At 64.0% G+C, this 40,831-nt stretch carries 36 protein-coding genes; 26 read left to right on the forward strand and 10 right to left on the reverse strand.

Annotated features, from left to right (window positions below; genetic code table 11):
- Positions 1–69: 69 nt before the first annotated feature.
- Entirely contained in the window at positions 70–1,299 is a 1,230-nt protein-coding gene (locus BRAS3843_RS26840) for an ATP-grasp domain-containing protein (protein WP_008972260.1), read from the reverse strand.
- 145 nt (positions 1,300–1,444) lie between these two features.
- The gene (locus tag BRAS3843_RS26845; protein WP_008972261.1) at positions 1,445–3,793 is read right to left on the reverse strand and encodes a phospholipase C, phosphocholine-specific; all 2,349 of its coding nucleotides are present in this window, start codon (positions 3,791–3,793) and stop codon (positions 1,445–1,447) included.
- 396 nt (positions 3,794–4,189) lie between these two features.
- Here BRAS3843_RS26845 and BRAS3843_RS26850 point away from each other — a divergent pair, with 396 nt between their 5' ends.
- Positions 4,190–5,065, forward strand: a complete 876-nt coding sequence (locus tag BRAS3843_RS26850) for a MurR/RpiR family transcriptional regulator (RefSeq protein WP_008972262.1) — start codon at positions 4,190–4,192, stop codon at positions 5,063–5,065.
- 69 nt (positions 5,066–5,134) lie between these two features.
- Here the strand turns inward: BRAS3843_RS26850 and BRAS3843_RS26855 are convergent, their stop codons facing one another.
- On the reverse strand, positions 5,135–5,527 hold the full coding sequence (locus BRAS3843_RS26855) for an EF-hand domain-containing protein (protein ID WP_008972263.1): 393 nt from the start codon (positions 5,525–5,527) through the stop codon (positions 5,135–5,137).
- Positions 5,528–6,042: 515 nt separating this feature from the next.
- Here BRAS3843_RS26855 and BRAS3843_RS26860 point away from each other — a divergent pair.
- Both BRAS3843_RS26860 and BRAS3843_RS26865 read left to right on the forward strand, forming a co-directional pair.
- Positions 6,043–7,059, forward strand: a complete 1,017-nt coding sequence (locus tag BRAS3843_RS26860) for a M23 family metallopeptidase (RefSeq protein ID WP_008972265.1) — start codon at positions 6,043–6,045, stop codon at positions 7,057–7,059.
- A gap of 9 nt (positions 7,060–7,068) precedes the next feature.
- The gene (locus BRAS3843_RS26865) at positions 7,069–7,698 is read left to right on the forward strand and encodes a hypothetical protein (protein WP_008972266.1); all 630 of its coding nucleotides are present in this window, start codon (positions 7,069–7,071) and stop codon (positions 7,696–7,698) included.
- Positions 7,699–7,831: 133 nt separating this feature from the next.
- Here BRAS3843_RS26865 and BRAS3843_RS26870 read toward each other — a convergent pair whose 3' ends face one another.
- Entirely contained in the window at positions 7,832–8,242 is a 411-nt protein-coding gene (locus BRAS3843_RS26870; RefSeq protein ID WP_008972267.1) for a DUF1992 domain-containing protein, read from the reverse strand.
- Between the two features lie 946 nt (positions 8,243–9,188).
- Here BRAS3843_RS26870 and BRAS3843_RS26875 point away from each other — a divergent pair.
- From BRAS3843_RS26875 to BRAS3843_RS26890, 4 genes are all read left to right on the forward strand, one after another.
- Entirely contained in the window at positions 9,189–9,797 is a 609-nt protein-coding gene (locus tag BRAS3843_RS26875) for a nuclear transport factor 2 family protein (protein WP_008972269.1), read from the forward strand.
- Between the two features lie 204 nt (positions 9,798–10,001).
- Entirely contained in the window at positions 10,002–11,045 is a 1,044-nt protein-coding gene (locus BRAS3843_RS26880) for an aromatic ring-hydroxylating dioxygenase subunit alpha (protein WP_008972270.1), read from the forward strand.
- A gap of 5 nt (positions 11,046–11,050) precedes the next feature.
- The gene (locus BRAS3843_RS26885) at positions 11,051–11,806 is read left to right on the forward strand and encodes a GntR family transcriptional regulator (protein WP_008972271.1); all 756 of its coding nucleotides are present in this window, start codon (positions 11,051–11,053) and stop codon (positions 11,804–11,806) included.
- A 12-nt stretch (positions 11,807–11,818) separates the two neighbouring features.
- Positions 11,819–12,799, forward strand: a complete 981-nt coding sequence (locus BRAS3843_RS26890; RefSeq protein WP_008972272.1) for a PDR/VanB family oxidoreductase — start codon at positions 11,819–11,821, stop codon at positions 12,797–12,799.
- Positions 12,800–12,811: 12 nt separating this feature from the next.
- On the opposite strand, the gene BRAS3843_RS26895 is transcribed toward BRAS3843_RS26890, so the two are convergent.
- Positions 12,812–13,432 carry a cupin domain-containing protein gene (locus BRAS3843_RS26895; RefSeq protein WP_008972273.1) on the reverse strand — a complete coding sequence of 207 codons (621 nt, stop codon included), beginning with the start codon at positions 13,430–13,432 and terminating at the stop codon, positions 12,812–12,814.
- Between the two features lie 170 nt (positions 13,433–13,602).
- Between BRAS3843_RS26895 and BRAS3843_RS26900 the strand changes: the two genes are divergently transcribed.
- From BRAS3843_RS26900 to BRAS3843_RS26915, 4 genes are read left to right on the forward strand one after another with little or no spacing between them, the layout of a single operon-like run.
- The gene (locus BRAS3843_RS26900) at positions 13,603–14,379 is read left to right on the forward strand and encodes an ABC transporter substrate-binding protein (RefSeq protein WP_008972274.1); all 777 of its coding nucleotides are present in this window, start codon (positions 13,603–13,605) and stop codon (positions 14,377–14,379) included.
- Between the two features lie 12 nt (positions 14,380–14,391).
- On the forward strand, positions 14,392–15,045 hold the full coding sequence (locus BRAS3843_RS26905) for an amino acid ABC transporter permease (protein ID WP_008972275.1): 654 nt from the start codon (positions 14,392–14,394) through the stop codon (positions 15,043–15,045).
- Entirely contained in the window at positions 15,042–15,773 is a 732-nt protein-coding gene (locus BRAS3843_RS26910; RefSeq protein WP_008972276.1) for an amino acid ABC transporter ATP-binding protein, read from the forward strand. The genes BRAS3843_RS26905 and BRAS3843_RS26910 overlap by 4 nt, the downstream gene beginning before the upstream one ends.
- 11 nt (positions 15,774–15,784) lie before the next feature.
- Positions 15,785–17,077: an FAD-binding oxidoreductase gene (locus BRAS3843_RS26915; protein WP_008972277.1), complete on the forward strand. Its 1,293-nt coding sequence runs from the start codon at positions 15,785–15,787 to the stop codon at positions 17,075–17,077.
- Positions 17,078–17,115: 38 nt separating this feature from the next.
- On the opposite strand, the gene BRAS3843_RS26920 is transcribed toward BRAS3843_RS26915, so the two are convergent.
- Entirely contained in the window at positions 17,116–17,967 is an 852-nt protein-coding gene (locus BRAS3843_RS26920) for a LysR family transcriptional regulator (RefSeq protein ID WP_008972278.1), read from the reverse strand.
- Between the two features lie 107 nt (positions 17,968–18,074).
- Here BRAS3843_RS26920 and BRAS3843_RS26925 point away from each other — a divergent pair, with 107 nt between their 5' ends.
- On the forward strand, positions 18,075–18,467 hold the full coding sequence (locus tag BRAS3843_RS26925; protein WP_008972279.1) for a tautomerase family protein: 393 nt from the start codon (positions 18,075–18,077) through the stop codon (positions 18,465–18,467).
- 27 nt (positions 18,468–18,494) lie between these two features.
- Here BRAS3843_RS26925 and BRAS3843_RS26930 read toward each other — a convergent pair whose 3' ends face one another.
- Positions 18,495–19,529: a cobalamin-independent methionine synthase II family protein gene (locus BRAS3843_RS26930; RefSeq protein ID WP_035982895.1), complete on the reverse strand. Its 1,035-nt coding sequence runs from the start codon at positions 19,527–19,529 to the stop codon at positions 18,495–18,497.
- 626 nt (positions 19,530–20,155) lie between these two features.
- Between BRAS3843_RS26930 and BRAS3843_RS40965 the strand changes: the two genes are divergently transcribed.
- From BRAS3843_RS40965 to hemC, 7 genes are all read left to right on the forward strand, one after another.
- Positions 20,156–20,341, forward strand: a complete 186-nt coding sequence (locus BRAS3843_RS40965) for an Enoyl-(acyl-carrier-protein) reductase (NADH) (NADH-dependent enoyl-ACP reductase) (Fragment) (modular protein) (RefSeq protein WP_008972281.1) — start codon at positions 20,156–20,158, stop codon at positions 20,339–20,341.
- A gap of 72 nt (positions 20,342–20,413) precedes the next feature.
- Positions 20,414–22,786, forward strand: coding sequence for a DUF3141 domain-containing protein (locus BRAS3843_RS26935; RefSeq protein WP_139024981.1), 2,373 nt, complete (start codon positions 20,414–20,416; stop codon positions 22,784–22,786).
- Positions 22,783–24,189, forward strand: coding sequence for a bifunctional enoyl-CoA hydratase/phosphate acetyltransferase (locus BRAS3843_RS26940; protein ID WP_008972283.1), 1,407 nt, complete (start codon positions 22,783–22,785; stop codon positions 24,187–24,189). The genes BRAS3843_RS26935 and BRAS3843_RS26940 overlap by 4 nt, the downstream gene beginning before the upstream one ends.
- The gene (locus BRAS3843_RS26945; protein WP_008972284.1) at positions 24,189–25,370 is read left to right on the forward strand and encodes an acetate/propionate family kinase; all 1,182 of its coding nucleotides are present in this window, start codon (positions 24,189–24,191) and stop codon (positions 25,368–25,370) included. Before BRAS3843_RS26940 ends, BRAS3843_RS26945 begins: the two co-directional genes overlap by 1 nt.
- A 183-nt stretch (positions 25,371–25,553) precedes the next feature.
- Complete coding sequence (locus BRAS3843_RS26950; RefSeq protein ID WP_050886531.1) at positions 25,554–25,865, forward strand: hypothetical protein; 312 nt, start codon at positions 25,554–25,556, stop codon at positions 25,863–25,865.
- Between the two features lie 142 nt (positions 25,866–26,007).
- Positions 26,008–27,636 (forward strand): choline dehydrogenase, encoded by a 1,629-nt coding sequence (locus BRAS3843_RS26955; RefSeq protein ID WP_008972287.1) that lies wholly within the window; start codon positions 26,008–26,010, stop codon positions 27,634–27,636.
- 12 nt (positions 27,637–27,648) lie between these two features.
- Positions 27,649–28,629, forward strand: a complete 981-nt coding sequence (gene hemC / locus BRAS3843_RS26960; RefSeq protein WP_277996491.1) for a hydroxymethylbilane synthase — start codon at positions 27,649–27,651, stop codon at positions 28,627–28,629.
- Between the two features lie 3 nt (positions 28,630–28,632).
- Here hemC and hemE read toward each other — a convergent pair whose 3' ends face one another.
- A complete protein-coding gene (gene hemE, locus BRAS3843_RS26965) occupies positions 28,633–29,679 on the reverse strand; it encodes a uroporphyrinogen decarboxylase (protein WP_008972289.1) in 1,047 nt (348 codons plus the stop codon).
- Positions 29,680–29,839: 160 nt separating this feature from the next.
- On the opposite strand from hemE, the gene BRAS3843_RS26970 reads away from it, so the two are divergent.
- Together BRAS3843_RS26970 and BRAS3843_RS26975 are read left to right on the forward strand one after the other, a co-directional pair.
- On the forward strand, positions 29,840–30,088 hold the full coding sequence (locus BRAS3843_RS26970; protein WP_008972290.1) for a hypothetical protein: 249 nt from the start codon (positions 29,840–29,842) through the stop codon (positions 30,086–30,088).
- A 199-nt stretch (positions 30,089–30,287) separates the two neighbouring features.
- Positions 30,288–32,201, forward strand: coding sequence for a diguanylate cyclase (locus BRAS3843_RS26975; protein ID WP_008972291.1), 1,914 nt, complete (start codon positions 30,288–30,290; stop codon positions 32,199–32,201).
- Between the two features lie 8 nt (positions 32,202–32,209).
- Here BRAS3843_RS26975 and BRAS3843_RS26980 read toward each other — a convergent pair whose 3' ends face one another.
- Both BRAS3843_RS26980 and BRAS3843_RS26985 read right to left on the reverse strand, forming a co-directional pair.
- On the reverse strand, positions 32,210–32,443 hold the full coding sequence (locus tag BRAS3843_RS26980) for a SlyX family protein (protein WP_035982891.1): 234 nt from the start codon (positions 32,441–32,443) through the stop codon (positions 32,210–32,212).
- A complete protein-coding gene (locus tag BRAS3843_RS26985; protein WP_008972293.1) occupies positions 32,436–33,200 on the reverse strand; it encodes a rhodanese-related sulfurtransferase in 765 nt (254 codons plus the stop codon). The genes BRAS3843_RS26980 and BRAS3843_RS26985 overlap by 8 nt, the downstream gene beginning before the upstream one ends.
- A gap of 131 nt (positions 33,201–33,331) precedes the next feature.
- Between BRAS3843_RS26985 and ggt the strand changes: the two genes are divergently transcribed.
- The 5 genes from ggt to BRAS3843_RS27010 all read left to right on the forward strand — a co-directional run bounded on the left by ggt (position 33,332) and on the right by BRAS3843_RS27010 (position 40,661).
- Positions 33,332–34,918 carry a gamma-glutamyltransferase gene (gene ggt / locus BRAS3843_RS26990; RefSeq protein WP_008972294.1) on the forward strand — a complete coding sequence of 529 codons (1,587 nt, stop codon included), beginning with the start codon at positions 33,332–33,334 and terminating at the stop codon, positions 34,916–34,918.
- A gap of 1,263 nt (positions 34,919–36,181) precedes the next feature.
- Complete coding sequence (locus BRAS3843_RS26995) at positions 36,182–36,799, forward strand: (2Fe-2S)-binding protein (RefSeq protein WP_008972295.1); 618 nt, start codon at positions 36,182–36,184, stop codon at positions 36,797–36,799.
- Between the two features lie 4 nt (positions 36,800–36,803).
- Positions 36,804–37,820, forward strand: coding sequence for a xanthine dehydrogenase family protein subunit M (locus BRAS3843_RS27000; RefSeq protein WP_008972296.1), 1,017 nt, complete (start codon positions 36,804–36,806; stop codon positions 37,818–37,820).
- A 2-nt stretch (positions 37,821–37,822) separates the two neighbouring features.
- Complete coding sequence (locus tag BRAS3843_RS27005) at positions 37,823–40,114, forward strand: xanthine dehydrogenase family protein molybdopterin-binding subunit (protein ID WP_008972297.1); 2,292 nt, start codon at positions 37,823–37,825, stop codon at positions 40,112–40,114.
- Positions 40,115–40,229: 115 nt separating this feature from the next.
- The gene (locus BRAS3843_RS27010) at positions 40,230–40,661 is read left to right on the forward strand and encodes an FKBP-type peptidyl-prolyl cis-trans isomerase (RefSeq protein ID WP_244425481.1); all 432 of its coding nucleotides are present in this window, start codon (positions 40,230–40,232) and stop codon (positions 40,659–40,661) included.
- Positions 40,662–40,831 lie beyond the last annotated feature (170 nt).

Here is a 40,831-nt window from a genome sequence, read left to right on the forward strand (position 1 = left end):
GAATGACGGATGGCGATCGAGCCAGAAGTGATAGCCGCGCATCCTGACGAGTTCAGTCGAAACCAGACGCTACTCCGCCCGCGCCAAGATCTCGTCCCACGCCTCCGGCGTGACCGCATAGGGGCCGACAGCACCGGCGTGAAATCTGCGCCATAGCGACGGTCGGACCAGGCAGGCGACGAGCGCGGCGAGCACGGGCACCGCCGCGATGGGATCACCGGCGACCGGTGTCAGTTCCTCAATCGTGTCGGCATAATCAGCGCGTGCAAGAATAGCATTGAAGGCTTCATGAAGGACGACGCGACGCGCACCGGATTGCTCGGCAGCTCCGAGAATGGCGAGCAGCGTCTGGCGCGTGCGCACCGTCGGACGGCCCGCCGGCCTCTGCGCGGGCCTTGCGCCGCCGACCAGGTCCAGCATCGCGGCGACAAGATCGACGCCCGCGGCATAGGCGTTTCCGGGTTCGACGAGTCGAGGATTGACGTCGATGATCACGGGGCCGCTGGCTGCAACGATCAGGTCCATCGAAAGACCGCCATGCCACCCGAGCGCCGCAACCAGCCGCGCGAGCATGTCGGCAAGGTCAGGCAAGGCAATGCTCTGCTTCAGCGAAGCTCCGCCGCCGACACCTTCCCGCAAACGCAAGCAGGCGTGATGGGCGATCAGGCGGCCCTGATCTGCAACCGCCTGGACCATGACGAGCGGGCCGGATGCCTGGCTTTGGACTAACAAGCCGGATTGCCCAAGACCGGATTGCCCAAGGCCTGATTGAAGGCCCAAGGCGCGCGCTGCCGCCTCGAGCTCGCGAGCGTTGCTGGCGCGCCGGACTCCGGAGCTCGCCGTGCTCACGGGGCGTTTGACGAAAACCGGATAGGTCGTGATCTGGTCGAGCTCGGCTGGACTTGCGATCACGAATGTCTGGGGCTGTGGCGCGCCAATGGCTGCCAGGGTGCGAAACGCGGAGATCTTGTCCTGCACCTGCGCCAGGCTCTTGAACGGCGGCACGATCGTGCTCACCCGAAGCTGCTTCCGGTGTGCTGAGAGCACAGTCACCTGCTCTTGGGTCGGAAACAGCAGGTCGGCCTTGCGCTCACCTGCGATCCGCTCGGCGGCGGCGAGCCAGCCGAACGGATCAAGGCCAAAACGGGGGACGTGGTGCACCGCCCTGACATGCCGCGTGAAGCGCGTCAGGCAGAGTTTCGAGGACGAGAGAATCTCGACCTCGTGCCCGAGCGCGCCGAGCCGTCCTGCGACCTGGCGGGAGGTGAGGCCGGATCCTTCGGACAGCAAGATGCGCATGACAAAGCCTAACCCCGGCAAGCGCCTCAAGCGGTCGCGTGGGTAGCTGGCCTACGCCTGTCGCCCCCGTTCGGCAAGCTCAAGTCGATATTGCAAGAGGCGCCCGCGAGGGCGCCTCCATCGCTGATGTGATTGTAAGGAGTGTTCAGAAGCTGTCGGTGAGCGCCATGCCGGGATCGCTGAACGAAGGGCGGCCGCTCTCGACGTGTCCGGCGACGCGCCGCAAGAAGCTGTCATCGGAGTCGCTGGTGATGACGAAGTCATACCAGAGGCCGGTCTTGCGCAGCTGCCAGTAGAGCTCCTTGCCGTGGCCGGAGCCGGACACTTTGACGTCCCACGACGTGGCCGGCCCGCCATGGCTGGGTCCCGGGAAGAAGGCCGGTGCATCGAAGCCAAAGCCGACAGCGTCGAAATCGGGAGCCGAGCGGAAGCCCGGTATCGCGCCGAAGCCCACCGGATGGAAGCCCGGCAGCGGACCAAAGCCCGGACACATCGGCTGCAGCGCAGCCGAGACGGAGGCGGTGACGGCTTGCAGCGGCCCATAGATCTTGTTGGACTTCACCGTGAAGTTCACGTGGCCATTGCCGTCGTTGCGCAGCTGCATGTGCAGCCCGCCCTCGAAGACATTGTAGCCGACGAAGATCTCGGGGTTCGGCGCATTGTGCTGCTTGATCTTACTGAGGTCGCCCTTGAACTGACGGTGGAAGCCGTTCGGGCCGAGCACCCATAGATCATACAGGCCGTCGGTGCCGGCGGTCCATTCGTCGTCCAGCATCCGGCCTGCCTCGACGGTGTAGCGTCGCGGAATGAGGTCGAGGTGCAGTCTGTCATAGACGTGGAACACGGCGCCCGCAAAGCCGGTGTTGGCGAACAGGAGCCTGACCTTGCCGCTGCCGGCATCGGCCTGCGCGGTGGCGTGCAGGATGTAGGGCAGCGGACGCGCGTAGCGCACCCCGGTCTCCTGGAACAGCGGCTGCGGCGTCGCCGGCGCAACCGGTGCAGGCAGCGTCTTCTGATGCGCATCCGATGCCTGCCAGTTGCTCTGGTCGGGCAATTCAGGGAAACGCGGATCGTTGGGGCTGGCGAAGTCGAAGGCCGAGGTCAGATCGCCCGAGATGGCGCGATGCCATGGGCTGATAGCGTCGACCTTGATGCCGAAACGCTTCTCGAGGAAGCGTCCGACGGACGTATGGTCGAACACCTGCGAGTTGACCCAGCCGCCCTTGCTCCACGGCGACACCACGTACATCGGCACGCGGGCAGAGAGACCCCATGGGCGGATGTTGCCGCTGATCGTATCCGCAGCGGTCAGCACGTTGCCGACCGTGTTGGAGAAATACTCACCCGCGAGCGACATGGTCGCCTTGCCCATCAGGTTGCCGTTGATGTCGTAGGACGGCACTGCCGGCGCCGGCAGGTGATCGAAGAAGCCGTCATTCTCGTCGAAGGTCAGGAAGAAGACGGTCTGGCTCCAGACCTCGGGGTTGGCGGTCAGGGCTTCCAGCACCTGGTCGGTGAAGTTGCCGGCGCGGGTCGGGCTGCCGCCGCCGGGATGCTCGGAGTTCGCCTGGGTCGGCAGGATCCACGACACCTGCGGCAGCGTGCCGGCCATCACGTCGGCCTTCAGCCGGTCGAGATAGTCCGGGCCGCCGGTCAGGCCGTGGACGTAGTTGGGATCGCCCGGCTGCGCATGACGGAAGCTCGAGAACGCCAGACAGCCGTGCATCGCGCCGGTCCAGTTGTCGTTCATGTCCTGATAGATGTGCCAGCTGACGCCGACCTTGTTCAGGAGGTCGGGAAGCGTGTCCCAGGCGAAGTCGCTGCCGACATATTTGTAGGTCGGCTGCGGCTGCGGCTGACCCGCCACCCACTTCGACGGATTGGGCCAGCAGCGGAGATTGTTGGGCTCGGCATCGTTGCTGGTGCAATTGATGCCTTGCGCACGCAGCGCCGGATTGAAGTTGGAGCCCGACCAGAACGTGATGCGGTTCGGGTCGGTGCCGGTGGTGATCGAGCAGTGATAGGCGTCGCACAGCGTGAAGGCCTCGGCGAGCGCAAACTGGAACGGGATGTCGTCGCGGCCGAAATAGCCCATCGCATAAGGGGTCTTATACTTGGGCCAGTAGCCCATCTTGCCCTGGTTCCAGGCAGCCTGGCTGTCGCCGTAGGAGTGCGGCGTGCCGTAGCCGACCAGCGCGTTGCTGGTTGCGGAATCGCGGTGATAGGGCGGGATCTCACGGGTGCCGTCGGACTGGAACCACACCGGCTTGCCGCTTTCGAGCGGAATCGGGAAGCGATCGCCGAAGCCGCGCACGCCGCGGAGGGTGCCGAAATAATGGTCGAACCCGCGGTTCTCCTGCATCAGGATCACGACGTGCTTGACGTCCATGATGGTGCCGGTCCGGCGCCGCGCCGGAATGGCGAGCGCCTGGCGGATGCTGGCAAAGGTGGCGGTCGCCGTGGCGCCCGCCAGAAAATCACGACGTGTAGTCATCCTGTATCGCCTTCCTGGGTTCGAAACGGTCTTGAAAAAACGGATCGCGGTGCGCAGCGCTGCGTAAGCACCGCGCGGGTCAGCAGGAGGGGGCGTAGCAACGCGAATTGACGGTGGTGTGAATATTTTATTTATGTGATAATTTATTCTGAGTTTTTCTCAGTGTAAGGTCGAGACCGGCCAGAATGGGATGATCGCATCGGCGCCCAACCGGCCAGTGACATTGCGGGACGGCGGAGCAGGCCAAGGGTGAGATCATGCGGGAGCGGAGTGCAGGGTGGCGTGAGTGGGCCGGACACGTCCGGCAATCACGCGGCGATTGACATCACAACCGGGGCTGCACTTTGCTCCAGCCGATCCACCAGACGGATTCTCACGTAGTTCGCGAGGGCGCGGGTGACAGTTTCGACCTTGAATGCAGGACCGGCCGTCAATGGCATCCTATCCCGCGTGCGTGAATTGCAGACGGATCTTCCTCCGAAAGCCAGGCAGATCGCCGAGCTGATCCTCGCACAACCTGAGTCCTTCATTCACATGTCGATCACCGAGGTGGCCGAGACATGTGGAGTCAGCGAGGGCACCATCGTCTCGTTTTGCCGACGGGTCGGCGTGCGCGGGTTTCAGGAGCTGAAGATTCTTCTGGCGCGGGATCTGATCGAGCCGGTTCGCCTGATCCAGGAGGATCTGCATCGGGGCGACGATCCGACCACCGTTACCGATCACATCTTCGCTGCGCACGCCGCATCACTGCACGAGACGCGCCGCCTGCTCTCGATGGAATCGTTGGCGAAGGCGGCAAGCCTCTTAAGGCAAGCCCGGAGAATTGAGATCTACGGCATCGGAAGCTCAGCGCCGATCGCGCAGGATCTGTCCTATCGCCTGCTGCAGCTCGGGCTTGCTGCGAACGCTGTCGTGGATTCCCATGTCCAGGCCGTCAGCGCGGGCATGACCGGCCGTGATGTCACGACCGTGACGGTGTCTCACTCGGGCAGCACGGTCGAGACGGTGCTGGCGACGCGGTTGGCGCGGGAAGCCGGCGCCCGGACCATCGGCATCACACGGCTCGGCAAGTCGCCTCTCGCGGCCCATTGCGACGTTCTGCTCTATACCGTCGCCAATGAGACCCGCTACCGTCCCGAGGCCATGAGCAGCCGCGTCGCTCAGCTCGCCATCATCGATACACTGGTCAGCTGCTGCGCATTAACCGATACCGAGCGCTCGGTCGACCGGCTGCAACACGCCGCGCGCATCCTGTCCGAGAAGCGGTTTTGAATCGGCCGGTGACTTACCACAGCGCGGCGCCGGCTGTGTTCCGGGAGCCTGCACGCCGCAATGAGTCGATCACTGGGCCCCGTGGATGAAGGCTTCCATCTCCTCCGGCGTGAGCTTGCCGTCCTTGTTGGTGTCCATCGCTTTGAAGATCCGCTCGTGAGCTGCCTGGAACTCCTGCAGCGAGATGGTCCCATCGCTGTCGGTATCGATCAGGGCAAACATCATGCGCATAAAAGGTCGTCCCATCGCGCCGCGACCCATCATGCCGCCCCCCATCATATGTCCCATCATGCCGCCGCCCATCATGCTTCCGGGCCCCATCATGCCGCCATACTGTCCCATCGGACGCGACTGCGTCTGTTGCTGATCGGTCTGGGGGGTGGTCTGGGTTTGTGCCAAGGCACCCGCAGCGCCGCATGCCAGTATGAGGGCAGATGTCGTCAGTAGGATGTGCCTGTGCATTGAAGCCTCCTTCAAAGGGTCATCACCGGCCGATAATTCCGCCCCAGCAATATTGATCCTATCACTTCGCGAAGTCGCTGAGCCCATTCTGATGCCGAGCTTTCGCTCACACTTTCGCGCGAAGACGACGGCCAAGATCGAAATTCGTGGGCATCATGACCACGTCGCGGACCGTCATGCCGCGCGCCGTCAGCGTGAACATCACGTCGAGGGGCTCCTCACCACCGTCTTGGAACAGTGACCGTTATACGACAGGAAGAGATCGAGCTTGTGCGTATCCGGGCACTTGGTCAGGCGGATTGCAGTCCGTAGGATAGGTTGAGCGTCAAGCGAAACCGATCGCCAACGGCTTGTCCGTATCGAGGATGGGTTTCGCCTCCGGCTCAACCCATTCTACGCATTCACCCGAGGACGGTCCGGTCGCGTCGGTTTGATTTCCACGCGACGGTTGTGGTCTTTGCACGGCTACATCGGATAGGGTGGGCCGCGACATCGACCGGGGAGTGGGGGACTGCATGATTGGCGTCACGCGTGTTGGGACGCGTCCGTTCGTGACCTGGGGGGTGGTCGTCGTGCTGGCCTTCGTATTCGCAGCCGGGAGCCGCGCAGAGGCCGCGTTCGATTACGCCCGCTATAAGGAGGCCAGCCTCGACGATCTCATGGCGCTGCCGCGGCCGGCCAAGGGCGTCGACATCAGCAACGACGCGCCGTTCAAGCTCGAGGTGACGCTTGCAGACGCCGGGGGTGCCTGTTCAACAGAGTTATTGAAGCGATCGATGGCGATGTCCGGCTTCACCAAGGAGCAGGTCGACGGGCTCGGGGTCTCCCATTGCATCACGGTGCGCTCGGCCAAGGGGCGGGACCTCAAGGTCTTCGTCCAGGACATCCTCTACGGCTTCCTGCCGCGCGAGGTGCCGGTCGGCGGAAAGCTGACGCTCTACGCCATCCACGTGTTCACCTCGACCGACGGTCCGGGACTTCTGGTGAACGAATTTCAGACCGTGCAGCCTGCGGAGCCGGCAAAGCCGCAATCCGAGGCCAAAATGGCGTCATGCGGCTGCTGGACGTTGGGCGATCATCCCGGCATCGACATGACGGCAGACAAGGAGGGCATGCCGGTCGCCGCAATGGAGGACGGCGTGGTCGTCAAAGTCGAGGCAGCGGAGCAGACGCCGGGGGACCTTCCCATGATCGGCGGCTGCGGCCGCTATGTCGTGCTCAAGCACGTCTATCCGAACGGGGCCGTCGTCTTTACCCGCTACGTCCATCTCGGCCGTCTTGTCGATTCGAAGGGTAAGGTGCCTGCCGTCGGCGCTCGCGTAAAGAACGGCGAGAAGATCGGCGAGGTCGGCCCCAGCAAGGTCCTGCATTTCGAGCTGCGTCCGGTCGCGCAAGGCAACGCCACGTCCGATCCGGCCTGGGCCCAGCGCTATGGTGGGATCGCCGACATGGAATGGTCGCAGTACCAGCCGGTGGATCCGCAGAAGTTCGATCCCGATGCGTTCGGCGGTTCGGGCGAGAGCAGGAAATAGGACTGTGACATGTCAGTGAACCGCAGTCGCGCGAGCACAGCGCTGTCGCTGGTCATCGTCACGATGCTGTCGACATCCCCGGCTGCCGTTGCGCAATCCGCTGCAGCTCCTGCGCAAGGCTTGCCGGCGGACCTGAAGGACTTGCGCGGCGAATGGCACCGGGCCGGAGCCGGGTTCGGCTGCAAGGTCGTTCCTCCGCGAAAGCTGTCTCAGGAAGAACTGATCGCGGTGATGGCGCGCGCCTGCCTGCGCCTTGGACCGCTCGTGATCGGCGATGCTGCTGATAGTGCCACGTCGGTGCTCGGGCCGCCGCACCGGACCTTGGAGCAGCCGCAGGACCAGGTCGCCTGGATCTACTTCATCGGCCAGCGCGAGCACTATCCGTACTTCGTCGTCACCATCGCCGCCGACAAGATCGTGGCGCTGCAGGTCACCGGCGAGACCGCCGCGCCCGGCTATGATTTCAGCCATGTCGCGCTCGGGGCCACCACCGATGATCTGGTGGGCGTGTTCGGCCAGCCCAGCCATTTCGAGCCGAGCGAACTGAAGGACACCGAGCTCTGGACCTATCCTCCGCACCCCTTCTCCTTCGAGCTCAAGGGCGGGCGCGTGATCTCGATCCGGATTCGTCAGCCTTGATCCGGTCTGCATCGACTTTCAAGGAAGCGCTGCGCCAAATGACCAAGCACGTAGGATGGGTTGAGCGGAGCGAAACCCATCGGCTATCAGCGTATGATGACGAAGATGGGTTTCGCCTTCGGCTCAACCCATCCTACGCACCTCTATCTGTGGCTCGGCTTCGCCAACGCGCTACGACCTGATCAGCGTCCAGCACGCCGAGCTGAGTTGGCGGTCCCTCCAGCACGGTCGCGTTCACCTTTGCGATCTCGGCGTTGAGCGCGGAAATACGGCGACGAACGGCCGTTTCGTCCGGAAGCGTCTCGATCGCCGCCAGTTCCTTCTCGATCTTGCGTCGAAGCTCGAGCGCCGGCGGCAGCATCGAGATCTGCTCGCGTTTGATCAGCTGCTTCACCCACCACAGCGGGTCATGCTCCTGGCCGAGATCGGTAAGCGGCTTGCCGGCTCCCGGCAGATTGTCGAAAGCGCCCTGATCCTGGGCGACCCGGATCCGCGCCTCGACCCACGATTCCCAACTCGCTCCCAGCGGTTTGCGCTCAGTCATGGCGGGCTAGTCCTTATATCTTAGGACGCTCCGATAATTGTATCATATTGTGCTCTCCCGGACCAACGGTTGCGGACGTAGTGCTCAGGTCAGCGACGCTCAACAAAACGCAGCCGCGCAAAAACGAAGTTCGCGCGTGTTTGCAAGGCGATCACACATTCCAGGTCTCGGACGGCAATTATTCGATTGCTGTTTTTCAGAAATTGTGCTTATCTCCTGATATCCCGCCTCGTGCAGAGGGACGTACGCGTCGTCACGATACGTGGAGGTGGGCCGCGATGGACGTTGTCGCGTCAGGCGCTTCGCGCAAGACGACTGATGTGGCGTCGGACGGTCAAGTCGTGTGGTCCTGACATCCCGGTGCTGATGTCTGCGCAGTGCGCTTTGGCGCATTGTCGCTACGGGGGCAATCAAGCCGGTCCCCGGGGAGAGCTCGAAGCAGCCGTTAAAACCATTCGCGCGGGGAAGGCCGGGAATGTCTCGGCCGAACCTGTGGTGACTGCCGCCTGCTTTTCTTTTGCAGGCGGGCCATGGGGGCGGCGAGCTCCCGGCCTTCCTCGCGCCCTCTCGAATTCTTGGAGGGACATGACTGCCGCATCACTCGGGCGTCGAACGCCGCGGGGCAAGCCCGCTCGTCTCCCTGATTTCGATGATGGTGGTGTTGTCCTCGAAGCTGTCGACCAGGTCATTGCTGTCGTCCCGGACAAGCGCGTGCAACGCGCGCAGATCCGGGATCCATAACCCCAGGGAGATGTTCGAGGCACGATGGTCGACCGCTTCCCGCAGCCATTGTCGATGGTGCGTATGGGGCCCGGATCAAATGCGGGACGACACCGGGCGTGAAGCGCACCTCCAGACATCCATTGTCAGCGTTCGCCACGTCAGCTTTGCCGCGACCACGAGATCGATGTATTCAGCAGCCGACAACGAAAGAGGAAACGCTGCCATGACCAAGACCGCCGCCGAGATCGAAGACATCAGGCAGATCCACGAGCTCCTGCAGAACTGGGCGATCTGGCGCGATGCCGGTGACTGGGAGCGCTTTCGCACCGTGTGGCATCCGGACGGGCGCATGATGGCGACCTGGACCCAAGGCACCGGCGATGAGTTCATCGAGATCAGCAAGCAGGCCTGGGCCAAGGGCGTCAACATCCTGCACTTCCTCGGCGGCATCTCGGTCGATCTCGCAGGCCATCGCGCCATCAGCCAGACCAAGATGACGATCTCGCAGCGCGCCGAGGTCGAAGGCGTGCTGTGCGACGTGCTCTGCACGGGGCGCTTCTATGACTTTCTCGAAAAGCGCGGGGACACATGGGGCATCGTGCTGCGCCAGCCGATCTATGAGAAGGACCGCATGGATCCGGTGACGCCGGGCGCCGTGCCGGCGCTGGACCATGCGCTGCTCGCGCAATTTCCGGCCGGCTATCGCCATCTCGCCTATCTGCAGACCCGGATCGGCTACACCGTGAAGCGCGACATGCCGGGGCTGAAAGGGCCGGAAGTCGAGGCGCTCTATACCCGCGGGGCGGCCTGGCTCAGGGGGGAGGGGCTTTAGGCCGCGACTCTCTCGGCGCCTTCTGGTCGGAAGATCAGGGAGGCGTGCGGCTTCTTTGAGGTATTATGATAAGCAAAAGCAATTTGGTTCAGTTATTGTATACAGAAACTTCCATTGGCCGTTTGAAATCAGGGGATCTTGCGCGAGATGTCCGGATTGTTGTATACAGATAGCATCCAATAGAAACGACGCGAGGAAATTGCCATGGCCGCCGCCTTTCCCATGAATGCCTGGTATGCCGCCGCCTGGGACGCCGAGGTGAAGCAGGCGCTGCTGCCGCGCACGATCTGCGGCAAGCATGTGGTGATGTATCGCAAGGCTGACGGCACAGTGACCGCGCTCGAGGATGCCTGCTGGCACCGCCTGGTGCCGCTGTCGAAGGGGCGGCTCGAAGGCGACACCGTCGTCTGCGGCTATCACGGCCTGAAATTCAATGCGCAGGGCCGCTGCACGTTCATGCCCTCGCAGGAGACCATCAACCCGTCGGCCTGCGTGCGCGCCTATCCCGCGATCGAGCGCCATCGCTTCATCTGGCTGTGGATGGGCGATCCGGCGCTAGCCGATCCCGCTGATATTCCGGACATGCATTGGAATCATGATCCGGCCTGGGCGGGGGACGGCAAGACCATCCATGTCAAATGCGACTATCGCCTCGTGGTCGACAATCTGATGGATCTCACGCACGAGACCTTCGTGCATGGTTCGTCGATCGGCAATGAGGCCGTGGCCGAGGCGCCGTTCGATGTCACCCATGGCGAGCGCACCGCAACGGTCACGCGTTGGATGCGCGGCATCGAGCCGCCGCCGTTCTGGGCGAAGCAGCTCGGCAAGGAGGGGCTGGTCGACCGCTGGCAGATCATCCGCTTCGAAGCGCCGTGCACCGTGACCATCGATGTCGGCGTGGCCCCGGCGGGGACCGGTGCGCCGGAGGGCGATCGTTCGCAGGGCGTCAACGGCATGGTGCTCAACACGATCACGCCGGAAACCGAGCGCACCTGCCACTATTTCTGGGCCTTCGTGCGCAACTACCAGCTCTCCGAGCAGCGGCTGACGACCGAGATCCGCGAGGGCGTCTCCGGCATCTTCCGCGAGGACGAACTGATCCTGGAGGCGCAGCAGCGCGCCATGGATGAGAATCCCGGCCGCGTGTTCTACAACCTCAACATCGATGCCGGCGCGATGTGGTCGCGGCGGATCATCGATCGCATGATCGCGCGCGAAACGCCCTTGCGTGAAGCCGCGGAGTAATCGCGATGGCCGAGCGCGAAGCCGATCGCTCCGTGTCGCAGACCGTACGCGCCCAACTGGCGCTGCGTGATTTGATCCTTTCGGGATCTCTACGGCCTGGCGAGCGCGTCAGCGAATTACAGGCGGTCGAGGCCACCGGTGCCTCACGCACGCCGGTACGCATGGCGCTGGTGCGGCTCGAGGAGGAGGGGCTGCTGGAGACGATCCCCTCCGGCGGTTTCATGATCAAATCCTTCTCCGAGCGCGACATCCTCGATTCCATCGAGCTGCGCGGCACGCTCGAAGGGCTGGCGGCGCGGCTCGCGGCCGAGCGCGGCGTCTCGGTGCGCGATCTCGAGCCGTTGCGCGAGTGTCTGGCGCAGATCGACGATCTGGTCGCGCAGGATCCGATCTCGATCGAGGCGTTCTCGTCCTATGTCGCGCTCAATGCGCGGTTTCATGCGCTGCTCGCCGAGCTCTCGCGCAGCCCGCCCGTGATCCGTCAGGTCGACCGCGCCTGCGCGCTGCCCTTTGCCTCGCCGAGCGGCTTCGTGATGGCGCAATCGGCGCTGCCGGAGGCGCATCACATCCTGCTGCTGGCGCAGGATCACCACCGCATCGTGCTTGATGCGATCGAGAATCGCGAGGGCGCGCGGGCCGAAAGCATCATGCGCGAACATGCCCGCCTTGCCGCGCGCAATCTGCGGGCAGCGCTGAAGACGCGCAGTCATTTCGATCTGGTCCCGGCCTCGGCGCTGATCAAGACGCCGAGCGCGAGCTGACAGGAGACGACCATGCGGTTCGAAGACAATTGGAATTCCGCCACGCTGGTCGCGATCCGCGACCTCACGCCGGGCATCCGCGAATTCACCGTGCGGCCGGAGCATTTTGCCTGCGCGCCTTACCCGCTCGGCAGCCATATCAAGGTCGGCGTCCTCATCGATGGCCAGCCGGATGTGCGCTCTTATTCGCTGGTCGGAGAAGCCGATGCCGCGGGCTATCGCATCGCGGTTCGGCGTGCCGAGGACTCGCGCGGCGGCTCGCGCTATCTGTGGTCGCTGCAGCCGGGCGCCCGGCTGCAGGTGACGAGCCCGACTTCGCTGTTGCAGGTCGATTGGCAGCGCGGGCACTATTGTCTCGTCGCCGGCGGCATCGGCATCACGCCGTTGGTCGGCGCCGCGCGGGCGCTGTTGCGCAAGACGCCGAACGTCGCGCTGCATTATGCGGTGCGCTCGCGGGCCGATACGGCCTATGCCGAAGAACTGACGGCGACGCTTGGCGAGCGCGTGACCTTCTACGCGGCGAGCGAAGGCGAGCGGCTTGATCTCGCGCAGCTGTTTGCCACGCTGCCGTCCGATGCCGTCGTGTTGTTCTGCGGCCCGATGCGGATGCTGGAGGAGGCGCGTCGCGCCTGGGCCTCATGCGGCCGGGCGATGAGCGATCTCAGCTACGAGACTTTCGGCTCCAGCGGGCGCTTCGCGGCCGAGCCGTTCCGGGTGCGCTTGCGCGACAGCGGCGAGGAGATCGTGGTGCCGCGCGACCGCTCGATGCTCGACGTGCTGAATGCCGCCGGCCACGAGATCATATCCGATTGCCGCCGCGGCGAGTGCGGCGTCTGTGCCGTCGACGTGGTCGCGATAGAGGGTGAGATTGATCACCGCGACGTCTTCTTCAGCGAGCATCAGAAGCACGAGAACCGCAAGCTCTGCCCGTGCGTCTCGCGCGCGCATGGGGTGGTGACGATCGATACGCTGGAGCGCGCCGACGCGATCTGAAGGGTTATAGATCTACGTGACCGAGTTCACCCACAGCACCACGGCCTTGGCCCGCTTGGCCGGATTGCTGAAGCGATGCGGGCGGCGGCTGGCGAAACGAAAGCTGTCGCCGCTGGTCAGCGTCCAGGTCTCGTCGTCGACGGTCAGAATCATCTCGCCTTCGAGCACCAGCCCGGCCTCTTCGCCGTCATGGGTGTAGAGCTCGTCGCCGGTCGAGCCGCCGGGCTCCATATGCACCAGGAACAGATTGAGCTTGCCGTCGGTGCCGGTCGGATGCAGCAGCTGCTTTGAAATTCCGCTGCGCCACAGCTTGAGCTCGGCGCGCTCGCCCGCGCGCGTGACGATGCCGGATCCGGCATCCGAGCTGGCATCGGCGCTCCCGAACAGCGCGGCGATACCGACGCCGAGCACGTCCGCCAGCGTTGCCAGCACTCGCAGCGACGGTGACGACAAGCCGCGCTCGACCTGGCTGAGAAAGCCGACCGAGAGTGCGCTGCGGCCTGCGACCGTTTCCAGCGACAGATTGGCGCCGTGTCGGAGCTCACGCAGCCGCTGCCCGACCGCCACGTCCATCGCCGGCTCGGCCGGCTTCGTCTCGGCCCTGGATTTGGCTCTGGATGCCTGTTTGCCCATTCCTGCGTCGTTATCCGGTTCTTTCAGCCTTTTTCATTTGCATGAAATCCGCTTGCCAAGTCCAGCGCTTGATGATCAAATTTTCATATAGATGAAAACCCTAGTCCAAGCCGCATGCGCCCCCCCAAGCGCGCGATCGGTGCGGAGCTGGGCCCGGAGGAGGTCGTGCCATGCTGGTCAAGCGTTTCGCCCAATTCGTGCTGGGGACGTTGCTTCTCGCGAGCCCTGCAACAAGCGTTCCGGCCGCGGCCGAGCAGGTGCTGAAGGTCGGGAGCACGCCGACCGGCATTCCTTTTACCTTCCTCGACACCAAGACCCAGACCATCCAGGGCCTGATGGTCGATCTGATCACCGAGATCGGCAAGGATGCCGGTTTCTCGGTGCAGATCGAGCCGATGCAGTTCTCGGCGCTGATCGCCGCGCTCAACGCCAACAAGGTCGACATCATCGCGGCCGCGATGTTCATCACTCCCGCCCGCAAGGAGGTGATCGACTTCTCTGATCCGATCTACACCTACGGCGAAGGTCTTGTGGTGCCGAAGAGCGACGCCAAGGACTACGCGAATTATGACGAGTTCAAGGGGCAGGTGGTCGGTGCCCAGGTCGGCACGGCCTTTGTCGATGCGCTGAAGAAGACCGGCCAGTTCAGCGACGTGAAAGCTTACGACACCATCCCCGACATCATGCGCGACGTGAACGCCGGGCGGCTCAAGGCCGGCTTCGCCGACTATCCGATCCTCGCCTACAATCTGAAGCAGGGCGGATTTCCCGAGGTGCGCATCGTCGAGAGCTATAAGCCGACCATCATTGGCTCGGTCGGCATCGGCGTGCGCAAGGCCGACCAGGAGCTGCTCGGCAAGATCAATGCGTCGCTGGCGAAGCTGAAGCAGAACGGCACGGTCGCCAAGATCCTCGATAAATGGGGCCTGAAGGCTCAAGATCTCTGATCTGGCGCCTTCATGGAGAAGTTTGCGCGCGACGCCGTCGAGTTCCTGCCGATCCTGTTGAACGGCGTCGCGCTGACGATCATCGTCACGCTCGGCTCGCTCGTGGTGTCGACCCTGCTCGGCTTGATCTGGGCGATGATGCGGGTGTCCGGCATCCGCACGCTGTCATGGGTCAGTGCGGCGCTGATCAACATGATCCGCGGCATTCCGATCATCGTGCTGCTGTTCTATCTCTATTTCGTGATGCCCGATCTCGGCGTGTCCTTGACCGCGCTGCAGGCCGCGATCATCGGGCTCGGCGTCGCCTATTCCGCCTATCAGGCGGAGAATTTTCGCGCCGGCATTGAGGCGATCGACAAGGGCCAGATCGAGGCGGCGCAGGCGATCGGCATGAGCTGGTGGCTGACGATGCGGCGCGTGATCCTGCCGCAGGCGGTGCGGATCGTGCTACCGCCCTATGGCAATGTCATGATCATGATGCTGAAGGATTCCTCGCAGGCCTCGACCATCACGGTCGCCGAGCTCGCATTGCAGGGCAAGCTGATTGCGTCCTCGACCTTCAAGAACACCAGCGTGTTCACGCTGGTGGCGCTGATGTATCTGACCATGAGCATCCCGCTGATCCTCCTGGTGCGGCATTTCGAGAAGCGGGCGTCTCACCGATGATCGAGCTTGCGGACGTTCACAAGCGCTTCGGGCGCAACGAGGTGCTGAAGGGCATCACGGCATCGGTCGAGAAGGGCGAGGTGGTCTGTATCATCGGGCCGTCCGGCTCCGGCAAGTCGACCATTCTCCGCTGCATCAACGGCCTGGAGAGCTATGACAGTGGCGCGATCCATGTCGAAGGCCTCCGCGTCGACCGCGACTCACGCTCGATCGTTGCGATCCGCACCCAGGTCTCGATGGTGTTCCAGCGCTTCAACCTGTTCCCGCATCGGACAGCGTTGGAGAACGTGATCGAAGGTCCGCTGTTCGTGAAGAAGGAGCCGCGCTCTGAGGCGATCGCGCGCGGCCGCGCGCTGCTTGCGCGCGTCGGCCTGGCCGACAAGGCCGACGCCCATCCACGGCAGCTCTCCGGCGGTCAGCAGCAGCGCGTTGCGATCGCCCGTGCGCTCGCCATGCAGCCGAAGGCGATCCTGTTCGACGAGCCGACCTCGGCGCTCGATCCAGAACTGGTCGGCGAGGTGCTCTCGGTAATGCGCAAGCTCGCCGACGATGGCATGACCATGGTCGTCGTCACCCATGAAATGGGCTTTGCCCGCGAGGTCGCCGACCGAGTGTTGTTCATCGACGGCGGCGTCATCGTCGAGCAGGGGCCGGCGAAGAGCCTGCTCAACCAGCCGCAACATCCGCGCACGCAGGATTTCCTGCGTCGCGTGCTGCACCCACTCTAAGAGATTGAGCCATGACCGGGCCTGTTCGACTCCCGCTGCCGCCGAGTCTCTATGCCGATACGGCGGTGGCGCCCGTGGCCACCCCGGCGCTTGAAGCGGACCAACACGTTCCCGTGGCCATCATCGGCGGCGGCTTCACCGGGCTCTCGACCGCGCTGCATCTGGCCGAGCAGGGCGTGCAGGCCACCGTGCTGGAGGCGCAGGAGCCGGGCTGGGGCGCCTCGGGCAACAATGGCGGTCAGATCAATCCCGGCCTGAAACATGACCCCGACAAGATCGAGGCCGATTTCGGCACAGATCTCGGCCGGCGTATGGTCGCGTTTGCTTATGGCACGACTAACTTCACGCTCGATCTGATCCGCCGCTATCAGATCCCCTGTGAGGCGCGACAGAACGGCACCTTGCGGGCGGCCTACAACGAGGCTGCCGCGAGCGGTATCCGTTCCACAGCGGAGCAGTGCATCCGGCGTGGGATGCCGGTGAAGCTCCTGAATCGCTCTGAGCTGCGCGAGATGACCGGTACCGACCGCTATCTCTGCGCCATGCTGGATAGCCGCGGCGGCGATCTGCATCCTCTCAGCTATGCGCGGGGTCTGGCGCGTGCTGCGATCGCAGCCGGCGCATCGGTTCACGGCGAGACGCCGGCGCTGTCCTTGTCCCGTGATGGCAGCCGTTGGCGCATCACTACGCCGCGCGCGACCTTACATGCCGACAAGGTGTTGCTCGCGACCAACGGCTTTACTGATGATCTCTGGCTGGGCCTGCGCCGCACCATCGTGCCCGTGTTCTCCTCGATCGCCGCGACGGCGCCGCTCTCGGATGAGGTCGCGCGCGCGATCATGCCGACGCGCTCGGTGTTGTACGAAAGCGGGCACATCACGGTCTACTATCGAATCGATCAGCACAATCGCCTGCTGATGGGCGGGCGCGGGCCGATGCGCTGGATCAAGAGCCCGACCGACATTTCCTATCTGGTCCGTTATGCCGAGCGGCTGTGGCCACAGCTGAAGGGCGTCGCCTGGACGCATGGCTGGAATAGCCGGCTTGCGATCACGGCCGACCACTATCCGCATGTGCATGAGCCGGCCGACAATCTTCTGGTCTCGCTGGGGTGCAATGGCCGCGGCGTCGCCTTATCCACTGCGATGGGTGCACAGCTCGCGCGCCGCCTCATCGGCGGAACCAAAGCCGAGATCGATATGCCGATCTCGGCCGTCAAGCCGATTCCGCTGCACGCGTTCTGGCCTGTCGCCGTGACCGCTACCGTGCTGAGCGGTCGGATGCGGGATCGACTCGGCATCTGACCGTGCCGGGCGGCGATCCCCGCGGCGACCAGCGGGGCTCAGCCCGTGCTGGCGCGCAAGGCGGCGGCCAGCGTCTTGAGTGAGGCCCGGGCCCGCGCGTCGGTCACTTTTGCGTGCATGACGACGTCGCGCGCCGGCAGTGGCGGCAAGCCGAACTGCGCGCCGACCTCGATTGTGCCGCGCGGAGCCACACGCTGCCCCAGTGCGGCAACCGCAAGTCCCGCAGCGACAGCCGCACCGATGGTGCCGAGGCCGCCTCCGACAAATGCCTCGCTCCAGGGAATTCGGGCCGCCTTCAAGGCACCGATCGCGAGGTTGCGCACGCTGCAGGGCTCGGCCTGCGTCGCCAACGGCAGCGGCTCGCCGGGACGGTAGGTGAAATCCGGAGCGGCGAACCAGCCGAAACTTTCCTTCACGATAGGCTCGCCACCGCGCCGGCGATTGTCGTGACGGAATACGATGGCCGCGTCGACGATGCCGCGGTCGAACTCGTCGAGCACGTCGCGCGATGCAGCGATGCGGATCTCCAGCACCAGGCCGGGCTCGGCGCGCTTCATTCGTTTCAGCAGCAGGGGCAGATCGGCACCGACGATGTGGTCGCTCAAGCCGACGGTCAGGCGGCGTGACGCGACGCCAAACGACTGCAACGCGACCTGGTGCGTTGCGATGAGCGCGCGTGCCGGCTCCAGGAATGCGCTGCCGTCCGCGGAGAGCTGGACACGGCGCGGCGTGCGGTCCAAGAGCCTGCGGCCAAGCCCGTCCTCAAGCCGCTTGATCTTGAGGCTGACGGCCGATTGCGTCGTCTCCAGCGCCTCCGCCGCACGCGTGAAGCTCTTCAGGTCCGCGGCCAGCACGAAGGCCTGTACCGCCTCAAGGTCCAACGTCTTCATCGCTAGCCATTTAAAATCGATATCATTGATATATTATACCATGGGATTTTAAAATGATAAATCGTCGCTACGTTCAGCTTCGTGTTCGAAGCATTGAGGAGATGACGATGCCATTCACACGCGTTTCACTTAGGTCCGGCAAGTCGGCGGCTCACCGCAAAGCGATCCTCGAGGGCATCTATCGCGCGCAGCGGATGGTGTTCGATGTGCCGGAGGACGATCGCTTCATGGTGGTGAACGAGCATGACGGTCCGGATTTCTGGTACGGCGCCGACTATCTCGGGATTCACCGCAGCGACGATCTCGTCATGATCCAGATGACGGTCAGCAATACGCGTCCGCTCGCCAAGAAGCAGGCACTCTATCGTGAGATCGTGGCTCAGCTGACCAAGGATCCCGGGCTGCGGCCCGAGGACATCTTCATCAACCTTGTTGAAGTCGTGGCGGAGAACTGGTCGTTCGGCAACGGCATTGCGCAGTATGTATCGGAGCAGAGCTGAGCTTGAGGCCCAAGCCCGTCAGCTTGATCAGCTGATCTCGTCACGCACGCGGGCGGCGGCCGCGCACATCGCCTTCAGCTTGCCGAAGGCGGTCGTGCGGGCCAGGTATTTCATGCCGCAATCCGGCGCCAGCACCAGTCGACCAGGCGCGACATATCTGAGGCCGCTGCGAATCCGCTCGGCGATGACAGCGACCGGCTCGATCTCGGGATCGCCGAGATCGAGCACGCCCAGCACGATCGTCTTGCTGGCGAAGTCCCTGAGCACGCCGAGGTCGAGCCGCGGTTGCGCCGCCTCGATCGAGATCTGCTGCGCTTGGCTGTCCGCCAGCTCGATCAGGAAAGGATAGCCCGTCGGCTTGGTCGAGCCGGGCACGATCGCGGCATAGCCGAAGCAGACGTGCACCACGGTCGGGATCGTGATGCGATCGAGCGCGCGGTCGATCGCCTTGACCGCATAGCGTCGCGCGGCCTCGGGGTTATTGCGCACCCACGGCTCATCGAGCTGGATGATGTCGGCGCCCGCTCTCTGCAGATCGCGCGCCTCGGCATTGACCACCTCGGCAAACGCCATCGCCAGCGCTTCTTCATCTCCGTAGAATTCGTCCTTCGCCTGCTGGCTCAAGGTGAACGGGCCCGGCAGGGTGATCTTGGCGGTGCGGTCGGTCTGACTGCGCAGGAACTCCAGGTCGCGCAGCTCAATCGGGTGATGACGCCTGAGGGGGGCAACGACGCGCGGGACCGGTGTCTTCAGTCCGGATCGCGAGACGATGACGGCGGGATTGTCGGTATCGATCCCATCGAGCGCGGTGGCGAAGCGATTGGAGTAGCTCTCGCGGCGGATTTCGCCATCGGTGACGATATCGATGCCGGCGCGCTCCATGTCGCGGATGGCGCCAGCGGTGGCGTCATCCTGCGCTTCTTCCAATTGCGGTTTCGGAATGCGCCAGAGGCCTTGCATGCGGATGCGCGGCACTGATTTCGACAGCAACGCGCGATCGATCAGCCAGCCCGGCTGCGGATAGCTTCCAACCACTGATGTCGGCAACAGATGCGTGGGCAGGCTCACGATCGTCTTCCTTCTTTCGTAACCAGACGACGCGATTCATGGTCAGGCATTTCCTAGTGCAGCGAACTTGAAGTTCAGCTCAATTTCTGCGTGCATTATTCATGGGACTTCGATTCAAAGGCGCGCCAAAATCTAAGACCCTTTTTGTCCTTCGAATCCGCAATTCCGTGAGGGGCCACTGCGAAACGAGGCCTGCTTTTGATTCGGGACACTGCCGCCACCGATTGAAGTCCGTGAAGAGACCCTGCCGTGAGAAGCAGGGCACTTCTGACCGGCGGAATGGAGAACGATATCACCCGGCTGCGCGAAGCATAGACGGAAGTTGCGGGGATCGAGCCTTGGCACGGCTCGTCGGGACTGTCGCACCGCAACGACTGAGCCCGAGATGGCCGCGCGACCTTGGTTCAACATGCAATCGTCATCGCAATGTCATGAAACTACAGCGGATTTCCATCTCCCGTCGTTGACGCAACGCAAGGCGTTCCGGGTCGCGTCGGCTACAAGCGCACCAACTCGTGACAGACCAAACGCGGCGTGGTGTCGCTTGAGTCTGCCGCGCACGAACGACCATCACAAATCGCCTCTATCGTCGCAACCGACGCATCTGGAGAAGGACGCGCGTGTCTTCCTTGGCCGGTAAGAAAGCACTGCTGATCGGCATCGCCAACGAGGAGGCGGTCGCGTTCGGCTGTGCCACGGCGTTTCAGACCCAAGATGTCGATCTCGCGATCACTTATGGGAACGACAAGTCCGTCGGCTTGGTCCGGCCGACGTTCTTCTGCACCTTGATATGCGTAACGACATGAAAATTCGGCGGCTTGATCGACGAGGTCAGCTGTATCCGGGGCCACATCGACGTCACACCGCAGGTCAGAGGCATGATCGATTCCGAGATGAACTCGCGCTATTCACAGGCTATGCATGACACATGGGCCAATGTCGGCGAGCAGATGCAAATGCTCGCGGCGCTGAGCGCCCGGCATGCACAGGCGATCGGCCGCAATCAGCTGCAAGCGGCCACCGCAGCATGGACTGGCTGGCGTGATCTGCTGCCCGATCTGCTGATCCCACGTGCCGATGCGCTGGCGGCCGAGTATATCCGCGATGCCGGCCAGCGTTTCGTGCTGTTCCTTGACACTCTGTGTCAGCGTGGCGACGCCGCGATCGAGCGCGAAAAGGATGGCTTTCGGCCAGTGCTTGCCTTCAATTACGACATGATCGTCGACGGCCGTACGCTGCCTGATCCCGTAAATTACGCCCTGGTCCGAATCCATCCCCCGGCCGGCACGGCAGCGCCGCGTGAGGATGCCCGGCCGTGGGTCATCATCGACCCGCGCGCCGGTCACGGCAGCGGCATCGGCGGCTTCAAGAGCGAGTCGGAGGTCGGCGTCGCGCTCAAGCATGGTCATCCCGTGTATTTCGTCATTTTCTTCCGCGATCCCGAGCCAGACCAGACCTTGGCTGATGTCTGCGCGGCCGAGGCAGCGTTCCTGCGCGAGCTGCACAACCGGCACCCGCATGCGCCGAAGCCGCTGGTGACCGGCAATTGCCAGGGCGGCTGGGCGGCGATGATCCTGGCTGCGACACATTCGGATCTGATGGGACCGGTGGTCATCGCCGGCGCGCCGCTGTCCTATTGGGCAGGCGAGACGGGTCGCAATCCGTTTCGCTATTTCGGCGGCATCGCCGGTGGTGCGGTGCCGGCCGCGCTCGCCGCGGATCTCGGCGGCGGCAAGTTTGACGGCGCCAATCTCGTGCTCAATTTCGAGATGCTCAATCCCGGCAAGACCTGGTTCCGCAAGAACTACGATCTCTTCGCGAACGTCGACCGCGACGCCAGCCACTTTCTCGATTTCGAGCGATGGTGGTCCGGTTTCTATTTCATGAATGAGAACGAGATCCGCTGGATCGTCGAGAACCTCTTTATCGGCAATCGCCTGACGCGGGGCGAGGCCGTACTTAGCGACGGCACGCCGGTCGATCTCAAGCGCATCGAGGCACCGGTAATCGTGTTCGCCTCCCACGGCGACAACATCACTCCGCCGCAACAGGCATTGAACTGGATTCCGGATCTCTATCCCACGGCCAAGGAGATCGAGGCCTGTGGCCGCGTCATCATCTATACGCTGCATGACTCGATCGGCCATCTCGGCATCTTCGTCTCTGCCCAGGTCGCCAACAGGCAGCACGAGCAGATCGGCTCGGTGATCAAGACCATCGAATCGCTTGCCCCCGGCCTCTACGAGATGTTGATCGTGAAGAGCGGCGAAGCCACCAAGGTTTCGTTCGAGGCGCGCAGCATCGACGATGTCCTCAAGCTCGATGATGGCCGCGACGAAGAGGTTGAGTTTGCCGCTGTGGCCGGCTGGTCGGAATGGGCAACCAAGACCTACGAGCTGACCTTGCAGCCGATGCTGCAGGCGCTGGTCACGCCCGACATCGCAGCGGCACAGAAGCGGCTGCATCCGCTGCGTCAGCAGCAATATCTGCTCTCGCATCGCAATCCGCTGCTGGTCAATATCGGGGAGCTTGCACATGAGATGCGCACGCACCGTGCACCGGCCGCAACGGACAATCCGCTTCTGAAGCTCGAGAAGATGGTCGCCGATGCCATCGAACGCAGCTGGGATCTCTATCGCGACAGCCGCGATGCCGGAATCGAACTCCTCTTCCATGGCCTGTATGGAACACCGTGGATGAAGCATCTGGGGACGCTGCGCCGGGCGCGTCGGCAGTCCCATGACGTCAGTCGGCTGCCACATATCCAGGAGGCGATCAGCAAAGCCAAGCTCGGCGGCTATGCCGAGGGCATCGTGCGGATGCTGATCCTGCTGGCGCGCACCCGCGGCTCGGTCCGGCGCGACCGGCTGGAACGTTCTGACCGGCTGTTGCATTCCCGTCCACCATTCAATTCGATGACGCCGGAGATGCGCAGCCGCATGATCTATGAGCAGTCGCTGATCGTGGAGTTCGCAGGCCCAGAAGCGATCACGAGTTTGGAAGATCTGCTCAGTGATCCCGTCGATCGTTACAGCGCGCTCAACCTCGTGCTCGATGTCGCGGGTCCGATCGCGGACATGGATGCGCCGACCGTTGCGATGTTCAAGCGCTTCCAGCGGACGCTGCTGACGATGGCGCGGGACTGGTACGATCCTGAGGGAGCTGTCGCGTCTCCTGCCGGGGATGACGGCGCCGAGCGCGGCCGGACGGGCTCGGGGGCGTCGTCGCGATTGACGGAATCCGCAGCATGATCCGCGAGAACAGGCTCTATGATGAACTGAAGGTTGGCGATACCGCTTCGATCAAGCGCGTCTGCACCGCCAATGACCTCTATATCTTCGCCCATGCCTCGGGCAATCTCAACCCGTTGCATATGCCTGAACAGAACGGCGAAGCGCGCTCGGACGCGATAGCGCCGGCGATGTGGGTCGGCGCATTGGTCTCCGCCGTGCTCGGTAATATCCTGCCGGGCCCCGGCACGCTGTACAAGGCGCAGAGCTTTCGATTCATCAATCGTGTGCATGTCCGCGACGAATTGAATGTCACCGTGACCGTGCGCGAAAAACTTCCCGAAGGCGTGGTCCGGCTTGACACGGTGATCACGGGGCGGGGCGGCGACTGCGTTGCCGAAGGCGTGGCCGAGGTGCTGGCGCCCGCGCGCAAGGTGCGTGCTGACGACAGCATCGTGCCCGAGCTTCTGATCCAGCGGCATCGCCACTTTGACCGCTTCTTGAAAGCCTGCGAAGGTTTGCCGCCGCTGGTCACCGCTGTCGTCGTTCCGGAAGACCAGAGCTCGCTCGGCGGCGCGATGCTGGCGGCTGACCACGGTCTGATCCGCCCCGTTCTCGTGGGGACGGCGGCAACGATCGCGGCCGTCGCGAAGGATATTGGCCTCGATCTGACTGGCGTCGAGATCCTCGATGTGGGTGGTGACGACGCCGCGGCGGCTGCGGGCGTGGCCCTGGTCCGCAGCGGCAAGGCAGACGCGCTGATGAAGGGGCATCTGCATACGGATGCGCTTTTGCATCATGTGGTCAAGCATGACGGCGGCCTCCGCACCAGTCGACGTCTCAGCCACGCCTTCGTGATGGACGTGCCTGGACTCGATCACGTGCTGATCGTCTCGGATGCGGCCATCAACATCGCTCCAGATCTGACGGCCAAAGTCGATATCACCCAGAATGCGATTGACGTTGCGCTCGCGCTTGGGATCGAGAAGCCCAAGGTCGGGGTGCTCTCCGCGGTCGAGACCGTGAACCCGCAGATTCCATCGACGCTCGATGCCGCAGTGCTCGCGAAGATGGCCGATCGCGGCCAGATCCGAGGCGCCGTGGTCGATGGACCGCTGGCCATGGACAACGCGATCGACGTCACGGCCGCCAAGACCAAGGGGATCACTTCGCTCGTTGCCGGTCATGCCGACATTCTGATCGTGCCGAACCTGGAGGCCGGGAACATGCTCGCCAAGGAGCTCGTTTTCGCTGCTCAGGCGGAGGCCGCCGGGCTTGCGCTCGGCGCCACCGTTCCGATCATCCTGACCAGCCGCGCCGACGGCGACAAGGCGCGGCTTGCATCCTGCGCCATCGCGTCGCTGTATAAAGCGTGGAAGGATGGCGGTCGGGCGCGCATCCATCTCGATCAGGCGGCTGAATAGTGAAGCACATCCTCACCCTCAATTCAGGTTCGTCCTCCATCAAGTTCGCGCTGTTCGAACGCCAGGCCGAACTCGTCGAATGCATCCGTGGCCAGATCGAGGGGCTCGGCGCTCACGATCCGCATCTGACGGCCGAGCAGGGCGGTCACAAGGTCGTCGACGAGCGTGTCGATGCGGCCAAGGCAGCCGATCATGAGGTCGCTCTTAACCTTGTGCTGGCGTTACTTGACAAGACCATCGGGCGGACTGCGATCGAGGCTGTCGGACACCGCGTCGTGCATGGTGGCATCGAATTCTCGGAATCCATCGTACTCGACAGCACCAATATCGAGAAGCTGGCAAAACTGATGCCGTTTGCGCCGCTACACCAGCCGCACAACCTCGCCGGCGTCCATGCGGCACACAAGGCCTTTCCGGGTGCGCTCCAGGTCGCCTGCTTCGACACCGCCTTTCATCGTTCGCATCCCTGGGTCAATGACACCTATGCGCTGCCGCGACAGTTCTACGAGGAGGGCATTCGTCGCTACGGCTTTCATGGCCTGTCCTACGAATATGTCATCGAGCATATGAAGCGGATTGCGCCGCTCTACGAGCAGGGCAGGGTCGTCGTCATGCATCTCGGCAACGGTGCCTCGATGTGCGCGATCCGCGACGGCCAGAGCGTCGGCTCCTCGATGGGATTCACTGCGCTCGATGGCCTGCCGATGGGCACCCGTTGCGGCCAGCTCGATCCTGGCGTCGTGCTGTATCTGTTGCAGGAAAAGGGAATGACGGCGGAGCAGATCACCGATCTGCTGTACAAGCAGTCCGGGTTGAAGGGGCTCTCCGGCCTGTCGCAGGATATGCGCGAATTGGAAGCGGCCGGGACCCGCGAAGCGGCGCAGGCGATCGACTATTTCGTCTTCCGCATCCGCCGCGAACTCGGTTCGATGGCGGCTATTCTCTCGGGACTCGACGCCGTCGTGTTCTGCGGCGGCATCGGTGAGCACGCCTGGCGCGTTCGCGAGCGCGTCTGTCAAGGTTTTGAATGGCTCGGGATCGAACTCGACGACATCAGAAACCAGGCTGGCGAAACCGTGATCTCGTTGGATCGGTCGCGCGCCCGGGTCTTCGTTATCAATACGAATGAGGAGATGATGATCGCCCGCCACACGGCGCGATTGCTGGCTGCGAGTCACTAAGCGGGCCGGTTCCGATCAGCGCAGGGTCTGCGGCGCAGTCCAATGGTATCCTCTTAGTCGTTACCGCCGGCGGCGTTACACTTTGTTACGCCGCCCGCTTCTTGTCGCAACACCCCGGCAAACTCATCCGACGATCCTGATCACGGCGCCAAGCCGGTGTCAGTGAAAAAGGATCTCATGACCATGCGTAAATCTGCTCTCGCTTCGCTGTCGCTGGTGGCGGCGCTTGTCGTTTTTCAGGCTTCCGCGGCCAATGCCTGGACCCGTTCCGGTGGCGGAGTAGGACCCCGCGGCGGCACCTGGCATTCGTCGGGTTCGGGCTCCTGCGCCGGTGGCAGCTGCAGCTCCAGCCAGAGTTTCACAGGTCCGGCCGGCCGCACGACCACCCGCCAGGGCAGCACCACATGCGCGGGCGGCACCTGCAATCACAGCGCAACCGTCACCGGTCCGAACGGCGGCACGGTCACGCGTAACAGCACAATCACCCGCAACTAACCTGCTGCGCGGCGTGGATCACCTCTCATGGTCCACGCCGCGCGCTCCTTCTCATTGCCTCCGCTCGCCGATTTTGCCCCTTGCCTGTCGCGCCGATTTGGTATCTCCAAGTCTGGACAACAATAAGCAGTCCGGAGGAGACATGAGCGGCAGTCGCGCGGCTTCGCACGAAACGGATTTGGAATTTGACTACGTCGTCGTCGGTGCGGGTTCCGCGGGATGCGTGCTTGCCAACAGGCTGAGCGCCGACGGCAAGCACAAGGTGCTGCTCCTCGAAGCTGGTCCCAAAGACAGCAACATCTGGATCCACGTGCCGCTCGGCTACGGCAAGCTGTTCAAGGACAAGTCCGTCAACTGGATGTATCAGACCGAGCCCGAACCCGGGCTGGACGGCCGCTCGGTGTTTCAGCCTCGTGGCAAGGTGCTCGGCGGCTCCAGCTCGATTAACGGGCTGCTCTACGTGCGCGGCCAGAACGAGGATTATGATCGCTGGCGCCAGCGCGGCAATGTCGGCTGGGGCTATGAGGACGTGCTGCCTTATTTCAAGCGGGCGGAAAATCAGCAGCGCGGCGCCGACGACTATCACGGGGCTGGCGGACCGCTTTCGGTGTCGGACTGGCGGCACGAGGATCCGCTTTCGGAAGCGTTCGTCAAGGCCGCTGTCGAGACCGGCCTTCCCTATAACCCTGATTTCAACGGCGCGGCCCAGGAGGGCGCCGGCTTCTTTCAGACCACGACGATCCGCGGTCGGCGCGCGAGCAGCGCGTTCTGCTATCTGCGTCCGGCGAAGCACCGCAGCAACCTGCACATCGAGACCGATGCGCAGGCCGAGCGGATTGTCTTCGAAGGACGCAGAGCCCGTGCGGTGGAATTCCGCCAGCATGGGCGCTTGCGCACGGCGCGGGCCCGCCGGGAGATCCTGGTCTCCAGCGGCGCGTATAATTCTCCGCAGCTCCTGCAATTGTCCGGCATCGGCCCGGCCGAACTGTTGAAGCGGCACGGCATTGATGTCGTGCTCGACGCGCCCGGTGTCGGCAGTGACCTGCAGGACCATATGCAGGTGCGGATCGTGATGCGATGCAGCCAACGCATCACCTTGAACGATATCGTCCATCATCCCGTGCGCCGGGTGCTGGCCGGCGCCCGCTATGCCGCGTTTCGCACGGGGCCGCTGACGATCGCGGCCGGCACGGCGGGGGCCTTCTTCAAGACCGATCCGCGGCTGGCGAGCCCCGACATCCAGATCCATTTCATCCCGTTCTCGACCGACAAAATGGGCGAGACGTTGCACACCTATTCGGGCTTCACCGCCTCGGTCTGCCAGCTGCGACCGGAAAGCCGCGGCTCGCTCCAGATCAGGAGCGCCGATCCGGCGGCGGCGCCCGAAATCCGCATCAATTATCTCGCCAGCGAGACCGACCGCCGCGCCAATATCGATGGCCTCCGTATCCTCAGGAAAATCCTGGCCGCCCCCGCGCTGAAGCCTTATGTGACCGACGAGGCCTATCCCGGATCGAAAGTGGTTGCCGACGAGGAGATCCTGGCCTATTGCCGGCAGACAGGGAGCACGATCTATCATCCGACCTCGACCTGCCGGATGGGGAATGATGCGCTGGCCGTGGTCGACGAGCGGTTGCGCCTGCGCGGCATTGAAGGCTTGCGCGTGGTGGACGCCTCGATCATGCCCGATCTGGTCTCGGGCAATACCAACGCGCCGGTGATCATGATCGCGGAGAAGGCCTCCGACATGATCTTGCAGGATGCGCACTAAGCAGGAACGGAATTGGTGACTCGTTTTCGGATCGGCACACGCAAGAGCACCATGGCCTTGGCGCAAACCGAGGAGATCGCACGGCGCCTGACGGCGGCGATCCCTTCGCTCGATGTCGAGATCGTCAAATTCGAGACCACGGGTGATGCCGACCAGACCAGCAAGCTGTTGACCCACGGCGGCAAGGGCGGGGCGTTCGTGGCCGAGATCCGGCGCGCCATGCTCGCCGGCCAATTGCATGCGGCGATGCACTCTCTGAAAGACATGCCCGGCAATGAGGAGACGCCGGGGCTGGTCGTCGCTGCCCTGTTGTCGCGTGATCCACCCGGCGATGTGCTGGTGCTGCGGCAGGGCCTTTCGCTGGAGGACTTCCGCTGCGACGGCGGCACCGGCTTCAAGATCGGCACCAACGCTGTCAGGCGCGCAGCCTATGCAAGGCGGCTGTTTCCGAATGCGCAAGTGATCCACTTTCGCGGGGCCGCCGACACCCGCATTCGCAAGCTCGATCATCGCGAGCTGCAGCGGCTGCCGGATGGCGGTGCAGTCGGTCCGGCGGATGCGCTGATCATGGCGCGCTCGGGGCTCGAGCGGGTCGGGCTTGCGGATCGTGCCAGTTACGAGTTTCCGGTTGCTGACATGCTGCCGGCCGTTGGGCAGGGCATCGTCGCGGTCGAGTGCGTCGGCACCGACTGGGAAACGCGCCGCATTCTATCCACGATCGATGATCCGGCTGCGCGTGCCTGTGCCGATGCCGAGCGCGAGGTGCTATGGGTCCTCAACGGCCATTGCAACTCGCCGATCGCGGGCTTTGCGACCATCGACGGTGCGCAGATGACCTTGACTGCCTCCGTGCTCGACGAAGCCGGCGATCGCTTCATCGAGGCGCAACGCACTGGGCCCGCCGACCGCCCCCGTGAGCTTGGTCGCGCGATCGGGCTCGAGCTGCTCGCCAATGGCGCGGCCGAACTGATCGAGCGCAGCCGGCCGCGCTAACGGTCAACCGCGATAGGCGCGCACCCGCGCGACCATCTGCTCGACATGCGTGATCGGCGTCTCCGGCAGGATGCCGTGGCCGAGATTGAAGATGTGGCATCCTTGCGCGTAGCTCGCCAGCACATCGTCCACGGCCTGATCGAGCGCGGCTCCGCCGGTGATCAGCGCCAGCGGATCGAGATTGCCTTGCACGGCGACCTTGCTCTGCACCTGTTCGCGGATCAGCTTCGGCTCCGCCGTCCAGTCGATGCTGACGGCATCAACGCCGGTCGCCGCCACATAGCTCGGCAGAAGCGCGCCGGCACCGCGCGGAAATCCGATGATCTTCGCATCAGGCCGTGCGCTGCGGACGCCTTCGACGATGCGGCGGGTCGGCTCCATCGACCAGCGCGCGAATTCACGCGGCGAGAGCACACCGGCCCAGGTGTCAAAGATCTGCAGCGCATCGGCGCCGGCGTCCAATTGCTTCAGCAAATAGGCAATCGACGTCCCAACCAGTGCGTCGATGATTTTGCCGAAGGCCTCAGGATGCCGATAGGCGAGAAGGCGCGCCGGCGCCTGATCGGGCGTGCCTTGGCCCGCGACCATGTAGGTCGCCACCGTCCACGGCGCGCCACAGAAGCCGATCAGGGCCGTGCTCGGCGCAAGCGCGCTGCGGACACGGCGCAGCGCTTCGAACACCGGCTCCAGCTTGGAGAAATCGGCCTCCGTCGCCAGCGCCGAGATCTTCTCGGGCGTGTCCAGCGGCTCGAGGCGCGGACCTTCGCCGACCTCGAACCGCACGCTGCGGCCAAGCGCGTATGGAATGACCAGGATGTCGGAAAAGATGATCGCGGCATCGAAACCGAAGCGGCGGATCGGCTGCAGGGTCACCTCGGCCGCAAGCTCGGGCGAAAAGCACAGATCGAGGAAGCCGCCGGCCTTGGCGCGAACCTCGCGATATTCCGGCAGGTAGCGGCCCGCCTGGCGCATCATCCAGATCGGCGGGACCGCCTGTCTCTGACCCGAGAGCACGGCGATGAAGGGCTTGTTCGTCACGGTCTGGTTCAAGCTTGAGGCTCCACAGTCATCGGGACCAGTTTACCGCACGTGATACATGGGGTCGCGGTTCCGGCCAACATCAATCCCGTCCCGTGTGCTCCGATCGGGGCCGATCCGGACGGAACGCGGATTTTTCCTGCGCGTTGTCTCCCCCAAAAGGAGATTGATCATGGCCGAGAGCTTCAATCCCGCGCCTCACGACAAGCATGCGGTGGACCCGCGCGAGGCGGCACGCCTCGATCGCGAGACGCCGACGCAGCTCGACAAGGGGCTGAGGGACACGTTTCCTGCTTCCGATCCGGTGAGCTTGCAGCAGCCTTCCGTTGCGACAAGAAAGATGCACAGCGTGGACGATCAAAGTGGGGAGCTCCACAGCCCGTCGCTCTGGGACAAGGTGCGATCCATCTTCGTGCGCTGAGCTGTCGGGCGTGCGGTCGGCGTGAAGACTCTTCTACTGTTCGATCGAAGCTCGAGCATTGCGATAACCCGTAATTGTACGGCATTGGCCGTAGTCTTACGGTCGTGCAGGCGTGGCCCAATGCAACCGATTGGCGTTTGATTTCAGAGATAAATAAGATGTGCGTGGGATTTTCCGTCGATCCGGAGAGTCCCGCGGAATGGACGTCGTCGCGCATAAGGTTCGACTGAGCCGCCTGCCTGTGTGGGCGGCTGTTTTCGTCGTGGCGGTGTGCGCGGCTATTCTTGCATTGAGCGGTTGGAGCGAATGGGCTTCGCGTGACAACGAGCTGCGCGGCGCGGAGGTCGAGCTCGGCAATCTGACGCGTTCGCTCGCCCAGCATGTCGAGGACACGGTCGAGCTCGCGGACACGATCATCCGCGGTGTCGTGAGCGAACTTGAGGGCGAGGACGGAAGCGGCCCCGCCGTTCTGCGGCTGCAGGGCATTTTCAACAGCACCAAATCCAGCCTCGGCCGTGTCCGCGGCGTGTTCGCCTATGACGAGACGGGACGGTGGCTCGCGACGACCGAGAACGTGGCCCTGTCGAACTACAACAATGCCGATCGTGACTATTTCACCCATCATCGGCGATCGGCGGACCGGTCGCTTTTGATCGGCAAGCCGGTGCAGAGCAAGGCCGGCGGCCAATGGGTCATTACCTTGTCCCGCCGCTGGAATCATCCCGACGGCCGCTTTGCAGGCGTGGTGCTGGCCACCATCGACGTCGCCTACTTTTCGGAATTCTACCGGCAATTCGATGTCGGTCCGCATGGCACGATCCGTCTGATGAGCCGCGACGGCGCGATGCTCGCGCATAGCGTCGATCCGGTCCCTGACATGGAGCGGCAATCGGTTGTCGACGACATCCCCTTCCATCCGAGCTTTGGAATCCTGCACGTGCGGTTGCCGCAGGACGACTCCGAACGGATCGCGTTCTATCAGCGTGCGCAGCGCTATCCGTTCCTGCTGGTGGCCACACGGACGCGGGAGGACGTGTTGGCGGAATGGACGAGGCACTTCTATGTCCGGATCGCCATGGTCGTCGGCCTCGTCCTTCTGATCTGCGCGATCGGAATCTTCCTGGTGCGGCTGCTGCTGCAGGGGCGCCGCCTGGCCTTGGCATTGACGTCCAACGAAGAGAGCTTCCGCCTGCTCGCGGAGGGCTCGAGCGATATCGTGACCCGGATCGGCCTGGACGAGCGTATTCGCTATGTCTCCCCGTCCGTGCTTCGGCTGCTCGGCTGGCAACCGGCGCAGCTGCTCGGCAAACGGGCGCTCGCTGGCATCCACGCCCTCGACCTGCCGCAGATCGAGGAGATCATGGCCTCGATCAAGCGCGGCGAAACCGAAGAGGGGCGTGCGACCTATCGCATCCGGCGACGCGACAAGTCGGATATCTGGGTCGAGACGACATTGCGCGGCACCCGCACGGACGACGGCAGGCTCGACGGCTTTGTCGCGATCACGCGTGACGTCAGCCAGCAGAAGGCCCTGCAGGGCAAGCTCGAGACCCTGGCGATCGAGGATGGCCTCACCGGCCTTGCCAATCGCCGTCGCTTCGATGAACGGCTGCTGGAAGAGTGGGGGCGGGCCTATCGCGAAAGGACCTCGCTGGCGCTGTTGATCATCGACATCGATCATTTCAAGGCCTTCAACGACAGCTATGGCCATCCGGCCGGAGACGAATGCCTGCACGCCGTGGCGGTCATCCTGGCCGACGAGGCTCAACGCAGCTCCGACCTCGCGGCACGCTACGGCGGCGAGGAATTCGCGATCCTGCTGCCCAATACCGATCCGGCCGGCTGCGCTCGGATTGGCGAGCGGATCCGCCGCGCGGTCCGCGACGCGGCCATCCCGCATCGGGCAAACCCGCCCTCGGAGATCGTGACCGCGAGCCTTGGCGGCGCGGTATGCCGGCCGGGCAGCGAACGTTCCGCCGGACCCGCATCGTTGATTGAGGCCGCCGATCGCGCGCTCTACGCCGCCAAGGATGGCGGCCGCGACCGCATCATCATGGCGGGCGACGTCATGGCGTTCGCCCCGAGCATCGTACCTGCCGCGGCACATCTCTGAGCTTCGTGTCAGTAGTGCGGCGGCGGTTCGTTGGTCGGGCCGTCCGTATTCGCCTCCGCCTCTTCGAGCCGCTCACCAAGCAGCGCAATCTGCCGCTTCAACGCCTCGATCTCCCGCCACTGCACCATGATCGTCTGATTCAGCGTCTCGATCGTATCGTCCTGGAACATCACGCGCGCTTCCAGCGCATCGATCCGCTCGCTCAGTTGCTCGGCTGACTCCAGCTCTCCGGTTTCATTCATCGCTTGTGCCCTCTTGCTGGGATTGCGTGACATGCTCCGTCAAGCCGTGGCCGAGGGCGACGCGCTCGTCGAACACGAAGCATCCGCCGCGCCAGCGGCTCTCGCTTTCCGGAATCTCTTCCAGATATTTGAGGATGCCGCCCTTGAGATGGTAGATCTCGCCAAAGCCGCGGGCGAGCAGCAGCGAGCTGGCCTTCTCGCAGCGGATGCCGCCGGTGCAGAACATCGCGACCCTCTTGTGCATTGCAGGATCTAGACGAGCGGCTGCAAAACCCTTGAACTCGCCGAAGCTCCTGATCGCGGGGTCGATGGCTCCTTCGAACGTGCCCATCGCCACTTCGAATGCGTTGCGGGTGTCGAGCAGGAGCACGTCCGGCGCGCTGATCAGCGCGTTCCAATCAGCGGGATCGACATAAGTCCCGACCTGGCGTGTCGGATCGGCGGCCGGATCGCCCAGCGTGACGATCTCCCGCTTCAGCCGCACCTTCAGGCGCTGAAACGGCATGGCGCGCGCAGCCGAAAATTTCAGTTCGAGATTGTCGAGCCGGCCGCCGAACAGCGGCCCATCGCGGAATTGATCGATCAGTCCGTCGATCGCTTCGCTGCTGCCGGCCAATGTCCCGTTGATCCCCTCCTGCGCGAGCAGCACGCTGCCCTTCAACCCGAGCCGGGCGCAGAGGTCGAGCAGCGGCGCGCGCAATGCCCCAAAATCCGGCAGCGCGGTGAATTGATAGAAGGCAGCAACCTTGAAAGCCATGCGGCCGTTTACCAGCAGACCAGCCATCGGAAAAGCTGGTATCCCAGGCCATTGCCCAGGCGGCAAGGAATATGCCATGACGGCCGCAACGCGGGTTCCTTCGCCCTTCTGTCAGAACGCAGCGAGAAAGAATGAGAAGCTTCCACTTCCCCGGCAGGTCCACGGTTCACGCCCTGAACGCCATGGTTGCGACGTCCCATCCGCAGGCCGCCCTGGCCGCGATCGAGGTGATGCGCGCCGGCGGCACCGCAGCGGATGCGGCGGTGGCGGCTGCCGCGCTGCTCGCGGTGATCGAGCCGCAATCGACCGGCATCGGCGGCGACTGCTTCGCGCTGGTGCAGCCGAAGGGCGAAGGCAAGATCACGGCCTATAACGGCTCCGGCCGGGCGCCGATGGCGGCCGACGTCGCGTGGTATCTCGAGCGCAAGATCCATTCGGTGCCGCTGACCTCGGCGCATGCGGTCTCGGTGCCCGGCGCGATCGACGCCTGGCACCGCATCCTGCAGGACCATGGCCGGCTCGGGCTCGACCGGTTGCTGCAGCCGGCCATCCGTGCGGCGGAAGAGGGCTATGTGGTGGCGCCGCGCATCGCCTTCGACTGGAAGAACCAGTTCGAGAAGTTGAAGAACGGCACCAACACCGAACGGTATTTGCTGCCGCATGGCAAGCCCGCAGCTGCAGGCGACGTGATCCACCAGCCCGAATTGGGGCAGACCCTGCGTGCGATCGCCAAGGAGGGGCCGAAGGCCTTCTATACCGGCGCGATCGCCGAGGACATCGTCGAGACCCTGCGCGGCATCGGCGGTCTCCACGCACTGGAGGATTTTGCCAATCACCGGACCGAGGTCACCGCGCCGATCGGCACGGTGTACAAGGACCACGACGTCTGGCAGTGCCCGCCGAACGGCCCGGGCATCACCATGCTGGTGATGCTCAACATCCTGTCGCGTTTCGATCTCACCAAGGTTGCGCCGCTCTCGGTCGAGCGCATGCATCTCGAAGCCGAGGCCGCCCGCATCGCCTATATGCTTCGCGAGCAGCATATCGGCGATCCCGCGCATATGACGACCGAGGTCGCCAGCATTCTGGCCAGGGATTTCGCCGACGAGTACATCGGCAAGATCAGCATGGAGCGGCTGCTCGACCTGCCGAATGTCGCCCCGCCGATGAATCCGGATACCGTCTACATCACGGTCGTCGATCGCGACCGCAACGTCTGCTCCTTCATCAACTCGGTGGCGCATTCCTTCGGCTCGGCGATCATCTCCAACAAGACCGGCGTGCTGCTGCAGAACCGCGCCGGCGGCTTCCGCATCCAGCCCGGCCATCCGAACTGCATCGGGCCCGGCAAGCGGCCGCTGCATACGATCATCCCGGCTCTGGTCACCAAAGCGGGGCGCGCGCAGATGTCGTATGGCGTGATGGGCGGCCAGTATCAGCCGACCGGCCAGACCCACGTGCTGACCAACATGCTCGATTACGGTTGCGACGTGCAGGAGGCGATCGACATGGCGCGCGGCCTGCACTACGAGGGCGTCTATCAGCTCGAGGACGGCATCCCGGCCGATGTCGTCGAGGGTCTCGAGCGGATCGGTCACAAGACCACCAAGCTGGTGGCGCCGCTCGGCGGCGGCCAGGCGATCTGGATCGACTGGGACAAGGGCACGCTCACCGGCGGCTCCGACCCGCGCAAGGACGGCTGCGCGCTGGGCTATTGAGCTGGCGGAAGCTGTTGTTGCCTCGGTCATCGCGAGCGCAGCGACGCGATCCAGCGACATGACTACGACTCTGGATTGCTTCGTCGGGGAGCCTGTTATCGGGCCGCGCTTCGCGCGGACCCGTTGGCTCCTCGCAATGACGGTGGTTGATCGTTCGTAGGGTAGGGCAAAGGCGCGCGTGCGATGCTGCGTGCGTCGCGCGCCGTGTCCTCTCTTCTGACAACCCCTCCTGCGGATCAACGGCTGCATCAACAAGCACCCCTGTCGTCCCCGCGAACGCGGGACCCATAATCCCAGGACGTCGTTCGGGGCAGGCGCGTTGGCCATCTCGCAAACGACGTCCGCCGCGGCGTATGGGCCCCGGGTCGGCGCCACGACGCGCCGGCGCGTCGCGGCTTGCCCGGGACGACGATGGGAGAGAGCGGTTTCACATCTCGAACAGCGGTCAACATCGATCGGCATGGCATCGCATTCTCGCGGCGTATCGCGCCCGAGGCATAGGAACAGCATGTCCCTCCTGATAGGACGGAGGGCGCAGGGAATGCCGGGTGAAGGCCTCACCCATGGCCCGCCTGCGTCAAAGAATGCAGGCGGCAGGTACCACAGGTTCAGCCGACATCCGGCATTCCCCGCGCGATGGTCTTCACGCTTATACGCAGTCTCCCTGGTGCGCCGGGCTTGTTGGCCACCATGATCCACGCGGCGCGTCAGCGCCGTCGTGAACGTAACACCAGCATCGGGGTGTCAGGACGCTGCGATTTCACGTCCGCGAGAGATCGTTCGTCGGCACCCTCGTTCAGGAGAATGCTGCGATCTCTCGCGGCCACCGCTCCCCGCCTCGCGTGTCGTGACGATCGCGCGCAACGCCCCTCCGAGTGAGGCGGGATATGCGCAGACAATCATAATTTCTGTAAAACAGAAACGATTTTTTTTTGGCTGAGAGGCAATACGCCGATGTTCGCATTGAAAACGCTGGTGAACTTCGTTTTTCGGCGCGAACCATTTTGCCGACCAAGAAGGCCCCGTGAAACACGTTCTGAAGTGAAAATCGCATAAGTGATTTGCCCGACATGCACGGCAACGTGAGAGCCTGCCGCATTCTACTTGACCAAATCGTCAACAAAGCGAGCGTCGATTGTTCCGACGCCAGATGGCGTTGCGCTGCTCATATCAACGGAACAACACCCAGCCGGAGTTGTTAGCCGACGACAGAGGCGGGCAGGCGTGCGCCGCCTCCCATCTTCCATGCGGCGGAGGCCGTGCATGTCCGACAAGATCAATTCTCCTCGATCGGGATTCGATCGCCGCGCCTTCCTGACAGGCGCCGCGGGAACCGCGGTCGCCATTCCACTCACGGCGCGTGCCGGAAATGAAACCGCGCAAGCGCCGGAGGCGCAGGACCCCGCAGCGCCGGTGCAGGTGACGCTGCGCATCAATGGCGACAGCCGAACGCTGGCGCTCGATGCCCGCACCACGGTGCTCGATGCCCTGCGAGAACATGCGGGCCTCACCGGGTCCAAGAAGGGTTGCGACCATGGCCAGTGCGGCGCCTGCACGGTGCTGCTCGACGGCCAGCGCGTCGTCTCATGCCTGACGCTGGCGTCGGCCGCGGAAGGCCGCGAGATCACCACGATCGAAGGCCTCGCCGAGGGCGGCAAGCTGCATCCGATGCAGCAAGCCTTCATCGACCAGGACGCTTTCCAGTGCGGCTACTGCACGCCGGGCCAGATCATGTCGGCGATCGCCTGCGTCAGGGAAGGGCATGCCGACAGCGACGACAACATCCGCGAATATATGAGCGGAAATATCTGTCGCTGCGCCGCCTATCCGAACATCGTCGCTGCGGTGAAGCAGGCCGCACCCGAAATCCTGAAAGGATAGTTGCATGCGCAGCTTCAGCTATCAGCGGGCATCCGACCCGCAGGCCGCGCTGCAGGCGCTGGCCGTAACCGCCGCCGCGACCACGCCGCTGACCGAGGCCTCCAGCCAGCCGCTTGCCGGCGGCACCACCTTGATCGACCTGATGAAGCTCGACGTGATGCGTCCCGAGCGGCTGGTCGACATCAACCCGCTCGCGGGCAACTGGGCGCAGGTCGACCTGGATGGCGGCAACCTCAAGCTCGGCGCGCTCGCGCACATGTCGCAAGTCGCCGGGCATGCCGAGGTGCGGCAGAACTATCCGGTCATCGCCGACAGCCTCAAGCTTGCGGCGAGTCCGCAACTCCGCAATATGGCAACCCTCGGCGGCAACGTGCTGCAGCGGACGCGATGCAGCTATTTTCGCGATGTCTCCTATGCCGAATGCAACAAGCGTAATCCAGGCTCCGGCTGCGCCGCCATGGACGGCTTCAACCGCATGCATGCGGTGCTCGGCACCTCCCATCAATGCATCGCCACCTATCCCGGCGATTTCGCCCAGGCGCTGATCGCGCTCGATGCGGCGATCGAGATCACCAGCAAGTCCGGGCCGCGCAGCATGTCGTTCGCGGAATTCCACAGGGCGCCAGGCGACACGCCGGCGATCGAAACCGTGCTGGCGCCCGGCGAGCTGATCTCCGGCTTTGCCATCGACGGCCGCTGGCCGCGCTCGGTCTATCTGAAGGTGCGCGACCGGCAGTCCTATGAATTCGCGCTGGCGTCCGCGGCTGTTGCGCTCGACCTGCAGAATGGCGTCATCAACGATGCGCGTCTCGCGCTGGGTGGCGTCGCCACCGTGCCGTGGCGCGCGCGCGAGGCGGAAGCCGTGCTGAAGGGACAAAAGCTCGATGATGCGCTGGCAGAGCGGGCTGCGGATGCCGCCTTCGCCGACGCCCGCGGCCGCCAGCACAACGCCTTCAAGATCGCGCTTGGCAAGCGCGTCGTGGCGCACGCCTTGAAAAAGGCGATAGCGATGGAGATTTGACCATGTCGACCGCCGCTCCGGAGCCGAAGGCCAATATGGGTCAGCCGATCCCGCGTTATGATGCCGTCGCCAAGGTGACCGGCCGCGCCGAATACGCTGCCGACGTGCCGCTCGCAAATCCGGCCTATGCTTATCTTGTCACCAGCGCCATCGCGAAGGGCCGGGTCGACAGCTTCGATCTCGACGAGGCCAGGCGGGTGCGCGGCGTGATCGACATTATCACGCATGAGAACATGGTGAAGCTGAAGGACGCCAAGCTGTTTTCGAACGGCGGCTACATGTCGACCACCGTGCAGCCGCTGAAATCGGCCGACATCGCCCACGACGGCCAGATCATCGCCGTGGTGCTGGCCGAGAGCTTTGAGGCGGCGCGCGACGCGGCGCATCGCGTCAAGGTGAGCTACTCCACGATGCCGCCGACCGCGAGCTTTGATTCGCAAGGCACTACTGCAGCCGGCGCCAAGGGGCAGCTCGCGCAGTTCAAGGAAGATCCTGAAGTTGGCGACTTCGCCAAGGGGTTCGACAGCGCCGAGGTGAAGGTGTCGGCCGAATACGAGACGCCGACGCAGCATCACAATCCGATGGAGCTGTTCGCGACCAGCTGCGCCTGGAACGGCGACCAGCTGACGATCTACGAGCCCAGCCAGTACGTCTATGGTCTGAAGAACGGCGTTGCTGAGCAGCTCGGCGTCGACGCCGATAAGGTGCGCGTGATCAACGCCTATGTCGGTGGCGCCTTCGGCTCCAAGGGCTCGGTCACCCCGCGCACTGCGATCATCGCGTCGCTGGCGCGGCGGCTCAACCGTCCGGTCAAGCTGGTGGCGACGCGCGATCAGGGCTTTACCATCGCGACCTATCGCGCCGAGACGCGGCATCAGGTCAAGCTCGGAGCCGGGCGCGACGGCAAATTGCTGGCGCTGCGCCATGACGGTCATGAGATCTCCTCGCGGCCTGATCCGTATGCCGTCGGTGGCACCAAGACAACGACGCGGCTCTATGCCTGCCCGAACGTCGCGAGCATGGTGTCGATCGTGCGTGCCGACCGCAACACGCCGGGCTTCATGCGCTCGCCGCCGGAGGTGCCTTATCTGTTCGCGCTGGAAAGCGCGATGGACGAGCTCGCCATAGAGCTCAACATGGACCCGATCGAGCTGCGCCGGATCAACGACACCACGACCGAGCCGATCAAGGGCAAGCCTTATACGTCGCGTTCGCTGATGGCCTGTTTCGACGAGGCGGCCAAAGCGTTCGATTGGTCGAAGCGCAATCCCACACCGCGTTCGATGAGCGATGGCGACTGGCTGATCGGCTACGGTTGCGCCACGACCTGCTATCCGACCCAGATGGCGCCCGCGGCAGCGCGGGTGCGGCTGCAGCGCGACGGCCGCGTCCGCGTGCAGATCGCAGGACATGAGATCGGTAACGGCGCCTACACGGTGATCGCGCAGGCTGCGGCCGAGCGGCTCGGCGTGCCGATCGAGAACGTCAGCGTCATGATTGGCGACAGCGATCTGCCGCCGGCGCCCGTTGCCGGCGGCTCCAACTCGACCGCCAGCACCTGCTCGGCCGTGATGAAGGTCTGCGACCAGGTGCGACAGCGGTTGCTCAAGGCTGTCATGCCGGAAGAGGGCGTGATCAACAGGGCCAAGGAGACGGTGGGTGTCGGACGGACCCCGGTCACCGATGCAGCCCATGGTGATCAGGCGCTCGATCGCGAGAAGGCGTTCGATGCGCTCGGGGTCGGCGTCGTTGAGGAGTATGGCGAGTGGAAGCCTGAGGGCGCACCGCTCGATTCCTTCCACGCGATGTATGCCGGTCACGCCCGGCTGATCGGCGGGCCCGAATTTGGCGACAAGATCGCGTATGCGTTCGGCGCCGAATTCGTCGAGGTCCGCATCAACCGCAACACCCGCGAGATCCGCGTGCCGCGCCTGGTCGGCGCCTTCGCCTGCGGCCACATCATGAATCCGCGCACCGCGCGCAGCCAGCTGATGGGCGGGTTGATCTGGGGCATGTCGTCGGCGCTTCTGGAGGCCACCGAGATCGACCCGCGCAATGCGCGCTACGTCAACGACAATCTCGCCGACTATCTGGTGCCGGTGAATGCCGACGTGCCGAGCGTCGAGGTGATCCTGCTGTCGGAGCAGGACGACCAAGTCAATCCGGCAGGTGTGAAGGGGCTCGGCGAGCTCGGCAATGTCGGCACCAACGCGGCGGTCTGCAACGCGATCTTCCACGCCACCGGCCAGCGCATCCGCAAGTTGCCGGTCCGGCTGGAAAAGCTCGAGATCTGAGCGCTGACATCTCCGACTGGAAAGACGGGCCGCCTTGCGCTAAACAGCGCTCCCGTTTGAACAGCAAAGGCGGCTCTTTAGGATGTGGCGCTCGACACTGAGAACAATTGCGATCATGCCGGTGATGGCGCTCGCGCTGGCGGCAACGATGTCCATTGCCGCACCTGCGTCTGCCCTGGCGCAAACCAAAGGAAAAACCATGACAACGCCCTCAGGACTGCAGATCATCGACATCCAGGAGGGCACCGGTCCTTCGCCGAAGCCCGGCCAGACCTGCGTGATGCACTACACCGGCTGGCTTTACGAGAATGGCCAGAAGGGCAAGAAATTCGACTCCTCTGTCGACCGCAACGAGCCGTTCGAATTCCCGATCGGCATGAAGCGCGTGATCGCGGGCTGGGACGAGGGCGTCGCCAGCATGAAGGTCGGCGGCAAGCGCACGCTGATCATCCCGCCACAGCTCGGCTATGGCGCCCGTGGCGCCGGCGGCGTGATTCCGCCGAACGCGACCTTGATGTTCGATGTCGAACTGCTGGGTGTGAAGTAGTTCGGCGCTTGTGGGCGCGGGCTATTTCAATCTCGCACCGACGCAGGGTTGATGATGTCAATCGAGATGCTGCGGCGTTTGCAGGGCTGATGACTGCTACGGCAGCCGACGGCTGCGCCCTCTCCCCTTGTGGGAGAGGGCTACACCGATGCCGGCGTCATGCTCACTTG

It is taken from the genome of Bradyrhizobium sp. STM 3843 (assembly GCF_000239815.1).
GTDB lineage: Bacteria > Pseudomonadota > Alphaproteobacteria > Rhizobiales > Xanthobacteraceae > Bradyrhizobium.

What these genes read in the sequence shown, in the direction of transcription:
- BRAS3843_RS26840 (WP_008972260.1), bottom strand. Translation starts at nt 1,299, where the DNA reads ATGCGCATCTTGCTGTCCGAAGGATCCGGCCTCACCTCCCGCCAGGTC.
- BRAS3843_RS26845 (WP_008972261.1), bottom strand. Translation starts at nt 3,793, where the DNA reads ATGACTACACGTCGTGATTTTCTGGCGGGCGCCACGGCGACCGCCACC.
- BRAS3843_RS26855 (WP_008972263.1), bottom strand. Translation starts at nt 5,527, where the DNA reads ATGCACAGGCACATCCTACTGACGACATCTGCCCTCATACTGGCATGC.
- BRAS3843_RS26860 (WP_008972265.1), top strand. Translation starts at nt 6,043, where the DNA reads ATGATTGGCGTCACGCGTGTTGGGACGCGTCCGTTCGTGACCTGGGGG.
- BRAS3843_RS26865 (WP_008972266.1), top strand. Translation starts at nt 7,069, where the DNA reads ATGTCAGTGAACCGCAGTCGCGCGAGCACAGCGCTGTCGCTGGTCATC.
- BRAS3843_RS26870 (WP_008972267.1), bottom strand. Translation starts at nt 8,242, where the DNA reads ATGACTGAGCGCAAACCGCTGGGAGCGAGTTGGGAATCGTGGGTCGAG.
- BRAS3843_RS26875 (WP_008972269.1), top strand. Translation starts at nt 9,189, where the DNA reads ATGACCAAGACCGCCGCCGAGATCGAAGACATCAGGCAGATCCACGAG.
- BRAS3843_RS26880 (WP_008972270.1), top strand. Translation starts at nt 10,002, where the DNA reads ATGGCCGCCGCCTTTCCCATGAATGCCTGGTATGCCGCCGCCTGGGAC.
- BRAS3843_RS26885 (WP_008972271.1), top strand. Translation starts at nt 11,051, where the DNA reads ATGGCCGAGCGCGAAGCCGATCGCTCCGTGTCGCAGACCGTACGCGCC.
- BRAS3843_RS26890 (WP_008972272.1), top strand. Translation starts at nt 11,819, where the DNA reads ATGCGGTTCGAAGACAATTGGAATTCCGCCACGCTGGTCGCGATCCGC.
- BRAS3843_RS26895 (WP_008972273.1), bottom strand. Translation starts at nt 13,432, where the DNA reads ATGGGCAAACAGGCATCCAGAGCCAAATCCAGGGCCGAGACGAAGCCG.
- BRAS3843_RS26900 (WP_008972274.1), top strand. Translation starts at nt 13,603, where the DNA reads ATGCTGGTCAAGCGTTTCGCCCAATTCGTGCTGGGGACGTTGCTTCTC.
- BRAS3843_RS26905 (WP_008972275.1), top strand. Translation starts at nt 14,392, where the DNA reads ATGGAGAAGTTTGCGCGCGACGCCGTCGAGTTCCTGCCGATCCTGTTG.
- BRAS3843_RS26910 (WP_008972276.1), top strand. Translation starts at nt 15,042, where the DNA reads ATGATCGAGCTTGCGGACGTTCACAAGCGCTTCGGGCGCAACGAGGTG.
- BRAS3843_RS26915 (WP_008972277.1), top strand. Translation starts at nt 15,785, where the DNA reads ATGACCGGGCCTGTTCGACTCCCGCTGCCGCCGAGTCTCTATGCCGAT.
- BRAS3843_RS26920 (WP_008972278.1), bottom strand. Translation starts at nt 17,967, where the DNA reads ATGAAGACGTTGGACCTTGAGGCGGTACAGGCCTTCGTGCTGGCCGCG.
- BRAS3843_RS26925 (WP_008972279.1), top strand. Translation starts at nt 18,075, where the DNA reads ATGCCATTCACACGCGTTTCACTTAGGTCCGGCAAGTCGGCGGCTCAC.
- BRAS3843_RS26935 (WP_139024981.1), top strand. Translation starts at nt 20,414, where the DNA reads ATGATCGATTCCGAGATGAACTCGCGCTATTCACAGGCTATGCATGAC.
- BRAS3843_RS26940 (WP_008972283.1), top strand. Translation starts at nt 22,783, where the DNA reads ATGATCCGCGAGAACAGGCTCTATGATGAACTGAAGGTTGGCGATACC.
- BRAS3843_RS26950 (WP_050886531.1), top strand. Translation starts at nt 25,554, where the DNA reads ATGCGTAAATCTGCTCTCGCTTCGCTGTCGCTGGTGGCGGCGCTTGTC.
- BRAS3843_RS26955 (WP_008972287.1), top strand. Translation starts at nt 26,008, where the DNA reads ATGAGCGGCAGTCGCGCGGCTTCGCACGAAACGGATTTGGAATTTGAC.
- BRAS3843_RS26970 (WP_008972290.1), top strand. Translation starts at nt 29,840, where the DNA reads ATGGCCGAGAGCTTCAATCCCGCGCCTCACGACAAGCATGCGGTGGAC.
- BRAS3843_RS26975 (WP_008972291.1), top strand. Translation starts at nt 30,288, where the DNA reads ATGGACGTCGTCGCGCATAAGGTTCGACTGAGCCGCCTGCCTGTGTGG.
- BRAS3843_RS26980 (WP_035982891.1), bottom strand. Translation starts at nt 32,443, where the DNA reads ATGAATGAAACCGGAGAGCTGGAGTCAGCCGAGCAACTGAGCGAGCGG.
- BRAS3843_RS26985 (WP_008972293.1), bottom strand. Translation starts at nt 33,200, where the DNA reads ATGGCTTTCAAGGTTGCTGCCTTCTATCAATTCACCGCGCTGCCGGAT.
- ggt (WP_008972294.1), top strand. Translation starts at nt 33,332, where the DNA reads ATGAGAAGCTTCCACTTCCCCGGCAGGTCCACGGTTCACGCCCTGAAC.
- BRAS3843_RS26995 (WP_008972295.1), top strand. Translation starts at nt 36,182, where the DNA reads ATGTCCGACAAGATCAATTCTCCTCGATCGGGATTCGATCGCCGCGCC.
- BRAS3843_RS27000 (WP_008972296.1), top strand. Translation starts at nt 36,804, where the DNA reads ATGCGCAGCTTCAGCTATCAGCGGGCATCCGACCCGCAGGCCGCGCTG.
- BRAS3843_RS27005 (WP_008972297.1), top strand. Translation starts at nt 37,823, where the DNA reads ATGTCGACCGCCGCTCCGGAGCCGAAGGCCAATATGGGTCAGCCGATC.
- BRAS3843_RS27010 (WP_244425481.1), top strand. Translation starts at nt 40,230, where the DNA reads ATGCCGGTGATGGCGCTCGCGCTGGCGGCAACGATGTCCATTGCCGCA.